The following is a 57,671-nucleotide window of genomic DNA, read 5'->3' as shown; positions in this document are numbered from 1 at the left end:
TTCCGACAGCCCCGCCACCGATTGTCCGGTGGCACCGCTGACCCCGGCGGCACTGTTGGCCAGTGGGGCTGCACACGAACGGGCCGAGTCGACGCCGACAACGATCAGCAGTAGTATGATCAGCGCGATCGGTAGCGAGATCGCTGTCGCGATCACGGTTTTCGAGGTTTCCATCACCTACTCGCTTCCCCTGCTGCAGGCAGGTTGTCGAAGCGGCGGTTGGTGTTGTGGATGTCGGCGGCACGCTCGGTGGGGGTGAACACCAGCCGGAACGGGATGCCGGGTTCGTTGGCTTCGCCGGTTTTTAGCAGGAAACAGCCTGTGCCGGGCGGGGTTTCGCGGCGTGAGGGGTCCAGGTCGTCATCTGAGGGTGGGCGCGGCGCCGCCCATGAGGTGACCAAACGCTTCTCGGTGTCGGTGATGCCGACCGCGTTGCGGATGCGGTTGATCTCCTCCGGCCCCACCGGTCCGATCAGTTTCGCGCGTGCTCGCTCGAAGAACCCGAGGGCTTTGGCTTGTACGCCAGCGGAGTCGAAGGCGGCGAGATCTTTGATGGTGTGGCTGCACATGATCAGCCCGGTCCCCAGCGCGCGATTCAGCCGGGTCAGGGCATCGACGCGGTCGACCATGAACTCCCCCACGCCGAGCACACGCCAGATCTCGTCCATGACGACTTCGAACGTTCGCGCCGGGGCGAGCCCGGCATCAGCGAGGGCGTGCGCGGCGGCGACCGCGCCGAAACCCTCGCTCCAGCAGACCATCAGCACCGCCGCCAGGAGCTTGGTGTCGCCTTCGGGGATGCGAGAGACATCCACACACACCGCGGGGCTGGCCAGATCCAGGCGGGTGGTGGTCGGCCCGTTGAAAATCGCACCGAAGGGCCCTTCGACCAGCGCGCGCAGGGACCGGCGCAAGGTTTTGGTGCTGGCACGGTAGGCAGGTTCGTCGTCTTCCTCGGCGAACTGGCGCAGTTGGTCGCCACCGCCGGCGATGACCTCGAGCAAGTTCGACAGCAGCGGCGGGTATTCGTAGCTGAAACCACCTGCGGGGCTGTAGAGTTCGCGCAGCCCGGCGGCGAGGAGGACTTCTTCGTAGTCGGCGACGCGGGATCCGCGTACGAGTTCGATGAGCCCGGCGACGATGTTGACCTGTCCGGCTTCCACTCGCGCGGTGACCTGGCGGCGCTGGTCGGGGTCGGTGAGTCGTGCGACCACACCACCAAGGGCGCCGACATCGAGCGGGTTGATGGTGCCGTGCCCATAGCCGACGTCGACGACCTGCCCGCCGAGTTCCACGACGAGGTCGCGGTAGTCGGGTTTGGTGTCACCCATGCACAGCACGGTTTCCCCGGCCGCGACCGCGCCGGTCACCATGCGCCGGATCAGGCTGGATTTGCCGAAGCCGTTGAGTGCCAGGACGAACGCGATCGGGGCGGTGATGAAGCCGCGCAGAAACCAGCTCATCGGGTCGAAATGCACGGGCGCGCCGGTGATGTAGTGCGCGCCGACCGGGGTGCCGACGGTGGGGGCGCTGGCACCGACGGTGAATGGCCACAGCCCACCCACTTGCACGGTCGTTGCACGCCATTCCGGCATGCCGGGCACTACCGCCGCGCGGCCACCGCCGAGCCCACGATAGCCGCGATCGGTCAGCGCCAGCAGCGATCGATCGAAGCCCTCGCGGCCGGTTCCCTCCCCGCGGCGGGCCGCAGTGGCCCGGCGATGATCATCGCTGGATATCGCCAGCCGTGCCCGCCAACCACGCAACCCAGGCTTGGCGGCAGACGTCTCGATCGCGGCGCGCGCCCGCGGTGTGAGCACCCGGACACCAGCGACGGTCTCGGTGCGCGCGGGCCGAGAAGACTTGGGGCTGAACCCGTTCAACTCGACACCCGCTTCGAGATAGAGGTGTGCTCGGGCAAGATCAACCCGATCCCGAGGCTGGCGGCGAATGCGGCGGCCTGGCTGCCGTAGCAGCGGCGGACCCCCAGCCGGGAGGCGGCGGCCATCGCTTTCACCGACGCCTCGATTCCGGGCAAGTCCCCGTCGAGGTGATCGGTGATCGTCACCAGCACCCCGAACCGGGTCAAACCGGCCCCACGCGCCTGCTCCTCCCGGGCGGCTTGGGTATTGCCGACCCGGATCCGCGCCGAGGCCGAGGCGATTCCGCGTTCGGTCTGCTCAGCCGCGACCGCGTCACGAAAATCCGAGTCCACCAACGTGGTTGCTTCAGCAGCCGAATGCAGCCGGTAGACGATCGCCACCCGTTTGCGGGGCACGTCCGCTCGTGGGCGCAGTAACTCCTCGAGCACGGTTTCCATGACCGCCCCGCGCGGGGCGGCGTCCATTTCCCAGGTAATCGAGCGGGCGCCGTCGTGCAGGTAATGATCCCAGCGGTCCCTGTGCGCCAGTGGGCCGACCGAATCCCAGGACTGCGTGCGGACGATCTCGGCGCCAGCGGCTTCGACATCGCGTTGGGAGGCGAGGTCGTAGCGGGTGCGAACCAGCCCGAGGACCTCCCACGCCTGCAGTGGTGTCGCCGGGAGTCCCGCACGAGCCAGCTGGAATAGGACTCCTTGCAGGCGTTGCCCGATCTCGCGGGCCTGCTCGGCCTCATCGCGGCGGATGCGGCCCTTGCCGATCGCGCGGTAGGTGATCGCGATGCGCGCCTCGATCCGCACCCCGACACCACCGATATCGGCGGCGGCTTCCCGCATCACCGCCTTCGCATACGCCGGAGCATCCGGTCGCACCAGGCGGGCGACCTCCCGGGCCTGCTTGAGGCGGGTCTCGACCACGTTGTCCAACACCGCGGTCACCGCGACGACTTCACCACCGCGACTCTGAGTCGCCAGGAACTGGCCGTAACCTTCGACCCAGGCGTCGATCTGAGTTTGGTCGACGAGCTCTTTACCGCGTGGGATCACCCGCAGCACCACCGTGTAATGGTCGCTGCGGCGGATGTGGAGCATGGCGAAGCGTTTCCCGCCCGCCGTCTCGTATTCCGACAGCCGCGAATCCGCCAGCAGTCCAGGCAGTTTCGCGATGCCCGGGATCTTGGAGAATCGTCCGGATTGGTAGACGTGCTCACCGCGGGCCGCGGCAGCGGCGAACTGGATACGCAGCAAGGCGATCTCCCAGCCGGTGCGGCCGTTACGAGTGATCGCCAGTGGGGTGAATACCAGTGCCGAGGCCGCGACCAAGCTCGCGGCCACCGACAGTGACCGGGTGATCATGAACCCCACCATCACGGCGATGATCAAGGCGAGACCGAGCATGGACACACCCCAGGTCAAGCCGAAGAACCCAGCAGAGCGAGGGCGTTCCCAGCGACCGTACATGCGTGTGGTCATCGCTGAACCTCCCCCGGCCCCAACGCATCCGGATCCAGACCGCCCTCCGCGGCGTCTCGTGTCTGAGTCTCGATAGCCGAAGCCCCCTGCTTCCCCAGTTGCACACCCGCCATGACCGCCGCGGCGACCCCGGCACCGGCTCCACCACCACCGGCCGCTTCCCCGCCGCTGCCTGCATCGGACCCGTTCGACGACTTCGCCGCTGCGTCTGCGGGAGGCGGTGCACCACCACCATTCGAACCCCCACCTGAACCGCTGTGGCTGACACCTGAACTGCCCGCCCCAGAGGGCGAGGCACCGTTGCCACCACTGCCATCAGGCAGTGGGCGACCCCCTCCACCACCACCACTTGGTCCAGGAGGGTCCCTGGGTGGTGGTGATCCGCCGCCCGGGTCGTTCTCGCCTTCGCTGACCTTGCGTCCTCGCGAGCGGTCTCCCAGCGATGCCATCGCTACACCGGCAGCACCGCCCGTCAACACGGCCGCCGCGCCGCCCCCACCTCCGAGAGTCGCCACCGCGGGTGCGACCAGCCGGATCAACGCGGGCAAAACGATCACTGTCATGACCAGCAAGATCAGACCTAGGAGCACCAGCTGTGGATCCTTCTGATCACGCCCGGCCACGGTAAACGCCATCGCATAGATCAAGGCCCCGACCGGTTTCCATAACACGAACGCCAGCGACCAACTCAGCAGACGCTTGTATGCCTGGGAACCTGGCCCTGTCCCAGAAGCAGCCGCCGCGATCGGGATCACGGCGACGACCAGGATCAGCAAGGCTTGCCGCAGCACCAGCATCACCAGCTGTATGAGCATGCTGATGATCCCGAGGAGGAACAGCACGAACAAAACACCAGTTCCCAATCCGGAGTTGTTCGTCCTGAGATCAAATTGGGTCAGCTCAGCGACGATGTTGTGGGCGTCGCCTCGGGATGAGTCGAAGATCACCCACTCGGCAAAGGCGTCACCGGCGCGGGTTCCGGCGGTGATGACCGCGGCGAAGGCCATTGAGGCGAACACTGCCCGGCCCAACATCAGCAGGCTTTCCTGTGCCTCCCCAGCGACCCCACCACGTTTGGCCAGTGCGAGCCGTGCCGCCGCGAACATGATTCCGCAGGTGAGCAGCAGCACCTGGAGGCCGCTGGTGTATTCCCGGATGCCCGACAGTGTCGGTCCGAGTCCTCCCTGGTTGTCGGTCAGTTGCGGTGAGGGCAGCGCTGTCCACCAGGTCATGACGAACCGCAGGATGTTGCTGAAGCTCTCCGCGAATTGCGCGACTATGTCGTCGAGGGCCGAGCCGGCCGCGTCGGAGGCGGCCTGTCCGAGCTGTTCGCATGCCTGTTGCGGCCCCAGTGGCATGTCGCAGACATCGGGGATGTGCAGCTGGGTTCGCCATGTCGTGATCGCGGTGACCGGAGTACCGGCGAGGACAATATCGGTCACGACAGGCCCTTCCAGGTTCCGAATCCGGTCAAAGATGAGACGGAAGTGCCTGGGCCCCAGAGTGTTTCGATGTTCTCTGGCACTCGCACGCGCCAGTCGCCGTCGATCCACACCATCGGCCAGGTCGAGATCGTGTAGCCGATGTCGTTGTGCGTGGCGAACTGCACCAGGGCGAGGTCGTCGCGGTAGCCGGGTTGGATCCGGACGCCGTCGGGAACCACGACGTAGCGGGCGGCGTCTAGGGTGCGTTCGCGGGAGCGGGCGAACCGGTCGAGTAGCGCTTGCCCTCCGCCGTAGTAGCGTTCGCGCACGACTCGCTGCCAGACTCGGTCGGGAGCGGCTAGCGCGCGGGCGAGCGCGTCGGCGGCAGCCAGTGCCGCGCCTTGTGGAGTGTGGGCGAATCCTGTTGCGATGCCGTCATGAATTCGGACCGGTCCGTCGCTGCCCGATGCCGGCAGTGCCGCCCCACCCCAGCCGCGCTGCCACTGCATCCGAGCGGGCGGGGTCCTCAGGTAGTCCGGGCTGGCGGGGTCGACGCGGGTGCTCGGATCTTGCGCAAGCGCGACACCGGATTCGTCGTTGGGCACCTCGAGGCGGTTGCCGAACAGGTCTGTCGTCGGCGGCCGGGGAATTGTGGTCGGCGGCAACTCGGGAAAGGTGCGCTCGGTCGGTGCGGGGGTATTGCCGGGGTCGGCGGGGAGGTCGCGAGAGCTGTTATTGGTGATGGTCAGTACGAACACCGCGATCACCACGGCGGTGATACCGGTGAGCAGGATGATCAGCAGGCGATGAGATCTCATGAGTTGGGCTCCTCAGCGCGGGGTGAACGCGACGATGTCGGCGGGGAGCACCGCAGCGGTGGTAACCGGTGGTGAAGTCGCGTCCTCGGGTAGGTGCAGCCGCCAGTCCCCGCCTTGCCACAAGACGTGGGCGTTGTTGCGGGTGATGGAGTTGTCGGGGTGGATGCTGTAGATGTCGACGGCGGCGTCAGCGAGGGTGTAGTGGGCGATCACGTAGCCCGCGACTTTCGGTGCGCCGCTAGCGATCGGTGCTGTGATCGAAACCTGGGCGCGGGCGGTGGCCCAGCTGTCGCGGCCCGGTCCCTCGGCGAGCATGCGCTGGCCGACCGCGGGCCATTGGCTGTCGGTGGCGATCGACATCCGCACCGTCGAGTGGATCGCCGCCAGCGCCGCACCTACCGGTGAGCGGTCGAATCCGCTGGCTACCGGTCCGTCGATGCGCTCGGGGCCTTGGTCAGCGACTGGTAGGTCCACGCCTTGGAAGCTCTGCCAGCGCAATCCGGTTGGCGCGGTGACGGTTACGGTGGTGCTCGGCTGTGCGGATCCGTTGGTGTCCTGGCCACTGCACGCGAGCAGGCCCGCTACAGCGAGCGTTCCGGTGAACACGAGCAGTGCCACGACGCCGATCCGGTGTGTGCGGAAGGGGTTCACGGGGTCGGTCTCCTTCGATCGGTCAGGTGGGCAGGACGGTGATGGCGAGAGAGCTGGCCGACCCGAGCAGAGCCGCGCCCAGCAGTGCGCCGAGGAGTCCTTCGACGCTTTCTTCGCGGTACATGCGGATCGCGAGCAGCCCACCGACCCACACCGCGCGGGCGATGCACAGCAGCAGCACGAACCACATCAGATAGCCCAGCAGTTGAGTCAGCGGCGAAAGCACCTGCGCAGGAAGAGGTTTGGCGATCACACCGCGCCGCCGTGCTGTTGTTGGGTGCGGTAGGCGACCTCGAGCGCGGCCAGGATCGGCTCGCAGGCTTTGGCCGGCTCGGCGTAGGGCAAGGAATGTCCGGCGTCGGGGACGCTGTCGTAGTCGCCCCAGATCCGTTCGGCCAGATGCTGGGATCTGCTTGGTACGACGACCAGGTCGAGCTGCCCGGTCAGTACCCAGGACGGGACAGCCCGCAAGACGCTGGCTGCCTCGTCGGTCAGCGCGGCGCCGCTGTAGACGGCGAGGTCGGCGAGCATCGCGTCGAGGTTCTCGAGGCGCGTCGCGCCACCGATGGCGTCGAACGGGCTGCGGTGCGGCGTACGGTAGCGAAGCGGTGGCTCGAACAGATAGGTGGTCAGTTCCTCGAGCAGGTGACGCGCTGCGCGTTGGGAGCGCCTTGTCTTGGCGTGGATGTCAGGGGTTGGGCACCAGGGGAATTCGGGGCAGCCGTTGAAAAACACGATGCCCGCCAAGGCGCGGGCACGGCGTGGGTACTGCGCGGCCCATGCCTGCACCAGCAGCGATGCCACCGAGTGCGCGACCAGCACGACCGCTCCGTGAGCGTGGGCGAGAACCGTGTCGAGGTCATCGACCAGCGTCGGCAATATGGTTCGGCCCCCAGGGTCTGGATGCTCGGAAGTGCCGTGTGCGCGCTGGTCGTAGACGATCTGGGCGATGACGCCCTCGAGTCGCTGATGCAAGCACTCGGTCAGCGGCGTCCAGTAGGTGGAGTCGGTGAGCATTGCGTGGACATAGACCACGCTCGCCGGAGGATGCGCCGGGCCCAGGCGTGCAGCCGAGAGCCGCAGCCCGTCGGGGGCCGCGATGGTGAACGGACTCGCGTCGCGATGATGGGCCGAGCGATGTTCGTGCGCGGCGTTCGCCGCAGACACGAATCGGGTGTCGGCTCTCCAGGCACCGGGTGTGGCTGGCGACGGTTGGGGATGAATCGGGAAGTGGCGCATGGGTTATGCGCCTCCGGTGACGACGGCGTTCATGATCGTTCCGGCGCTGGTGGCGATGATGCCGCCGACCAGAGCGCCGAGGATGATCTTGGGGGACTCGACCGCGCCGCCGTGGAATCGCTCCCATCCGAATTTCCCACCGGCGTAGATCAGCGACGCGATCCCGGCGAGCATGACGATCCAGGACAGATAGTTGACGAGGTTGATCAACTTGTCCGCGCCCGGCGGCGCTATAGGGGTCGGTTTGATCTCTTGGGCGAGCACGGTGATCGCCTCGCCGACCGCGTAGGCGGTGGTCATGGCGTTTTCTCCGAATCAGGTTGTGCAGCAATCGAACGAGTGGCTGCGAGATGGGTGATGATCTGGGTTCCGACGCGGTGCACGTCAGCGGGGACCGCATCGCGCAGCCCTGATCGGCGCGGTGACGGTGGGTCGAATGGCATATACTCGGCGAGTTCGGTCAGTTCACAGACGACAAGTTCGTCGTGCCAGCCGATCTCGTAGACGTGGCCAACCAGCTCGGTGACCACAGCGCGATACCGGCGCACAACAGCGGGTACCTTTCCCGGACGAGCCGCAGTGAGTACCAGCCCGATCACCTCCACCCCGTCGGGTGTCAGTCCGGCGTGCCATTCGCGGAGCCGTTCGGCGGCTGCGGCGAGTCCGGGCATACACAGCCGGGCAGCGATGATGACGTGTTGGGTGGTGCGCGGTGACGCGGGCCAGGCCAGACCGGTGTCGGCCGCCGGTGCCCACCACCGCGCCAGCGTCGAGGTCCCGGCACCACCATGTGCGCCGAGCACAACGAACAGCGGTGGATGCGCACCCGTGGTCGGCAGCGGTGCCTCCCGCACTGGAGCCAACTGTTCTGGCGTGGTGATGGTGCCCGGGTCGAGACGGCGTCTTGGGTCGCGGTGGTCTCGGTGTAAGTGCAGCGGTGCGGCCATCGCTCAGCCCCGCTTCTGAATGTTGGTGATAACGACGCCGTCTGGGGCAGAGCCGACGTTGATCAACTGCAGGTAGTCGATACGCTGCCCATCGGGGTGCCGCTCGACCAGATGTACTTCCGCAGTGCCCTCTGCGATCGGGGTGATCGCGACACAGTGGGTGGTGCCGATCGGGATCGAGGCGATGCCCGCTGCCAGCCCCTCCACGGTGAGACCAGCCTCGGGGGCGACCAGCCCCAAGGCGGTTTCGGCGCTGCGCTGTCGGTAGTAGGCGTGCTCGAAAGCCGCGATCACCCCTGGCAGGCTGTGGGTGTCCCCAGCGGTGTCGGTGACGGTCTGCCCCGACAGCCCGGTGCATGCGCCACCGGGTGGTGAGGTCGTTGTCGGAGGGCTCGCGGTCGACGTGGGGATCACCGCTGTCGTGTCCGGACGGTCAGCGATCGAGCTGATTCCCACAGCGATCAGCGCGGCGGCCACACCGAGTGCGCCGGTAAGCCCGATCCACACCCGCCGCGGTATGCCCGCGCGAGTTCTGCCGCTGGCGAGTTGTGGCGGGTGCTGGCTGATCCACTGCCATTCGGTGCCGCGCTCAGGTTTCGCGTCACCGGTGGCGGGGGAGACGGGTTGCAGGGCAACAGGTTCGGCGCGATGCAACCACCCCCCGCCATGATCGGTGTCGATATCGGTTCCGGTGTTGGGCATCTCGGTTCTCACCTCCTTGATGTGGTTGGCAGGCAGGGCGGGCCCTTCGGGCGGGCGGCCAGGGGAGAATCAGCCGACAAGGTGTGGGTACGTCAGGCGGATTCGGGCTCCGCCCGAAGGGGTCTAGGGGCCGGTGCTCGACGTCGGGCCCGCTGGTGTCACGGCACTGGTGCTGGGGGTGGGTGGTGCGCTCGTCGAGCGGGTTACAGATTGTGGTGGGGCTGAGGCGATCCCGGTGGCGGCGAGGTCACGAGCCAGGGCGGTGAACCAGTCGGCGGTGGCACGCAGCGCTGAGCGCCCGGACTGTGTGGCGGCCACGGTTTGGTAGGAGCCGTGGCGGCCGGTGGTGTCGCTGTACTGCGCGGAGCTGGCCAGGGTGTAGAGCTCGCTGTGGTCGGTGATGGTGCTGGTGATCGCGTCGAAGGCTTGATTGATCCAGCGACTAGCGGTCTGTGGCGGTATCAACTCCACGACCGCCGCGGCCAGCTTGGTGCCCAACGCAGCGATCGCCGCCCACGGATTGGACATACCGACAGTCGCCAGCTCGGCAACCGTCGCCGGTGTGAACACCTTCTGCGCCACCGACACGACAGCCCCGAGCCCGATCGTGCCGAGCTTCATCAGTGCCGAGAGGGCATCGGCAGGTGCTGGTGGTGTGGCGGTCGGACTGGACGCTTCGGCCAGGCGTTGGCCGAGAGATTTGCTGGGTTGATAGGACAACTGATCGAGGCTCGTGCCGCTGAGGTCCTCGTTGACCACATTCACCGCGGTGGTGTAGACCGTCGCCGACAACGCCTGCGCGACAGTGGAAATCGCGGCGATCGGGTCTCGCATATCCGACCGTGCGGCGATGTTGGCCACCGTGGTGACCAGCGGGCTCCCGGCCGGTGCGTCGCACGTTGCATCGCCTGCGACACACAGATCCGCGACTCGCCCGACCAACGTTCCATACCCGCTCGACCCCGCCGAAGGGGCGATCCCGATACCGGTCAGCGCTGGATTGCTCAGCGTGATCGAGGCGACCTTCTCCCCCGTCGTACCGGGCGCCGCGGTGGGTGTGCTCGCCTGGGGCAGGCCGGGCAATACCGAGCTATTGGCCGTGCGAGTCGGGTTGGCCAGCAACGCAATTCCAGCGACTCGGTCCGCAGCGACTTGGGCGTTGCCGGTTCCGACTCGTTGGGCGAAGGTCGAGACCGCGGCTGCGCCCTGGGCGTAGCCGGCTACGGCGATCTTGGTGTTGGGACACCGTGTGACGACCTCGGCGGCCATGTGCTCTAGGCGCTCCGCGGCGGCGGTGACTGCGGCGTCATACGGCAGGGCCTTCCCGTCGGCCGCTTGGCCGTAGGGGACGTAGGCACGCTGCACGAGATCGCCCGCGGCAGCGGCCAGCGGACCGAAGACCTGGCCCAACGCCCCGGAGTCGCTGACAATCCCGGCCTCCGGCGCTCCCTCCTCGCTGCCCTGCACCCCCAGCGCATACAGGCTGGGGCACTTCGCGCCGAGCGGGACACCGTCATCGGCGTGCACCGTGCTGACACCGGCCACCGACACGACGACCGACATCAGTACCGTCGCGGCGGCGCACCGCAAAGTCCGAGTCCTGATAGTGCAGGGATGCATGGGATTTCACCTCGATCTGTGCTCGTTGTGGGGCCTGCCCGCACCCCGGGCTAGGGGTTCGCAGGTGCGGGCAGGCGATTCAGGTGGTCTGCGGCCGCGGTGGTTCCGGGCGCCTGCTGCGCTCGGGTCGCCGGGCCAGGTAGTTGGCCAGCTGCGCGATGGCTTCGGGAGCGCCGTCGGTGGCGGTGCCGCTGTGGCTGTTCGGGTATTCCCGCCAGCTCAAATCGACTCCGAGAGAGCGGTATTCGGCGAACAGATTGCGTCCCATCGCTACCGGCACTACGGCGTCTTCGGTGCCGTGGTAGAGGTGCACGGGTACCTCCGGGGTCGCGTAGCCGCTGGCCTCATTCGCCAGCACGTACCGCCAGATCGGGTCGTTCCAGGGATCGGTGCGTTCGCACCAGTGCCCCAGCGGCCGGTTGCGATAGGTGACCAGCAGAGCCGCCGCGTCGAGTTCTCGAGCATGCTCGACAGCGCGGTGTCCCTCGTCGGTGAGTAGATGGTCTACCGGCAGATGGGCATACGCGCGCGCCAGCCCGATCAGCCCGGCCAACGCCAGCCCTGACCACGGCCCGCCATCGATCTCACTGATCAGCGCCCCGGGATCGGTCACGACAGCACCGGCAGCGACCCCACGCAGATCCAGGTCCGGCGCATACCGCGGATGCTGCTCGGCAGCCCAAATCGCGGCGCGCCCACCATCGGCGTATCCCCACACCACGCACGGCGCGCTCGCAGAGTCCAGGTCCGGCAGCGTGCCCACCGCGCGGGCGATGTCAAGCACGGCGTGTGCGGCAGCACGACCGGCTAGGAACATGTGCGGTCCCAACCCGGTGATGCCCAAGCACTGCCCGTCGGGCACCGCGACCGTCCAGCCGCGCTCGAGTGCGCTGTCTATGAACCCGGATTCCGGTTCGGTCCCCTCCCCCGCAAGCAGCTGCGACGGAGCACACCGCCCGCCGAGACCGTGGAATTCCGTGCAGTACACCAGGATCGGGCTGGGGTCGGCGGTGTCTGGTCGGTCCGGTGTGATCACTATCCCCGACGCCGGGATGGGGCCGTTGGACGCGGTGCGGGTGGCGTAGACGAGCTGCCACGCACGCTTCGCGCCGGGCAGCCCCGGGGTGGCTACGCTGCGGCACCGCTGGATCTCCCCCGGCTGGGGGGTGAAGTCGATTTCGGGGATGCTGTAGAAATCATCGATGGTGGTGGGGTCGGTCATTATCGGCTCCCGGCGATGTCGTGGGCGAGGGCGACCATCCAGGCGATACCCGAGTTGAGTTGGCCGTTGATGGCGTAGTTGTTGTGTCGGGCGACGGTGTCGGCGTAGCGAACCCAGATCGCAGGATTGAGTAGGTCGGCGTTGTCGGCGACGAGCCCACCCCACGCCGTGCCGAGTTGGTCGACGAGCTTGGGAACCAACCCGATCGGGTTCGCCGCGACGGTGGCGGTGATCTCGCTCCACCGCGCGCCCGCCGCGCCGATCTGCTCCGGGTTCGGGCCGGGTTCACGGGGATCGGCAGCCTCGATCAACCGGGCAGCCAAACCCAACTGCGGGGCATAGTCGACATCGCCCGCGCGGACCTGAAAGTCATTGAGCACCACAGTCGTCCAGGCATCACCGATTGCAGCGGTGAGCAAGGTATTCAGTGATCCGATGGCGGCAACAGGGTCACGCAGGTCGGCTTGGGCGGCGATCTCGGCACCCACGCGCAGCAGCGCCGCCCGATCCGGTGCCGAACAAGCCAGGTCACCGTCGGTGCAGATGTCGGCAACACGACCTGTCAGTGCGCCGTAGCTGGTCGCGCCGTCGGCGATGCCGCCGCCACCGGCGGGCGGGTTGGAGATCTGCACCGCCGACACCGCCGCGCCGCTGGTACCAGGCGCGGGGTCGGGTCCTGTCTGGCCCGGGCGGCCGGGGAAGATCGGCGCGTCCGGTGCGCGGTCGGGATGGGCATACAGTGCGATGCCAGCGATACGATCCGGCGCGACCGGCCCGACGCCCGCGCCGACATCCCGAGCAAACAACGACATCGCCTGCGCACCTTGGGAATAGCCGATCCCGGCGATCATCGTGCTGGGGCAGGTCTCGGCGATCTGGGAGGCAGCAGCGTCGAGCTGGGTACGGGCATCGGTCACCGACACCACATACGGGTCAGGCCCACCACCGGGGACCGCGCCACCGAACCCAGCGCCGTAGGGAATGTAGCTGCGCTGCACCAGACCGGGAGCGGCCGAAAGTACCGGCGCGATGAGCGCGCCAACGACTCCGGTGTCAGCGAGCAGGTCTGCGGTTGGCGAGGATTGCCCGGTGCCCTGGACGCCGAGCAAATACAGCGCGGGGCACCCGGATAGCGGCACGGCCTCAGCTGATCCGGGGGCAGTAGTGACCCCGGCCAAGCCCAGCATGGCAGCGGCGGCTACCGCCGCGGCAAGGACACATGCGCGGTTGTTCGCCTCTGCGGTCATGGTTGCCCGACTCCGACTCCAGCGCCGAACCCGGCACCAACCGTGCCCGCAGCGACCGCACCGACGACAGCGGCAGGGATACCGGCCGCGGCGGCACCCACGAACGCACCGGCCGCGGCGCCAAGCGCTGTTCCGGCCACGCCGGATGTCACCGTGCCGATGATCGGTACCGCCACAACGGTGCCGAGCGCGGCTCCGGCGATTCCGCCGATGCTGCCGCCGATCAGGCCACCGACCACTGCTCCAGCAGCAGCTACCGGCGCTCCCACGATCGCGGCGCCTGCGGCGCCACCGATTCCGGCACCAGCCAGGGTGGCGCCGCTGACACGGTCCGACCGTCCAGCTGGGATGCCGATCGAGTCCAACGCGGTCGCGACCTGAGCTTCGGCACCAGCGGCAGTGTCGTTGATGACATCCGCCCATTCCGCAGGCAGCCAGTCCGGGCGCGGGGTCTGCCACTGCCCGATACGAATCGTGTTCTCCGGCGGCTCAATCGGTGCTACTGGGGCTACGGGCGCGGGCAGATGCAATTCGTCGATCCGTATCGGCTCCACCGGCTCCTCCGGCGGTGGAGCTGGACGCGGGGTCGCCTCATTCCGGATCTCTGGCGGCTGCGAGTAGTACACCGGCGGCGCTGGCTGCGGCGGCGCTGGTTCAGGCTCCGGCGAAGGCGGCGGCAGGGTGGCTGTGCCGGGCTGCGCGGGGCTGGTGACACCGGGCTGGTCGGCGATTGCGACGAGACCCTCGACGGCACTGGCTGTCCCCGCACAGGTGGCCAGCACTATAGCCGCGGGTATCCCACCCGCGAGGATGACACGGCTGCCTCGGCCGATGCTGCTGCACAAATGATTTCGCCCTTGCACAGCACCTGCTTCAATTCGGTGATCAGGTATGCGGTGGCAGGGAATTCTGGTGGATTCGGGCATGCCAAATAACCCTTCGTCGTGAAGGCGGGGAATAGTGATTTACGACCCCGAATGCGCGGGGCGGATGCTGTTCGAGGTGCCTCCCAGCAGCGAATACTCTTCTGGGAGGCGGCTTCTCAACTCTTGCGTGTCAGATGAAGGGGGCGATGAGCGCCAGCGCCTGTGCTGCTACGGACAGGCCACTCGACAGTAGCGACAGAGCGTAATTCGCCCATCCGAGTATCACGTAGGGATCCATCTTTTTCCTTTCGAACGGCGTGGACTTGCATGTCCATCAAAAGCCTTGAAAGACAGAGAAATCCAGAGCTCGAACGCACCTAGATTGCGTTAACGCGCGCTGCGTAAAACTGCAAAGGGCTTCTAAGCGCAGCGTTTGCCAAAGGTTTTACGCAGCAAGCGTCAACACAAATTTCGAGACGGTTGGGGCGCCGAGTCCTCTAGCCTTCCTCCGTGACGTCATCTTCGTTGTGTGCCGAGCGAACCTCCTGGCGATGCGGCGCCTGCACACCGGCATGCACTGGCTGGCACTACGTGAGATTGAGCACATGTCGTCGCGCTACCCATGGCGAGCGAGACCGATGCGGTCGATGACTCGGAGTCTGAGTTCGAAAATGCTGTTCTGAAGGCCGCACCTGCGGACACCAGCGTCGTCGCCAGTAGCGACTCCAGCACGGCGACGGTGCCGACGTACCCGCCAGACCGAATTATGTTTCAGCACTGGCACTTTGGTGTACTTTTGGATGACTTCCATATGTCGCTAGGGGGCAACGGGGCCGCGTCTAGGTGGCTGGTTGGTCGGCAACATGGATCGGAGCAGTGTTATGCATGTCCATCATCTGGACGCTGGAGGTACCAGGCCTTTCGGTGGGCGGTTGATCGATGGTCGTCCGGGCGTTCTGCGGAGGGCCGTGGGGGCGTGCCACTGCCTGCTGATCGAGCATGCGACGGGATTGGCGTTGGTGGACACCGGCTACGGGGAGCAGGCCATGGTTCGACCTGATGTTTGGGTGGGCCAGAAGCTTGTCCGCCGGACCAACCCACTGCTCGACAACCCAATTGCCAAACAGGTAGAGGCACTGGGGTTCGCGCGCACCGATGTTCGCGACATCATCGTGACGCATTTGGACTTGGATCATGCGGGGGGTCTTGCGGACTTTCCGGCAGCGATCGTCCACGTCCACCAAGCCGAGCTCGATGCTGCGACAGGGAGCCGGCAGATGCGGTACCGGCCCATACAGTTCGAGCACGGACCCAAGTGGAACACCTACGCCGACTCCGACAGTAGCGACGAGAATTGGCTCGGATTCAGGGCGGTGCGCGAGTTGACAGGGCTGCCGCAAGGAATCCTGATGATCCCGTTGGCAGGACATACACGCGGGCATGTCGGGGTTGCGGTCGACACCGGAAAGGGGTGGTTTCTCCACGCTGGAGACGCCTACTCCTATCACGGCCAGATGGCGAACAATCCGTCCATGCCACTGGGGGCCCGCATATTTCAGTGGTCTGTTGACACTCAACGCCAGCAACGGGTCGACAATCAGAAGCGACTCCGGGAACTGGTACGCGATCATCGAGACGAGGTAACCGTCTTCTCGTCGCACTGCGCGTCCGAGTTCCAGCGATTGAGTACCGCAACCCGTTGATATAGCTGAAGGTACCGACGAAAGTTCACCGTTGCGCTCCCCATGCACGAGCAGCATCCTGCACTGCGCGCTAAGAAATTAACGATCCCTGGCCATTCCCCCAGACCCCGGTGCGCGGTTGCGGCAACTTGATCGGACCGCCGGTGCGGCGGCCAACACGAACACAAACCTCGGATGTTCGCTTCTCGCACAAGGACTGCTGGACATCTGCGCTACAGATAGCGCTACACCGCCATGGCTAGTGGACCGTCGACTGAGGTCAGGTGGTAGACCCACCACGGTCTAAATGGCAGCTCACTGGCATCGATAGACACCCACATCTGGTACTCCTCACCGGTATCGGCGTCCCTGATGACTGAGTACTCGAGAGACCGGGCCGGTGTCGCCAAGCTTTTCGGTAGTTCGGAATTCCAGAAGTCATCCCACTCCGGCACGTGGCGACAAGCATCGACGACGGCGTCGACTTCATGTTGTGGCACGATCCCCCGCGACATGAGCTTGAGTCCTTGTGTCATCAAGTGCGTCTCGAACCTCCAATTCACCAGCACCCGGCGAGCAATCGGCTCGTTCACCATCCACTCGATGATGTTGCGGCCCGGCGTCAATCCAGGAAATGCCTTGAGGTACTTACTATTTGCGGCCTTCACCCTGAACAGAGGCACCTCCTGAAGGCATGCCGGCCCCGGGTACGCCTCCAGAATCCGCAAATCCCGGGGCAGCAATGGGGCATCCACACCAAGGTGCGACGGTATGAGGTTGGTACGCGTGAGAGCCAGAATCGTTCGTCCCCACCAAACCGGTAGAGCCAAAGCTCCAACAATGGCTTCGAACGACTCGATGCTCAACGAACGCGTGCCGTTCTCGACCTTCTTGATCTGATCACCACTCAGGCCGACAAGACTGCCAAGGTCTTCGGGTCGATCCAGCCCGATCTCTATCCGGCGCGCTCTCAACCATTGCCCGACGGCCTTAGACATCTCTTCCAAAGTTCTTCTCCCCCTCGCGGATAGCCCCAGGACACGTTGTCCCCGTAGTGATCTTGACGGTCACCGCCCGGATGTCAAGACTCGGTCCATGGACCTCAAAACGAACCGCTCAGCCTACCTGAGTCCTCCCCACGACGGAAGGCAGCCGACAGACGAGGAGCTACCCCTGACTCGACACTCCCGTCACCACGGGCCCAACAAGCCCAGATACACACCGCAACAACATCTCCCGACCCTACCCACCACATTGCGCCTAATCCGAGATCACCTGCGACTATCCCGCGTCACCGCCCACGCACGACACGGGATCAGCCCCTCCTACCTCAGCCAAATCGAGCGTGGCGAACGCACCCCATCCATCGAGACACTCGAAATGATCATCGCCGGTTACAAATTCACACCGGTTCTGGCGCGTCACCTATGGGACCTACGGACTCCCGCACAGGATCTCCCGGCAGTGGAGAACCTTCGTCAGTGCGTCAGCGAGAATGTCGGACTCATGGCCTACCTCCATGACCTCGAAGTACGGGGAGTACTCGCGGCCTACGTGGATCCAATGTGGAATGTACTGGCCTGCAACGGATTATTCTGGTCACTCGCACCTGACCTCAATGAAACCAAGTGCATCCCGGCATGGCTGTTCAGCCCGATCGCCCGGACCGTCCTCCTCCAATGGCGTAGCGAGGCCGCCTACTCCGTCGCCACCATCAAAGGCGCTCTCGCACGGTACCGCGGCAGCGAACAAGCACATGCCCTCATACGACGGCTTCACTCCGACAAGGACTTTCAAGAATTGTGGTCCGGCACCATCGACGTCGCCTACGGCCGTGACACCAACCACCTCCTGCACGCGCGTAACCCCGCGACCGAGGAACTGGGCAGCTACCGCCTCTGCGTGGCGGACGTGACACAAAATCAGCACGTTCAGCTGATCACCGCGATCCGGACTCGCTACTCCGGCCCCAAGTTCTCCCAACCACACTGAAGGAGCCGGCGGCGAGCTCGCTGACCGGGCTCACCCGTCGACGGAACGTATTCAAGGGACTGTTGTGACGCTCCTGCGCGGGGCGGGAATCCTGCCTGCCTGCTGGGCCATCTCGGGAGAGGCTGTGCACGAAAGTTGACAGTCGAGACCATGGTCGGTCCCATGTGCTGCGTCCCGCGGGATCAGTCGTTGCGTTCCAGGCATCGTGGGTGTAGACCGGCATATCCGGAGTCCGGCAATTGCTGCAGGCCGGAGTCGACGACGTCGTCGGCACCCTCATGGACGAGAACATCAGGCCGCCGGCGCCGCCCACGGCCGGCGACTCGATGAAGCCGAACCGGCGACGACGGTCGGCGAACTCGGCAGGCAGCTGACCCGGCGCACCACACTCTACGACGTCCTCCTCGACCCACCCACGCTTTGCGGCCCACGCTGCTCGCCCGGCAACCGAGATGGCATTCGGCATGAAAACAGCAGGAAGACGGCCTCGTCGGCATCAGTCCCGGCGGCACCCCGGGCTCGGCTTCATCGGCATGGCTTTTCTCTGGACAGTCGTTCGCGTTTCGCCCGCTCCGAGGACGCGTACAGAGTGGCCGGATCACCCGGTCGGCGTGGAACGATCTCGCCGATCGTTCAAAGGGATGACCCAGTCCGACACCTTCAACCGTGTGCGGGTCGGCTCCGCTCGGCGACCCAGGCGGCGATCTGGGCGCGGGAGCTGAATCCGAGTTTGGTCAGGATGTGTTCGACGTGTCCCTCAGCGGTGCGCAGCGAGATGACCAGGCGGGTGGCGATGGCCCTGTTGGTCAGGCCGTCGGCGACGAGGTCGGCAACCTCCTGCTCCCGTCTGGTCAGCTTCGCCGGATCAGCAGCCGCGGCCCTTGGTTGCTCTCCTAGGGCGTAGTCGGTCGCGGCGTCGAGATCGAGTGCGGCGCCTTCGCGGTAGGCGGCCTCGAAGGATCGCTGGCTGAGCGTGCGACGGACGGCTCGCTCGCAGTCCTCATGGTGGACCGCCAGGCCCGCAAACAGTATGGAAGAGCCGCCAATCGCCTGAGATAGTGCCTGCGCGGCGCCCAGCAACACCGAGGCGCGTCGCGCGCTGCCCTCGGCGCCGACAACCCAAGCCAGACCTTCCAGGGCTATCGCGGCCATGAGCAGGTCTTTCTGTTGTCTGGCCAGCTGCAGCTCCTGCCGCAGCAGCTGCAGCGCACGGTCGCGATCACCCTGGCGCCACGCGGCAATCGCCGCCCCCCACAAGGCATATGACCGATGTGCGGATTCGCCGTGGGATTCGATGATCGCGAGGGCCTTCTCGAAGTACGAGAGAGCTGCTGCGCTGTCCTCCCGGAATGTGTGCACCCATCCGAGCCCGAGCAGGGCCCAGACCTGCCCGTAGACCTCACCTTGTGCAGTGAACGTCTCGAGGGCCGCCTCCGTGGGAGCGCGGGCGCGCGCAGAGTCAGCGATGCGGACCGCGTGCAGACCTTGGGTGAGGTTCACGAACGCGTGCACGATCGGATGCTCGGTCTGTTCGGCGAGCGCCTGCGCCTGCCTGAGCAGTGCGGATGCTGCGGGGAGATCGTCCTGGGATTCGGTCACCAGGCTGGCGCGCCACAGTGCCTTGGCGCGTGCGGGCGTGGCAGTGGCGGGTGCGCCGGCGAGGGCGCGGTCGAGCCAGTGCCGAGCCTCACTGAGCTGGCTTCGGGAGAACCAGAACAGTTGCAGGGCTGCCGCGAACGACAACGCGGCGTCGGATCCTGCTCGGGTGTCGGTCAGGCAGAAGTCCAATGCCTCGCGCAGGTTCGGTTGTTCGCGGTCGAGGCGGGCGATCCAGTCGAGTTGTCGAGGGCTGATCCAATCGGCCTCGGCGTCCTCGGCGAGCTGCCGATACCAGTCCAGGTGCCGGCGCCGCAATTCCAGGTATTCGCCGGCTTCGTCGAGTTTGTCGCGGCCGTAGTCACGGACCGTCTCGAGCAGCCGGAACCGCACCACCGACTCCGACTCCTCGCGATTCAAGATGGACTTTTCGACCAGGGCGGTGAGCACATCGAGCAGATCCTGTGCTCCGAGGTCGTCTCGACACACCTGTTCGGCGGCGTCGAGTTCGAAACTGCCGGCGAATACCGACAGCTGGGCCCACACCTGCTGTTCGGCCGGGGTGCACAGCGAGTGACTCCAGTCGATGCACCACTGCAGGGTCTGCTGGCGGCTCGGCGCGCTGCGGCTGCCGCGGGTGAGCAGCGCGTACCGGTCGGTGAGCCGTTGCAGGATCTGTTCGGGTGACAGTGCTGGCAGCCGGGCTGCCGCCAACTCGATGGCCAGCGGCAGCCCGTCGAGGTGGCGGCAGATCTCGGCTACCGCGGCGAGGTTGTCCTTGGTGAGCGCAAAGCCGGGCACCGCGGCGGCGGCTCGTTCGACGAACAGGCTGACCGCGTCGTAGCGGGGCGCACCCCGCAGCGACGGTTCCCGATCTGGATCGGGAACCGTCAGCGGCCGCACCCGCAGTACGGATTCCCCGCCGATGCCCAGCGGCTCGCGGCTGGTGGCGAGGATCCGCAGCCCCGGGCACGCCCGCAGCAGAGTCTCGGCAACCTTCGCTGCCGCATCCACGATTTGTTCGCAATTGTCGAGCACCAGCAGCAACTGCTTTGGCGCCAGATATTCGATCAGCACATCGAGCACCGACTGTCCCCGCGGACGCAACCCCACAGCGGCAGCGATCACCCCCGGCAGCAGGCCACCATCGTGCAGCTCGCTGAGCTCGACCAACCACACCCCGTCAGTGAAGTCGCGTCGCGCACCGGTCGCGACCCGCAACGCCAGCCGGGTCTTGCCCACCCCACCGATCCCGGTCAACGTCACCAGCCGCGAGCTCGCCAGCAGGCTCTTGGCCTCGGTCAATTCGGCGCGGCGGCCGACGAAGCTCGTCAGCTCCAGAGGAAGAGACGCCTGTGCGCTGACCCACGAACCAGACGGTGCGGGCCCCCGAACCGGCGAGCGGCCGGTGGCAAGTGGAATCAATGGAATCGGGGTTCTGTCTGGCTGCTCGGCACCCGTTGTGATCCGCACCGCCATCTCATCGACCGGCCACCCGCGCTCGACCTGCAGTTGCTGCAACTGCTCGCCGAAGGCCGCCGCGGCGGGCCGCTGCTCGGGAGCGCGGGCCATGGCATGTTCGATTGCGGTCGAGATCTCTTCGTCGATGCTGTGCTCGCGCAGATTCGGCGTCGGCTGCGTGGTGATCCGCAGAAACTGGGCCACCATCTGCTCCCCGCTGCGTCGCTCGAACGCCGCATGCCCGGTCAACGCGGCGAACAAGGTAGCGCCCAGACCATAGACATCGGCCGCCGCGGTCGGCTGTTCTCCCGCCAGCACCTCCGGTGCGGTGAACGCCGGCGAACCCGTTATCGTGCCCGTGGCGGTACGAAATCCGTCGGCGATACGCGCGATCCCGAAATCGGTCAGTGCCGGCTCACCGTAATCGGTGATCAGGATGTTGGCGGGCTTAACATCCCGATGCACGATGCCGAGCCGGTGCGCGGTCTCCAGCGCCCCGGCAACCTTCACCCCCACTTGCAACGACTCCTGCACCGACAGCGGACCGTAACGACGGATTCGGGCGTCGAGGGAATCCTGCGGATAGTAGGGCATCACCAGATAGGGCAGACCGGATGCGGTGGTGCCGACCTGCAGTACTGCCACGATGTTCGGGTGCCCGGTCAGCCGGCCCATCGCCCGCTGCTCCCGAACAAACCGCTCCCGGTTGCCCTCCGCGAGGTCGGCGGTCAGAATCTTGACCGCCACAGTCCGATCCAAGGCCGTCTGGGAGCACCGATACACCACGCCGAAGCCGCCGCGACCGATCTCCTCGGCGTCGGCGAATCCAGCTTCCGCCAGCTCCACCGGGACCGTGGAGATCACCTCGCGCTGAGTTTTGAACGAGTCGATTTCACCCATATACAGGTCCTGCTCGATGGTGTACCTCAGCATATAGCGCCAGACCAGTGCAGTGGCGTCGCCCTTGGCCCCCGTATCTGCAGCCAACTGAGGGTCTGTCCTGACCTGCAATATTTTGGGGCACGCGTGTCGGCAAGAGTGCTAGCTGGTGGGGTCGATTCCCGCGGTCGGGCGGGTGCTTGGCGGGTAGTGGCCGATGATCCCGCTGTTGGCTTTTCCGCAGGCGCCGTTGGCGAAGTTGATCCATGGTCCGGCACCGGCCGACCCGCTCGTTCGGGTGCCCGACCGCGATCTCGTCTATGTGGAATCCGTCGACGAGGCAGTCGCCGGAATCGACGACGGCGCAACGGTTCTCGTCCCCTGGACGATGGTCGACGCGGCGGCCGTGGCCATGACGGGGCCGAAATTCCGGGCGGTCTTGCGGTAGACCAGGTTGCCCAGGGTGTCGGCGCGATGGGCGCTGATCAGTGCGACATCACCCTTGATCGGGTATTCGAGAACGTATGTGCGCCCGTCGATTTCGCGGATCTCCTTGCCCTCGGCCAGCGGTGTGCCGACCCCGGTCGGGCAGAAGAACGCACCGATGCCCGCACCCGCCGGCGCGCATTCGCTCGGCGAGATTGCCCTGTGGGACGACCTCGAGTTCGACCTCGCCCGCGCGGTACAGCGTGTCGAAGACATACGAGTCGGTCTGTCGTGGGAAGGAGCAGATCACTTTCCGGACCCGACCGGCCTGCAACAGGGCGGCCAGCCCGACCTCACCGTTGCCCGCGTTGTTCGAGACGATGGTCAGATCCTTCGCGCCCTGGCGGATGAGCCCGTCGATGTTGATTGTTCAGCAGCAGACTCGGTGATCGCCGTGGGTGCAGTGTTGGTAGCAGCCGGCGTCGCATCCTTTCGTGTGCGGAACAGCGTCACCGGGGAGGCCATGCCCAGGGACTGATGTGGGCGTTGGGTGTTGTAGCTGTGCACCCATTCATCGAGGGCGGGCTGCGCGGCTTCGATTGTGGCAAATGGCCCCACTTCGTCGAGCAGTTCGCGTCGCAGCGTTCGGTGGAACCGCTCGATCTTGCCGGTGGTCGTCGGTGATCGCCGTTTCGTCAGGCGGGCGCTGATGCCGTGCTCGCGGCAGGTGCGCTCGAAGAGCACCTCGACGGGTAGCGGGCGGGTGAACCTGCCGGTGAACTGCTTGCCGCTGTCGGTGAGGACTTCGAAGGGAACGCCCCATCGCCCCATCGCGGCGACGAACGCTGCGCACACGGCCACACCGGAAGGCTTCTCGAGCACGGTGGCGACGACGATGAATCGTGAGTGGTCGTCGATCCCGGTCAAGATCTTGCATTCGCGACCTCCTACCAGAAAGATCCCTCCGACCAGGTCGAGCTGCCACAGGTGCATCGGAGCTTCGCGTTCCCACCGCTTGTAGATTCGTTTGTGTTGCTGTTCTTGAGGATTGATCAGTTCGTTCCTGGTAAGGGCTCGGTGGACAGGGCACGATTGCCGAGTTCCTGTCGCAGCTCGTGCGCGATGCGGCGTGCTCCCCACCGGCGGTGCTGTCGGCGCATCTCACAGACGGACGCTTCGATCACGGGGTGCGTGCGGCGCACAGCATGGTGGCAACGATCGCGACCGGGACAGCTACAGTTCCGCTAGGTGATTGCGCGTGAGGCTCACCGGTGATGGTGACCTCCGATGTCGGGACGCCTCCGGCAAGGGTGCGCGCTGCACTTCCATCGGTCCACCCGAGGCTGTCAACAGCACGCCAATTTTTCACGTGCTGCCGACATTGTTAACTTGAAGATTCTGGGATCGTATCCCCCGCAGGGTTCGACGGACCTGCGGAGTTGGCCACCGTGGCGGTGAGGTCAGGGGGTTTCCCGCGTCGTCGGTAGCGTCAAGTCGACCCTGCGGCGAGGACGTTCACCAACTCGTCCGCCCATTCGGCGTCGATCGCTGTGCGCCGGCAGCCCGGCGCCAGAAGACAGCCGCGGTGGCGGTATCCGGCATCGATCGAAGTTGTGCTTCCGCTATGCCGTCGCCTCGAGCCGAGGCGCCGCGTTGTCGTTACGGATGACAGGGAACAGGTTGGGTCAGGTCTTCATCCCTGCCGCGGCGGGAGTCATGTTGTCCAGCACAGGTATCGGGGCAGCGTTCGTCACGACGGGAGCTTTGTTGTCCGCCGCGGCAGCATCGACGTGGCGCGCTCATCCTGACACCGCCGCACCCAGAACCCGCATCGAGAAAGACTGGGCAAGTACAACTCAGCCGTTTCCAAGGTCGAAGTCGAGGCTTTCCACCAGCACTCCGAATGCACGGTCAGTCCGGCGCTGCAGCCTCTTCCCGGCCCAGTAGTCATAGTCGAATGGGACGTAGGTCGACGCGAGGCCCGCAACACCCTCCGCGATGTACCAGCCGACCTCCGCGATCAGCCATATGGTGTTGGATTTCGTCATCACGTAGCTACCTCAATTGTCGAATGAGTAATTCGGTGAGTTGGCGATGGGCCGGCGCGACCACGACGCCAGGAATGCAGGCTCGACGACAACGTCCATGTCAAAGGCTCTGATGATCTGAATGTCCTGCCGGCCCACCGTGCTCGAACTCAGTTGCGGCGCTGAGCTTTCCAGTCGTGTCGACGTGCCTCGCGGATCGCCGGCGCTTCTGGGCCCGGAACGACGGTGTTGCGGATCGTGCCGAGTGTCGCGACGGTCATCTCGACCACGTCGCCGGGCTGGAGTGGCTCCGGCGTGCGCGTACCGGAGCGACCCCACAACTCACCGAGACATCCGCCATTGCCGAGGGTTCCGGATCCGAGGACGTCTCCGGCCCTGACCCACGTCCCGCGTGACGCTTGGGCCAGAAGTTCGTCGAACGACCAGCTCATGTTGCGCAGGTTGTCCCGGCCGATGACTGTGCCGTTCACCGACACAGTCCCGTCGAGGTCCAAGAGGCCGTCGGCAGTCAGAAATGGATCGAGTTCATCGGCTGTGACGAGGAACGGGCCGAGCGTGGTAGCGAAATCCTTGCCCTTGGCCGGGCCGAGGCCGACCTTCATCTCCCCGGCTTGGAGGTCTCGAGCCGACCAGTCGTTGAAGATCGTGTAGCCGAAGATGTAGTCCCGAGCCTCTGCCGGTGTGACGGACGATGCGTCCCGCGACACGATGGCTGCGACCTCGAGTTCGTAGTCCATCACCTGGCATCCCGGTGGCACGGCTACGTCGTCATGGGCACCGATCATCGCGTAGGGATTACTGAAGTAGAAGACTGGTCTCTTGTACCACTCGGGCTCGACTTCGGCCGCAGCCGCCATCGATCGGCCGGCCCCAACGATGTGCTCTTCGAAGGCTGCGAAGTCGCGCACTGTGGGGGGCTCTATCGGCGGGAGCAGCCGCACCGCAGTGAGATCGACGGGACGTCTACCCAGTGCGGCGGCCCCCGCTTCGAAGGCGACCGGGAGTCCGGCGCGAACAAGCTCGAGGATCGTGGTCTGCCGGTCGAACGCGTGCAGGCCGTCGTCGCTGGCGACGCCGGTCGTGACCTGACCATCCTGAACCCACGTGGCGAAACGCATGGGTGAAGCTCCTATCGTGTTGGTACGCGGGCTCAGCCCGCCGGTCGAGTCACTTGATCGCGACGGGGTTGACCGGCGCACCGACGGCGCCCGTCACCGGAATGGGCGCGGCAGTCAAGAAGAAGTCGAAGATCCCGTCGGAGGCGCAGTCTGCGGCAAGCTTGTCGAGATCCCACATCTCCCCGATGAAAAGCCCCATGTGCGGGATCACGACCTGGTGCAGCGGTTGGAAGGCGTTCTCGAATTCGTTGGGGCGGACTTCGAAGCCCCACGTATCGGTGGCGATCGCGGCGACCTCCCGGTCGTGGAGCCAACCCGCGGTCGTGAAGGACAACCCGGGGGCGGCACCGCCGGCGTAGCTGCCCCATCCGTCGCGACGGACCCGGGACAGCTGCCCGGTGCGGACGAGCATGATGTCGCCACGCCCGACGACGGACGATTCCCCCTGCGCGGAGATGGTGTTCTCCAGGTCCTCGACGGTGATCGCGTAGCCGTCGGGCAGCTCCCCGTCTTCCCTGAGCGCGCGACCCACGTCGAGCAGCACGCCGCGCCCTGCGATGCGGTCGGCCACGGTCTCGATGCCCGTCAGAAGATCGCCCTCGCTGGTGACGACCTTGGACGCGGGACGTCCGTTGTAGGCGACACCGTGGTCGAAGATGTGGCCCAGCCCGTCCCACTGGGTGGAGGCTTGCAGCGGCATCACCACGTAGTCATCGGCACCGCCGAAGCCGTGCGGCATATCGGGTTCACCGAATTCAGCATCGAGGCCGCTGACCAGCATGGTGTGCACCGGGTTGTTGCGCTTTCGCCAGCCGTGCTGCGGGCCGTTTGCGTCGAAGCTCTGGGCGAGCGAGAAGGCAGCGCCCCGACGAATTCTGGAGGCACCCTCGACCCGCTTCGCGTCATCGAGGAAGTTCATGGTGCCCAGCACGTCGTCGTCGCCCCACCGTCCCCAGTTCGAGCAGCGCGATGCGGCTTCGGCGATAGCGTCCTCGGCGGCGGGACTGTAGAAGGGACTGTTCGTGTCGACGTTGCGAGTCTCGGCAACGGCGTTGGTGTCGGGCATGTGGGATCCTCACCAGATTGATGGGCGGACAATGCAATCGGCTGGCTTGGGTACTAACCAGTCGGTTGCGGGACCATGGCCGCGAAGGTGTCGGTGACCCAATCAGCGATGTAGGCGCCGACGTGGGGGAGGTGATCGATCCCGATGTGCTCGGCACCGCCCTCATGCCGGGTGAAGATGCGAAGGTCGCGAGAGGGTGCGTTCACCGCCTGCTCATAGGACCGGTGCGCGTACTCCAAGGGAATTTGCCGATCGTTCTCGCCGTGCACGATCAGGAACGGCACCGTGATCTTGTCGACGACGCCATCGAGGTGAATCGAGTCGGCGAACTCGATGAACTCGTCGAGATCGTCATAGCCCCAGACCCATTTGACATGGTCCCAGTAGTGCGGCACCGGGTGCTCGCCCTCGCGGTCGAGCCGACGCCGCTGCACGGCACCCCAGTTGTGGTTGGCTCCCCAGGCGACGCACAGGGCGAAGCGCTTCTCGAAGGCCGCGACCCGGGGCGAGTAATAGCCGCCCAACGACCAGCCCACGACCCCCATCCGGGCGGTATCGACATCATTTCTGGCCGTCAGCCAGTCGACGACCCAGCTGGCCCAGGTCTCGGACTCGCGGCGTGCGATCAGACCTTGTAGCCGAAGCGCCTCCCCGGAACCGGGTTGGTCGAGCATGAGACACGAAATACCCCGATCTGCCAACTCGGCCCAGAATCCCGAGCAGTACATGTGCTCCTTGGTCGAGTCCAGGCCGTTGATGAGCATGATGACCGGCGCCGGCCCCTCCGAGGTCGCCGGCGCCGCTGAGAAGTAGGCGGGCAGCGTCGTGTCCTCGAATGGGATGGCAACCCGGGTGATGCTGTGGTCTCGGAGATCGAATCCCTTCTGTGCCAGCTCGAGCACCCGGCGGTAGGTGGGCACGCGGTCGGGGTGACCCGCCGAGAGCATCCGCTCGGCGGTGCACAGATAGTTCGCGGCACGGGCGTACATCCCGCCGGCGGTCCGGTCGTGGCCCGCTTTCTCTTCGACCCGGGCCAGCTCGACCAGCGCATCCGTGAGATCGGTCCAGACACGCAGGAACTCGTCCGTGCCGGCATCACTACCGGCTTTCGCCGCTTCGAGCAACGGGCGGCAGGCGCGGTCGATCTCGTCGATCTGGCCGCCGGAGTTCAAAGCGCCCACCACGGACAGGTTCCAGACGTAGTTGCCCGGGAAGTATTCGAACATGAGTCTCTTTCTGTTGCTTGCAATCTCGGTGTGGTGGGTGGGGCGCTTAGGCGCCTGGCATCGTGGCCATCAGTTCGCCGGTGCTGATCAGTGCCCGGTTCAGAGCACCCGAATCCGCCAGTACCGTCTGCCCGGTCATGACCCTGTTGTGTCGTGACGCCAGGAATGCGTAGAGCGGGCCGTACTCCTCTGGAGAGGGCATGTGCTGAAGCGGAGCGAGCCACTCGAATTGCTGCCGGAAGGCGTCCGCCGGGATGTCGGATTGTAGGGAGTCCTGTAGACCGAGGGCGGCAGGGCCCCGCAATTGGCTGTTCGCGATGCCGCTCGGCGCGACCGCGTTGACGCGAACCCGGGGTGCGAATTCGAAGGACAGCTGATTGACCAGGGCGCGGATGGCCCCCTTGCTGGCGGTGTAGGCCACTCCTCCCCCGTCAGCGGCGAACGCCGCCTGCGAACAGGTCAGCACGACAGCACCCTCCTCGGCGTCGAGCAGGTCGAAAAAGATCCGTGCGGTAAGGGCGTAGCCCTTGACGTTGACGGCGAAGATTTCGTCCAGGAGGGTGTCGAGACGTTCCACCGGGATGTCGGCCAACCGCACGTTGCCGTCGTAGATGCCTTGGGCTCCCACGATGGCTGTCAGCCGGCCGAAGCGCCCGACGACCTCGTCGCGGCAACGCGTCAGGTCAGCAATGCTGCGGACGTCGCCGTGTACCACCAGTACGTCGTCGCCGAATTCGTCCTGGAGCTTCGAGACCTTTGATTCGTCGTACTCGAACAGTGCCAGCGTCGCGCCCTCGTCCCGAAAGTACCGGGCGATGCCGAGTCCCAGGCCGGAGCCGGAGCCGGTGATGAGAACGACGTGGTCATTGAGCAGTTGCATTTTTTGCAGTCCTTCACGGGATGTGGTTTGCGCTGGGGCTGCAGACACCCATCAACGGGCGGCTGAGCGTGCCAGATCGGGGTTTGACGCGTGCGCGAGATCGAGGGCGTCGTCCCAGGTGCCGCCCCTCGCGAGAAGCTTGCGATAGCCGCGCAGCGACCGTGACAGCCCGCTAGCGAAGACGGCGTGGAATTCACCGTCTCGGCCGAACAGGACCAGGAATTCATCAGTCATCAGCGATCCCTCCGCGACGAAGATCTCGTCACCGGGGGCCCGCCGCCCGTAGCTATGGAACCGGCGTCCGAACTGATCGCTCCAGAAGTAGGGCACGCCGCCGAAGGACTCTTCGGTGCCGCGGGCGATGTTGAGCCCGACGTGCCTGCCCTTCTCGACGGCGTGTGTCCAGTGCTCGATGCGCAACGGCTCGCGGAACATGGGGTGAGCGGAGCGGGCGACGTCACCGGCCGCCCACACTCCGGGCACGTTGGTTTGACCTGCCGCGTCGGTGAGGACGCCTCTGTCCAGCGCGACACCCGAGTCGAGAAGCCAATCCACTTCGGGGTCGACCCCGATGCCAACGACTACGTAGGGCGTCTGATGGGTCGAGCCGTCCACCAGATGAAGGGTGTAGGCGCCCAGTTCACCCGTCACGGACGTGACGGCGCTCGACATCTTCAATTGCACACCGTGCTTGGAGTGCAGGTCGGAGATCACCTGGCCGAGCTCGGGCCCGACGATGCCGTCCATGGGGCGCTCGGTGTCGTGCACAACCGTGATGGACACGCCGTGGGCACTGAGTCCAGCTGCGATCTCGAGCCCGATGAGCCCCGCGCCGACGACGGTCACGTCTCCGTGGCGGGCAGCGGCCCGTCGCAGGGCCCGGAGATCGTTCGGTGTGCGGAGCACCGGAAGCGCTTCACCTTCGACCGTCGTAAGCACTCGCGCGCGACCACCACACGCCAGAACCACGGCGTCCCATGGCAGCGTCTCACCGTAATTGGTGATCACGAACTTGCGATCGATGTCGAGACCGACTGCTTGGTGCCCAAGCAGAAGGGTGATCCGGTTCTGCCTGATTCGCTCTGCTGAGCGAATCTCGAGGAGCTCCGGCTCGCCCTGCCCGAGCAGTAGACCCTTCGATAGCGTCGGACGGTCGTAGGGATGGTGCAGCTCTGAGCCCAGGACCGTGATCGGACCTTCGAACCCGCCTTCACGCAGTCCGTCTGCGGCCGCCAAGCCTGCTGCTGACGCTCCGACCACGACGATGTTGTCGGTCTCCTTCAGTCCGGCCGTCACGTCGGACCGGAACCTTGGAAAATGGCTTGGGCCGGGCACGCCCGTACTGCTTCCTCGAGGTCTTCGACGTCATCGGGATCAACCTCGTGACGCAGCAGGACCGCCGACGGGGCGTCTGGCGGGATATCGAAGACATCGGGCAAAATGCTCGCGCAGATCCCGTAGGAACGACACCGGACGCTGTCCAAGCGGACGACAGTCTGGTCACTCATTTTGAAGCCATCCTTTGCTCACAGAAACAGTCCGAGGTTGGGAGTGGCGATCGAAACTTCGGTCAAGAGGATCTCCCGGCGCAGGAGTCGTGGCCCGTCAGCCGTAATACGGAGTTCGTCGTTGCGCCGGTAGGGGATGAGGTCGAAGTGCGGATCGATGCCCCGCTGTCGATACAGAAGCACGGCGCTCGAGACCGAAATGACGTCGTCTCGGTCGGTTGGTCGGGCCAAGACAGACCCGACCAGACGCATGGTGCGCGAGGGCGGAATTTCCGAGTAAGCCTGGGCAGTAGCCAGACGATCGATGCGTAGACGTACGTGAGCAAGGGTGTCGCGGACCCGAAACGCGGCGCGATTGACCTCGTCCGATCGCTGTTCGGTGGCCTGCCTGATCGGGATCACGTACAGCAGTTCGGGATCCAGGAGCTGGTACCAGTCTTCCTCGTGAGCTTCGTCCAACAACTTCGATTCGAGAGCCAAGAACTGAGTCGCAATGTTCTGCAGTTCGGGGTCCGCCAGGGGGCTTCGGTGGGCAGCTTGGGGCGCGTGCTCGGTGGTCTCGATAGCGGTCATCACGAGGAGCGCCCTTCGGTCGTCGTGGACGACGAGTCGCCACGCATGACGGCAAGCCAGTGCTTGTAGAAATTCAGTGGACCTAATTCCCCGAAGCCGGTGGGCCACTTGATGCCTGGACCGTGATAATCGGGGTCCGGCGTGAGGTCGACCGTGGTCCGACCGGCCTGCTCGAAGTTGAAACTCAAATTTTCGCGTTGCATCCACGCGCTCTTCGCCGCGCGGGCGGAACCCTCCCAGGCGACGGTGTCATCCGCTTCGAAGGTGCCGGCGGATCCGAAGAGCAATTGGCCTGTCACGTAGGAATCGAGCTTCTCCTCGTCACTCTGGCAATCCCAGACGAACTGCCAATTCCACAATTCCATCTTGCCCGGGGCGAGGGGCTGCCACACCCGGATAGAGGTGACGACCGACGGAGGGCCGCCGGGAACCGTAGGGGATACGACGCGGAGGTAACTGAGGTTCGGAAAGATGTTGCCGATCGTCGGCGGGTTGGTCTCGAGGACGTACCGCTGAGCGTCGTCGAGGACCGAGAGATCGAACTGAGCGACAGTTTCCGGTGGATAGCCCCACATGGGCATGCCGATTTGCGCCCACGGAAAACCGAGCGTCGCGTGGCCGCCGCCGAGATCGTACGAGTGCATCATCTCGGCGTTGGCGCTTGTACCCTGGATCATCCCCACCTCTTCGTTGCTGAAGTGCAAGGTGTCGACGTGGTAGGCATCACCGGAGAAGTTTTCGGCGCCGGCCTTCCAGTCCGCGTTGATCTGATACCGCTCGGGCGGGCCGGCCACCTTCATGCCGCCGGGTGCCAAGTTCACCAGGACGTCCAGCATCCAGCCTCCCCCGCCCAGGTACTCGTCCAGCGAGGGACCTTCTGCGGCCAGCGACGCGAAGACGAAGCCGGACCGGACGTCGACCCGTGGGGCCCTCTTCAAACCCCATTCCTTCGGGTCCAGCCGCGTTCCGTACGCCTCGCGCATGTGAGGCGTGCCGACGAGGTCGCCGTTGTTGGAGTAGGTCCAGCCGTGGTATGGGCACTTGAAGAAGCGCGAATTTCCGGAGTCGGTTTGGCACACCTGGGTGCCGCGGTGGCGGCAGTAGTTGGACAACACGTTGATGTCACCCTTGCCATCGCGCGTGACGATCACGGGATCGAGGCCTATGCGGCGCTGGACGAAGTCTCCAGCGTTGGGGATTTCGCTCTCGTGCGCGACAAAGACCCAGCAGGTGCCGAAGACTTGGTCCATTTCAGCGCGGAAGATCGCCTCGTTGTTCCAGATCTCGGCCGGTACCCGATTCTTCTCGAGCTCCGTCTCGACACGGTCGAGGATCGGCGTGACTTCCGACGCGAGGGTGGGTGTGATGACAGTCATGTAACTCCTTACAAGCACCGGGCGGACCGATATGACGCCAGTGATAGTTGGCCCATCGTATGACCGCGCTCACAGTGGTTGGCCCATCGTATGACCGCGCTCACAGTGTCGGAAGGCGTAACTTTCGATGCCCGACAATTGATGGCATCGATGGAAGACCACACTCGAGCCAGCGCCAAGAGAGGCTCGGATCCACGCGCGGTATCGATGTCGTCGATGGTCGAGCATTCACGAGAATTGTTTGTCGCGAATCGCAGGTCGTCTTAACGTGACGTTGGCGCAGCGGGTCTCCCGCATATCCGTGTTCGCGGGACGCCGAGACCCCGATGAGGTGGTTCCAATGAATCGATTCGAACGCATCAGTCATGCCGGTGGCAGACACGTTGCACGCTCGGCGCACCTCCAGGCGCGCACGCTCAACCTCAGGGCCTCCGCCTCATGACGCTATTACTCGACGACCAGGCCGTCCGAAATTCATTCGGCTGGGCACGGGCAATCGATGCACTCCGCGCTGCGTACGCCGGCGATGTTGCAGACTCCCGCTATCCGGAACGGTCGATGGCTCGCGGTGACGGCAGCTGGCTCCGGACTCTCACCGGGGTATCGGCCGACAACGGTCTCATGGGCGCCAAACTCATTGCGGCGTCCATGAAGACCCGTCAGGTGTCCTACCTGATCCCCTTGTTCGACGAGCACACCGCTGAGCTCGTGGCTCTGATAGACGGTCAGTCGATCACCGGATTCCGCACCGCCGCGACCTCGGCGGTCGCCGCTGACCTCCTGGCGAGCCCCGGCGAGCTCAACGTGGCCGTAATCGGCTCTGGCTTCGAGGCCAAGAAGCACCTCCGCGCCATAAAGGCAGCACGCGCCCTGTCCGCGGTCAGCGTCTGGAGCCCCCGTGCGGAGAGCCGGTCTCGGTTCGTCGCGGATCTGGATGATCTGGAACTGCCCCTGAGCGCTGCCCAAGATGCCGAGAGTGCAGTCGGCGCAGCCAACCTGGTGATCTGTGCGGCCCGTTCGCGCGACGAGTCACCCACCGTCCGTGGTGCGTGGCTCCGGCCCGGAACCACCGTTATATCCGTCGGATCGACCCTCCCCGAACAACACGAGGTCGACGTCGAGCTACTGGATCGCGCGGAGCTCATCGTCGCTGACATGGTCGATGAGGTTCTGCACGACACCGGGGATGCATTGGCAGCCAAAGCAGCCGGCGTCGATCTCGGGTCGAAGACCATCTCGCTGGCAGACCTCGTGGCGGGCCGGCATCCGGGCCGCACGAGTAGCGACCAAATCCTGGTGTACAAGTCGGTGGGCTCAGCCGTGCAGGACATCGCCGTCGCAGCCATGTGTCTGGCCGAGGCCCGGCGCCTTGGACTCGGAGTCCCGCTCCCCATCTCGATCCCCCCTGTCCAAAAATAGAGGCGCAGCTATGACTTCTCAGGTGACCGCACAGAGGTCCAGCCTCGGTCTCGCCGACCCATCGCTGTTCAGGTCGTCCTCCTACGTCGACGGGCAGTGGCTCACCCGCGACGGCGGCGAACGGCTCGTCGTGCACAATCCGTCCACCGGCGAACCGATCGCCGATCTGCCGTCGGCCGGCGCGGACGAGACCCAGCTCGCCGTCGAGGCTGCCCAGCGCGCGTTGCCCGCCTGGCGCGGACTCTCCGGCAAAGAGCGTTCAAAGGTCATGCGTCGATGGTTCGAACTGGTCCGGGACAACACCGAGGACCTGGCGCGGCTCATCGTTCTCGAAGAGGGCAAGCCCCTGGCCGAGGCCGTCGGCGAGATGAACTACGCGGCGTCCTTCATCGAGTGGTTCGGTGAGGAGGCCAAACGCGTGCGCGGCGATATCTTTCCCGCTCCCGAGTCGTCTCGACGAGTCGTGGTGCTCAGGGAGGCGATTGGCGTGTGCGCTGCCATCACACCGTGGAACTTCCCAGCCGCCATGATCACTCGCAAGGCTGCCCCCGGACTCGCCGCCGGGTGCACGATGGTGGTCAAGCCCGCCGAACAGACGCCACTGACAGCACTGGCCATGGCCGAACTCGCTGAACGAGCCGGCGTGCCGGCTGGAGTGCTCAGCATCGTGGTCGGCGATGCCCGCGAAATCGGTCCGGTGCTGACTGGCAACCCCATCGTCCGCAAGGTCAGTTTCACGGGGTCGACCGAGGTTGGTCGGCTCCTGCTCGCTCAATCGGCGGAAACCGTCAAGAAGACCTCGATGGAGCTCGGCGGCAATGCGCCGGTCCTCGTCTTCGACGACACCGATCTGGATGCGGCGGTCGCCGGCGTGATCGCCACCAAGTACCGCAATACGGGCCAGGCCTGCATCAGCGCCAACCGGGTCTATGTCCAGTCGGGTATCTACGAGCGTTTCGCCGCAGCGTTGACACGTAAGGTCGAGGGCCTCGTGGTCGGTGACGGATTCGACGCAGGTGTCCAGCAGGGTCCGCTCATCGACGTCGACGCGGTAACGAAGGTCGAGGAGCACGTGGCCGACGCGGCCAGCCTGGGTGCGCGCGTGCTCTGCGGCGGTCGGCGTCACGATCGCGGCGGCTTGTTCTTTGAACCGACCGTTCTGGCCGATGTCGACTCCACGATGCGCATCACACGCGAGGAGACATTCGGACCCGTGACCCCGCTCATCCGGTTCGAGCACGAATCCGATGCGATCCGCATGGCCAACGACACCGAGTTCGGGCTGGCCGCATACCTCTTCACCCGCGACGCTGAGCGTACGTGGCGGGTCAGCGCGGCTCTCGAGGCGGGAATGATCGGCATCAACACCGGCCTCATCTCCAACGAGATCGCGCCCTTCGGTGGCGTGAAGCAGTCGGGTCTGGGCCGAGAGGGATCGGTCTACGGAATCGACGAGTACATGGAAATGAAATACCTCGCATGGGAGGGCGCTGGAGCGTCGTAGAAATCGCTTCCTGAACAGAAACAACTTGGCCCTTGAACAACCCCCCGAGAGGAAACACCATGGCTGCTTACACCCGCACCGAGGCCCGCGAATGGGCCCGCGAGAAGCTCATCGGCGCCGTCAACTGCACCATCCCGTCGTTCACGAGCGACCTGAAATCCATCAACGAGGCAGGCATCCGCCACGACATCCGTCTCGCGAAGGAACACGGCTTCCTCGGGACGCTGGGCGTCTCCGAGGTCAACATCACCCTGCCGGAATACCTGGAATTCCTGCGCATCATCCGCGATGAGGCCGGCACGGACCTGGTCGTCGTGCACCACGGAAGCTGGAGCACTCTCGCCGACAACATCGAGGCCGTTCGGGGCGCCGAGGAGGCCGGCGCAGATATCGTGCTGCTGTCCTATCCGCCGAACTTCTACCCGGAGACTGAGCAGGAGATCTACGACTACACGAAGGCGGTGTGCGACGCCACCGATCTCGCCGTCATCCTCTTTCCGATGTACCTGTGGGGATTCAGCCCGCGAATCCACCCGTCGGACATCCCCAGCCGCCTCATCCGTCGCCTACTAGACGACTGCCCCAACATCGCCGTCATCAAAGCTGAAGGCGGGTTTCCCTACATCCAGGGAATCATCGAATGCCATCGTCTATTCGGCAACGAAGTCGTCATCTCCGTGCCCATCGAGGCCGATCTGATCCCACTTTCACAGATCATCCCCATCCAGCTCTCGGCAACCAGTGACCACGAGTACTACGGGCCCATCATTCCGCGGGTCATGAACCTGCTCGCCGACGGCAAGAACGATGATGCTGCCGAATTGTTTTGGCAGACGCATCCCGCGCGCAAGGCCAAGGCGGCCCTGGCGCCGTCGCTCAATGGTGGCGCGTTCATCAATCGCCAGGCGTGGAAGTTCCAGGGCTGGCTACAGGGATACAACGGTGGTCCGCTGCGTCAGCCCACCCAACGAATCCACGACGGTCAAATGCTCGCTCTCCGCAAGGGTCTCATCGACTCCGGCCTCGACCCGTCCATGGACCCGCTCCGCGAGTTTTTCGTCGGCCGCAACCCGGCCTGACGCGCGCAATCAGCGCTAAGGCGTAGCCACCAGTTTGGCTGCTTGCGTCCGCAGTCGGTCACGGAACCACGCCTGGGCAGGATCCCCATCGAGGCGGCGCAGCCAGATGAGCGTTTCGGTGATCGGTTCTAGCTGCATGGGTGGATCGATGAACTGCAGATTGGCGGCCTCGGCCATGCGTGTCGCGAGTGTCCGCGGGATCAGCGTCACCAATGTGGTGTCGCGCAACATGAAGGGGGCCACGGCGATGCTGGTACTGACCTCGACTCTGCGCGGTATGCCTAGGACATCGAGGTTCGTGTCCCCCAAAGAGGGCCGCCCGTCCTCGAAGGTTGCCGCAAGGTAGGGCATGGCGCTGAACTCCTCGACCGTCATCGCCGAACGGACCGCGCGGTTGGCGGCATCGGCAGCCAGCACGTAGCGATCGCGATAGAGCACCTCGCGACGGACGTCGTCTCTCCAGAGAGCGGGGAACGACGAGATGACCTCTCGAGGCAGCACGATCACGTCGACACGTCCGCGCAGCATCTCAGCGGGAATGTCAATCGAGACCGTTCGAATCTGCACACGGATGTTCGGGTACGTCGACGAGATCTCGACCAGCAGCGGGTGAAGAAGCGCGGCCGCCGCGAAATCACTGGCGACCACAGAAAACGCATGCTCATCGACCTTCGGGTCGAACGAGCCCAGGGAGGACAACGTCACCTGGAGTTCGGCCAACGTGCTGCTCACCGAGCTGGTCAGTGCGTTCGCGAGTGGAGTGGCGATCATCGTTCGGCCCTGCCGCACCAAAATTGGATCCTTGAAGAGCCTGCGCAGCCGCGCCAGGGTCGAGCTCATCGCAGATTGTCCGATCATCAGGCGCGCAGCCGCCCCGGTGACGCTCCGTTCGGACATCAACGCCTCGAACGCGACCAGCAAGTTGAGATCGACACGGCCCAGCTGTGCCAGAGAAGGGTGTGGCGAAGAGCCGGTTTCGGACACGATCGGCCTATTCACCGGGCGACGCCCGGCATCGGAGACCACGTTTTCCGGGAGGCGATATCAACGAGCCGTTCTCGGAGCCAGCGATGACTGGGGTCGTCGTCGTTCCGATCCGCCCACATCATGGCCTCGGTAATCGGCTCCAGCGGCATGGGCGGCGTGAGCAACTTCAACCGGGCCCCCTCGGCGACCGCCGACGCCAAACTGGCGGGAAGAACGGTGACGAGTGGTGTGTCGCGCAGCACGAACGGTGCAAGGCCGAAACCCGTAGTCACCTCCAGCCGCCGCGGAATGCCGAGTCGGTCCAGTTGCGTCTCGACGAGCGTGGGGGAATGTCCGTTGCTGCTTGCGAGATAGGGCAGCGACGAAAACTGTTCGAGCGTGATCTCGCGCGAGACCAGCGGGTTGGCCGCATCGACGGCGATGACGTAGGGGTCGCTGTACAGCGTCTGGTAACCGAAGGAATCGGTGATCGAGTCCGCGGCCAGCGGAACGATCGTCAGATCCACGGTGTCGGCTGTCATGTCGTGGAGGAAGGTCGCAGAAACCGGTTGGATGCGCAGCTCGACGTGCGGCGCTGCATTCCGTAGCTCGACCAGCAGGGGCTGGAGTACGGCCAGGGCAGCGTACTCACTCGCCATCACAGTGAAGCTGCGACGGTCCCGTTCAGGGTCGAAGACGGGCGGTTCGGTCAGAATCGAATTGAATCGACTCAGCGCCTCTCGCACCGGAACCACGAGAGCCTCCGCCAAAGGAGTCGGGAACATGGTCCGGCCCCGGCGCTCGAGCACCGGATCGTCGAGCAACGCCCGCAACCTCGACAACGTCGAACTCATCGCCGACTGTCCGACAGAAAGTCGGCGCGCAGCCGCCGTCACATTCTGCTCGGACATGAGCACATCGAACGCCACGAGGAGGTTCAGATCGACCTGCCGAAGATCCATGGGCTGATGGTAGGCCGTCGAATTGATCGGGTCGATAGCAAAGCATCGCCAAACATTGTTGGTGCCACGTGATCGACGCCACTACCGTTACTTCAACGGCGTCCGACCCGGGATGCAGTAAAGAGGTGAGGAGTTCACCGATGGCTTCCGGATTCAGTCCGATCACGCATTTGCGGCACGTCGGTCTTGCCGTGCCGAACTACGACCAGGCTGTGGAGTTCTACACGAAGGTGTGGGGTCTGCTGCCAATAGCCAACGATTCGGGGGTGACGTTCTTCGCGACGCCCGCTGATCCAGAGCACTACATCCTGCGCATACGAGAGGACCGACTGAAGCGTCTCGACCTCATTTCGTTTGGAGCACAGTCGATCGGTGAGGTCGACCTCCTGGCTGAGCGTCTGGGACGAGCAGGGGTGAAGATCAATCGCGACCCGGCCGTGATGACGACCCCCGGCGGTGGGTACGGCTTGCGGTTCTTCGACTTGGACGGTCGTCTCATCGAGGTGTCTGCAGACGTGGAGCAGCGCCCGTTCCGGTTGCTCGAGGAACGGGAGTCGATACCCCGGAAACTGAGCCACGTGGTGATCAATTCGACGGACGTCCAGAAGACCAAGGCGTTCTACGAAACGCATCTCGGATTCCGATTGTCGGACTGGTTGGGCGATCTGATGTGCTTCATGCGCAGCAGTTCGCAGCACCACATTCTGGCGATCTCACGGGCGCCGTCCACATCGTTGAACCACATCTCGTTCGAGATGCGAGGGCTCGACGAATACATGCGCGGCACGGGCCGGATGATCCGCAGTGGCTACCGGCCGCTGTGGGGCCCGGGTCGCCACGGCGCCGGCGACAATACATTCTCCTACTTCCTCGATCCGCTGGAAAATGTTATCGAGTACACGACCGAACTCGAAATCGTCGATGAAAACACTTGGGAGCCATCGGTATACGATCCGACCCGTTCGGAGACACAGGATCAGTGGGGCACCGGTGGAGCCATGACCGAGGTAATGCTCCCGGTCATGCTGAAACAGCGCGACGACGTCGGACTCTGGACCCCCTCACCGGTCTAGCGGGCGCGCATCATCGTGGTCCATCAACTCCACCCACAGCCTACGAAAGAGAACATTGTGTCTGATCTCGACGGGAAGGTCGCTGTCATCACCGGCGGTGCCAACGGCATCGGCCTGGCCTGCGCGCAGAAGCTGAGCGACGAGGGGGCGAAGATCGTGATCGCCGACATCGATCTCACGGCGGCCGAAAAGCGAGCCGAAGAACTCCCGACGGACTCACTCGGCGTCCAGCTCGACGTCCGAGACTCCGCCTCCGCCAACGAATTGGCCTCGACGGTGCTGCGCAAATACGGTCGGGTCGACGTCCTCGTGAACAACGCGGGAATGAACATCGGAGCCCGCAACACCGTTGACGTCACCGACGAGGAATACGACCTTCTCATGTCGATCAACGTGCGGGGCACCTTCACGACGACTCGGGCACTTCTGCCGGCTCTCATCGAGCAGCGCGGCGGCAGCATCGTCAACATGTCATCGATTTGCGGCCAACGAGGCGTCGCCCTGATTGCGGCCTACTGCGCATCGAAGTTCGCCATCGTCGGGATGACCAAAAGCTTCGCAGCCGAACTCGCCCAGTACGACATCACCGTCAACTCCGTACACCCCGGCATCGTGGCCACCGATCTGCACGACAAGGTGGTGAAAGAATTCAGTGGGCTCAATGGCCTCAGCTTCGAAGAAGGATGGGAAGGCTTCGCTTCGAGGATCCCGCTCGGCCGATTACAGACCACCGAGGACATCGGCGACATGGTGGCATTCCTTGCGTCCAGCAAAGCTCGGAACATCACCGGATCAGAGTTCAACGTCGACGGTGGCCTCCTGGTGTCCTGACCCAGGTTGGCGCTCGAAACCCATTATATGCACCTCAACGGCTGAGCAGGAGCCATGGACACATATCACGACACCGATGTCGTCATCGTCGGGGCCGGCCCCACCGGCCTGATGTTGGCAAACATTCTCGGGATGTACGGACAACGAGTCACTGTTCTGGAAGCGATGAGTTCGCTCATCGACTACCCGCGAGGCGTGGGACTGGACGACGAATCGTTCCGCACTATTCAGACCGTGGGCCTCGTAGACACCGTCCGCCCGCACACCAGCCCGCAGCACATCATGCGGCTGGTCAACGGCGCCGGAAAAGTCATGCTGGTCAACAACCCGCAAACCGAGGAGTTCGGCTGGGAGCGCAAGCACTCCTTCATCCAGCCCGAGGTGGACCGCGCGCTCTACGACGGCCTCGCGCGTTTCGATCACGTCCAGGTTCTATTCGACCACCGCGTCGAGTACGTCGAAGAAGACGCTGGCGGCGTCACTGCCCTCGCCCTCGCGACCTCGGCCGACGGACAGGTCACGCAGCACCGTGTCCGCGGCCGCTACCTCGTCGGCTGTGAGGGCGGGAAGTCGCCGACGCGCAAGCGGCTGGGAGTGACGTTCGAAGGAGAGTCGCCGTCGACGCGCTGGCTGGTCGTCGACGTGAACAACGACCCACTCGGCACGCCCAACGTCTTCCTCGGCGCCGATCCCCGGCGACCGTACGTCTCAATCGGGCTGCCGCACGCCGTTCGCCGCTGGGAATTCATGCTCCACGACGACGAAACCGAGGACCAGGTCACCGATCCGGCGTATGTCAACGAACTTCTCGCCGCACACGTCCCGAACCCGGCTGGGCTCGAATTCATTCGCCGACGCGTCTTCACCCACCACGGTCGCGTGGCCTCCAACTTCCGACGCGGCCGCCAACTCGTCGCGGGCGACGCCGCGCATCTGATGCCGGTGTGGATGGGGCAGGGTTGGAACTCGGGAATCCGCGACGCCACCAACCTCGGCTGGAAGCTCGCCACGGTTCTTTCGGGCCAGGCAGGCGACGATCTGCTCGACACCTACACCACCGAACGCAAGGATCACGCAAAGGCGATGGTGGACCTGTCCCTCACCTTCGGCAACGTCATCAGGATCACCAATCCTGTTGCTGCGCTTGCCCGTGACGCCACATCGTCGATCCTCAACAGATTTCCGCAGATCAAGAGCTACTTCGCGGAGATACGCTTCAAGCCCATGCCGCGCTATACCCAGGGTGTGCTCGCCGATCCCTCTGACTGCACGTCCGGTCGTGCAGGCGCCACCATCACCAGCCGGCTGATCCCGGTGCGGACCGCGAACACCACTGTCTCCCCTGTTGGAGTCCAGTTCCCGCAGCCGAGGGTGACCACGGGGGACGCGTCGGGCATTCTGTTGGACGACGCGATCGGGAACTGGTGGTCGGTGATCGTATGGGGAAACAGTCCCAAAGACGTTCTGCCGCTGGATGCTCTCCGGAAGCTCGACGCACTGGGGGCGCGACTGGTGGCAGTTGTGCCCGAGACTCAGCGCGAGTGGGCGCATCAGCACATGGATCCAGACGTACTGGTGTTGGGAGACCACAGCGGGCGGCTCAAGAAGTGGTTCGACGACCGACCTACGCCGTTGGTATTCCTACGTCCCGACCGTTTCGTGGCAGGCGCATGCCTGACCCAGAACGCACCGGCCACCCTCGACGCGATCCTGGCGTCGATGTCGTTCGTGAAGACGTCGCCCACAGAGTCTTCACAACATCGTCACCGCCGCAGTCTGATCACGGCCCACACCCACACCGAAGGAACACCATGACCGGCACCACCATCCCCGACTACACCACCGATCCGTTCTTCGGTCTACAGGACCGGTGGATCGAGACTGCACCAGGCGAGATCACGCACTACCACGAGCTCGGCGAAGGAACCCCCATCCTCTTCCTCCACGGATCTGGCACCGGGGTCACGGCCGCGGCGAACTGGTGGCTCAACCTGCCTGCCATCAGCGAGCACGGCCGTTGCATCGCAATAGATTCCATCGGATACGGTCAAAGCGTCGTCGCGGACGGTACCGAGTACGGCATCAAGGAATGGGTCCGGCACGCGGTCAGAGTCCTCGATGCCATCGGGATCGAGAAGACATGGATCGTCGGAAATTCGCTCGGCGGGTGGCTGGCCTTCCAGTTCGCGATCGACTTTCCGGAGCGTCTGCTGGGCATCGTATCGATGGGCACCGGTGGCGCGAAGTTGACGGGAGCTCTTGCCGGACACTCCAATCCGACGCTCACCGAAGAAGGAATTCGCAAGACACTCGAACTCTTCGTCGTCGACAAGTCGCTCGTCACCGATGAACTTGTCGCGCTGCGTTACCAGTCCGCACTCAACGACACCGCGTCCGACCGTTTGGCCGACGTCGTCGCGGCCCGTGACCGCGATCGACACGAACTGCCCCTCGACTTCGATGTGCTAGCCACGCTGGAGATTCCGGTGTTGCTGATCCACGGCGTGCAGGATGTCGTGATCCCGGTGTCGCGTACGTGGGAACTGCTCAATCTCGTTCCGCATGCCGACGCGCACATCTTCAGCCAGTGCGGCCACTGGTCGCAGGTCGAACGCGCGGAGGACTTCAACACAGTCATCACCCGATACCTGGCCTCGCACGGCGTCGGACACTGAGGAAACCGTCATGCCACACGCATTGCTCTGCATGTCGCACAGCCCGCTCCTGCATCACGTGGACCCACCGGAGGACGTCAAGGCCTCGGTTGACGCCGCATTCGAGCAAGCCCGCGCCTTTGTCCGCGACTTTGCCCCCGATCTTGTGGTCAACTTCGGGCCGGATCACTACAACGGATTCTTCTACGACCTGATGCCACCGTTCTGTGTCGGGTACAGGGCGCGCGGCACCGGCGACTACGACTCGTTCGCAGGCGAACTGAACGTCCCGACCGATGTCGCCGAAGCACTCGCCGAGCATGTCATCGACCGCGGGATCGACGTGGCGATCTCTCGGCAGATGGAGGTCGACCACGGTGCCGTTCAGCCGATGGAAATCATCTTCGGCGACGTAGCGCCCGTGCCGGTCGTCCCGATCTTCGTCAACTCGGTGGCACGGCCGTTCGTAAAGATGTCGCGTGTTCGTGCCTTCGGCCAGGCTGTGGGCGAGTACTTCGCGTCGTCGAACAGCCGGATCCTGTTCATCGGATCCGGCGGGTTGTCGCACGACCCTCCAATACCCCAAATCGCCACGGCCACCGAGGCACAGCGCAAGCTGCTCACCGACGGCCGAAACCCCACGCCCGAAGCCCGCGCCGCGCGTCAGACTCGCGTGATCGACACAGCTCGCGCGTTCGCCGCCGGTGACGCCGACATCATGGATCTCAATCCCGACTGGGATCGCGCGTTTCTCGACGTATGCCGCTCCGGTCGCGTCGAGAACTTCGACGGCTACAGCGCCGAGGAGATGGACGCAGTGGCCGGCCATTCAGCACACGAGGTGCGCAACTGGGTGTCCGCGTATTCGGCATTGGCCGCGTGTGGGGACTACCGGGTGACCTACGAGTTCTATCGGCCTATCAAGGAGTACATCGCGGGGTTCGGGATCACCACCGCCGTACTCGCCAACGAACCAATCTGACAACGTCAAGACTTTCAGCCTCATGACAAGATAGTGTGGCCGACGAGCAGTACGGCACAGCACGCAGCCACCACGGTCCAGTTCGCCGGGACCCGGGTGCTCATCTCCAGATCGTCAGCGATCTTCACTTGCACGCACTTGAGTGACATCAGCCATTATGGCAATCGCAAGTGCCCGGCGCTCAGCCCTTGTACGCGCTCAATTCGGCGGCAGCGTCCAACATGTCGGCGACTACCCGTCGGACCAGTTCTTCGGATGCGCTGATGAGTACGACGCAAGCTGCGGGCTCGTCGTCGGGTCGGGCCAGCGGAACGCCGAGTCCCCAGTATCCGGGCTCGACCTCGCCGTAGCCGATGACATAACCGTCGCTCCGCGCGGCGTCGTCGGAGAAGTACAACGCGTGCACATCGAATGGGAACGGTACCGAGGCGCTCCCCAATTCGCGGACACGGTCCATCAGTTCGAGCCGCCGCGTCATACCGATCTTGACCACATCCGGGCCGAATGCGCCGCGGTTGCTGATCACGTAAACATAGCCAGCGCGAATATTGGCACGCCGATAGTCGTTCTGTGCGATGGCCTGATCGAGTTCGCCCAACTTGTCTCGAATACGCTGAGCCTCTTCATCGGTGCGGCCGGCCAGGGAGTCGAGCACGTTCTGATAATGCGCTCGTTCCTTATCGAGCTTCTCCCTCTGCACGGCCAGTTCCTGCTCGACCTTGCGTTCCTCTCGGAGACGCTCGCGCTCCTCACGCTGAGCGAGTTTTTCTTCCTGCACCTTCATCATGTAGTCGGCTGTGAGCTCGAGTTCTGCGACCCGGAGCCTGTGATAGTCCTCGGCGACATGCATCTGCATCATGTCTCCGAGCTTGGCGATCGTGGCGGCAGCCTTGTCCAGACGGCTTACGGCCGTCGCAAGGTTTCCAGCCCGGATGGTACGAACACAGATGTCGGCCTCGGCGTTATAGGCGCGCAGCATGAGCTTCGACAGATCTGAAGTCATCTTGCGGCCTTTGGCGAGAGAATTGTTGAAGCTGAACATGTCCGACGCGACTACGGCCTCTCCCCCGACGACCGCCGCCTTGATCTCGTCACGAACCGCGGCCAACCGTTCACGGAATTGCTCCGCGTTCTCCAGGGGGTGCTGGTAGGTGTAGATGCCCACCTCCTGCAACACGATCCGGTCTTCGGTCTCCACCACGCCAGTCGTCACCGACCCCGAAGCCGTGGCCAGTGAGGCGCCCTGTCGCGCAGCGTGCAATAGTGCCTCGTCGCGTTCGTGCTCGACCACTCTGAGCCGATCCAGCAAATCGTTGAGCTCGCGCTCTTTGGCGACCAGGGTGGTTCGGAGAGCCCGAATAGTGTCGTCTGGGCCTGTCATCGTGTCCTGCACACTTGATTGCAGACAATTTGCTTCCGATAGGTACTCACCCGCGAACTCCCCGCGTGTTGCCCACCGGTACCAGGTCGTGGGGATTCTTCGAAATTGGATGGGCTCGTCGGTGCGGCTCGACCACCTACGGTGTTCATCGTGACTTGGTAGTGACACCGCTCTCAGGGGGTCGGAGTTCGTCGAGCAGCGCCAATCCCGCCTGCGCCCACGCGATCTCTCCCTCAGCTCGACGGAGCAGGCCCTCGTAGGCGAACACCTTGAACCGGACGATGGTCGCCGCGTCGGAGGCGGGCATCCTGTCAAGCCGCGGTTGCACAGGTGAGTCGATGCCGGTCTTGAGCGCTTCGATCAACCTCGACCAACGCTCCAACAGGGTCGTGTAGTGCGCGAGGTGTGAGGTCAATTGCGCACGCGCCGCATCCCGATCGGCCCACTCGAAGTAGGCGGCCTTCAGGTGATGCGCGTCACGAAATTCGCCGTAGGGTAGCGGGGCGTTCATCCACGCCCGGAACGACTCCGTCCCGGCCGGCGTGATCGAGTACAGCGTCTTGCGCCCCCGATCACGCCAGGGGATCTGCTCGCCGACGATGAGGCCCTCGGCTTCCATCTGGCGGAGCTCTGGGTAGATCTGAGAGCTACTCGCGTGCCAGACGAACTCGGTCGATCCGAGGTACTGCTTGTAGAGCTCGTAACCCGTCATCTCCCGGCCGGTGAAGAGCGCGAGCAGCGCGTATCGAAGACTCATGGTGAGGTGAGTGTATAGAGCCACCCCGCCGACGGGCGTGAGCGGGACTCAGAGATCGAGGACGAGTCGCGACCCCTGCGACCGGGAGACGCAGATCATCATGCAGTCGTTGGCTGCACGCTCGGGCGCGGAGAGCACGCTGTCACGGTGGTCGACGTCCCCGTCGATGACCGCTGTCTCGCATGCGCCACAGGTACCTTCTCCGCACGAGGACGCCGCGAAAACACCGGCTGCGTTCACGCGCTCGAGAACGGATTCGCCAGGCTCGATCGACAACATCAGACCCGAGCGCGCCAGCTCGACGTCAAAGGCGGTGTCGCCATCCGCGTCCACCTCGACGGGCGTGAATCTCTCCGAGTGGATTGTCGCTCCCGACCCTCCGCGTTCGCAGGCCGCATAGACCGCGTCGATGAGTGGCGGGGGTCCGCAGACGTAGACGCCCGCTCTCGCATCGATGCCGTCGAGGAGCTTCTCGAGCGGGAGCAAGCCGTGGGAGTCCTGCGGCCACAGGATCACTCGGTCGCCGAATCTGGCCAAAAGTTCCTGCGAATAGGCCATGCTCGAAGCGGACCGGCCCCCGTAGAGAAGCCGCCAGTTGAGCCCCAGGCGGTCGGCGTCGCGCAGCATCGGCACCATCGGCGTGATGCCGATCCCGCCTGCGATGAGGATGACGTCGGGTTCCGCATCGAACTCGAAGTGGTTACGCGGCTCGCTCGTCTCCAGTACGTGGCCGACCTGCAGCTGTTCGTGTACGTACGCCGATCCACCGCGACTCGCAGGTTCGCGGAGCACCGCGATCCGCCAATCTCGGGCGTCGGCCTCACCGGTTAGAGAGTACTGGCGGGTCATCCCGGGCGAGAGGTGGAGGTCGACGTGTGCACCGGGCGACCAGTGCGGGAGTTCGAGCCCGTTCTTCGCCGAGAGCGTGACCTCGCGGACGCCCGCCCCGACGTCTCGGATCGCGGAGACGATCACGGTGTGGCCGTTCACGACGTCACCCGCGGCCGGAAGGTGACGGGCACGACCTTCATCGACATGACGTCGCCGCGACCCGACCAACCGATGTCGCCACCGAGCGAGATGTCGACGTCGGCATCCAGGAGCGCATTGATCGCACTCGTGAGCTCCAGGCGTGCGAGCGGCGCGCCGAGGCACACGTGGGTGCCATGCCCGAACCCGAGGTGATCATTGCCGGTCCGGTCCAGGCGGACCTCCTCCGCGTGGTCGAAGTGTCGCTCGTCTCGGTTCGCCGAGGCGAATGCCATTCCGACCACATCGCCCTTCTTGATCTTCTGGCCGCGGAGCTCGACGTCCTTCGTGGCGTTGCGGGCGAAGATACTCACGGGCGAGGACAGCCGGATGATCTCCTCGATCGCGAGCGGGATACGCCTGCGATCCTCGCGGAGGAACTCGATTGTGTCGGGCCGTGAGGCAAAGAGCCAGAAAGCGTACGAGAGTGCCGAGGCGGTCGTCTCGTGACCCGCAACCAGTAAAAGCAGCACAAAGCCGAAGATCTCGTCGTCGGTGAGGCCACGGCCATCGGCGTCGGCGTCCATGAGCTGTGAGATGAGGTCGTCCGCCCGCTGCTCGCGCCGCCGAGCGATGAGGCCCGTGACGTAATCGCGGAATTCCGCGGATGCCCGCTGGGCCGCCTTCTCGTCGCGGACGTTGCCCTCGAAGGCGCGGTGAACTAGATCGACCCACAGCTCGTGGTCCTCCGGAGGCAGACCGACGAACGTTGCGAGCGTGGTTGCCGACATGTGCTCGGAGAACTCGGAGGGGATGTTGCCCTCTCCTCGCTCGAACATCGGAGCAAGCAGCTCTCGGGCGAGCTGCGCCAACTGCCCGGCGAACGAGTTCACTCGCCGAGGCGAGAACACCGGCCGAACGTACGAGCGGTATCGGGTGTGCTCCGGAGGGTCGGATTCGAGGGGCAGGTAGGGAAGCGTCCGCGAAACGCCTGTTGGAATGAGCAAGGTCCCGACGACGCTCGACGTGAACGTCTCCCAGTCCTTGATGATCGCGAGGATGTCGTCGTACTGCGTCACCAACCAGTACCCGTCGTACCGGTCGCTGTGTAGCACGGGACATTCGCTTCGGAGCGTTTCATAGGTCGCCCAGGGGTTCGCGATGAATGCTGGATCGTGATGGTCGAACTGGCCGTGCTCGTCCTCGCCGACCATGTGCTGCACGGGGCACCCGTTTGAAGAGTCGCTCATCCCAGGCTCCTTTCACCTCAACGGAACTGACAAGACCGACATATCTAAGGTCTTACATATGTCTCTTCAGACTAAGTGACTCGTGTCACGGTGTCCAACCCTTGGTCCCGGGCAGAGCCGGGCGCCCCCGTTTGCTGCCCCGATCGTCGCCTCAGGTACCGCCCGACCGATGTGACAGGCTGCGGCGGTCATCGACCAGTCCTCGGGCGAACGATGCCGAAGGCGGTCCGGCGCGCAGTCGGCGAGTTCGCCGCCACCATCGACGACGTGCGCCCGGCGGTCGGGCTGCGGAAGGAGTTCCTCGACGAGTCCGGGGTCGACCGCTATGCGCCGGCGGCGTCGGGCCACCCGTCCGGGTCGACGCTCATCTACTTCCCGGGCAGGGCGAGGAACATTTGCGCCTTTCGATTGCCGTATACGGGGAGGGCTTTGAGCCTCAACTGCCGGGATAACCACCGAGCTGGGAGTTGACGACGAGAGTGGTCGGACCGCTCCACGGTCCCTCCGGCGACGGAGCGGTGCGTAGGACGATTCGACCCTCGATGTCGTTGCCGTGCAGCATGACGTACTTGCCGAGGTGGGCGTTCCAGGCAACGGACAGTTCGCCGACCGGTTCACGCACGATCGGCGCAGCGGCATTGAGGTCCGGCGACTACCCGGATCCGGTGAAGTACTGTAGTGGCCTACGTCTTCGGGTTCACGACGGTTTCAGTTGTGGCGGTGGTGGTTTCGGTGGTGGTCATGATGGTGTCTCTTCCTGGCAGATTCATCGGGTGGAGACGCCGACCATTCGAGCTGTCCGGTGTTCTCGTGTGTGTCAGGGGTCGATCTCGGCCCCGGAACGCCGCGCTTCATGTGCCGCCCCCATCGAACCGTTCCGGATCGGGACGCGGCTAGTGGCATTCGCAACGGATTTAGCCGGTTTCCGCACCGTTCCTGCTCCCTACGTGGGTGGAGAACCGAGGGGCGTGCTGCTTCGTGAACCTGCAGTGCTGGTGCGCATATGGAATCGGGCGACACACTGGCGTGACCGTTACACCTGAACGACGATCTTCCCCCGGAGGTCGCAGTCGATCATGGACTGGAATCCGATCTTGATGTCCTTCAGAGCGATTCGTCGGTCGATGCGAGGGCGGGCGCCGGTGGATTCCATCATGCGCAGCATGGCGACCAGCTCGGATCGGGTGCTGCCTGTGGAGCCGAGGATGCGCTGCTGGAGGTAGAAGATTCGTCCCAGGTCTGCGGGCGGGTTCATTCCTGAGGTTGCTCCCGCGATGACGATGGTGCCTTCCGGCTCCCGGACATGTAATCGATCACGAAACACGTCCAGACCGAAGTCATCGGGGGCTCCGCGAGACGGATGTTGGAGACGATGCGCTCTGCACGGCGTGCGTGCCGCACCGTGGAACGCCTAACAGTTGGCCACTGTTATGACGTTCATACTTGTTTCGCTGGACTCCCACCCGATCAAAGACGATGGAGCTTTCTGCCATGACCACCTTCAAGAACATCACTGTGTTGGGGACGGGGGTCCTTGGATCTCAGATCGCCTACCAGGCGGCATTTCACGGCTTCACTGTGACGGCGTGGGACATCGACGATGCCGCCCTCGAGAAGGCGCAGGAGCGGTTCGCTCAGCTGGCCGACGTCTACGCCGCGAACGTGGAGCTGCCGAGCCCGGATGCACCTCAGGCCGCACTTGGCCGGATCCGCGTCACAAGCCGATGTCGCCGATGCGGTGAAGGACGCCGACCTCGTCATCGAGGCCGTGTCCGAGAACCTCGTGCTCAAGCGCGACCTCTGGGCGAAGGTCGGCGCAGCGGCGCCGGAGAAGACGATCTTCACGACCAACACCTCGAGCCTGCTGCCCAGCTTGATGGCGGACGCGACCGGGCGGCCCGACCGCTTCCTCGCGCTGCACTACGCAAACCCCGTCTACCTGCGCAACCTCGCCGAGGTCATGAGCACTGATCAGACCGATCCGAACGCCTACCAGCAGGTCGTCACCTTTGCGGAGGAGAACGGCTTGGAGCCGATCCCGGTGAAGAAGGAACAGCCGGTTACGTCGCAAACACGCTTCTCTTCGCCACGCTGGGCGCAGCGGTCGCGCTGTACACCAACGGGGTCGCAGACATACAGACGATCGACAAGGCGGCCCGAATTTCGGGCCCAACGCCTCTCGGCCCCTTCCAGATCTTCGACCTGGTCGGCATGAACACCGTCTACGGCGTCTACTCGAACGGCACCGAGACCGACAAGCGATTCGCGGAACTCGTCAAGACCGAGTACCTCGACAAGGGCAAGCTCGGCGCGGCCACTGGAGAAGGCTTCTACAAATACAACTAAACGGTCAGCGGAACGACCGCTTCCCGATCACCGTAATGATTCAGAGAGGAATCCCATGTACGAAGAAGTAACTTTCGCGCTCCCGGACGTGGAGCTGCGCGGCCGGCTTTATCGTCCGGAAGGTGACGGGCCGCACCCGGTCGTCATCTTTCACTCGGGTGTTGGCAGCGTCGCGGAGGGAAACTACCCTTACGCTGACCTGTTTACGGAACGCGGACTCGCTGTCGTCTTCTACGATCACCGCGGACTCGGGTACAGCGGGGGGACCCTGCGTCAGGAACTCGACCCGGTCCAGAACGCGCGTGACCTCCGCGACGTGATCACGCTGCTCTCTGAGCGCGACGACATCGACGAGCAACAGATCTCGCTCTCGGGGTTCAGCCTCGGCGGCACGATCAGCCTGATTGCTGCCGGATTCGACCATCGCGTTGCGAGCGTGGCCTCGGCCGTTGGCCCGGTCAGTAGCGCGGCTGCGTTCGGTCTCTTCCCGCCGGAGGCATTGCCGGCAGTTCAAGCCGCTGTCGACGAATCCCGGCGTGAGCAGTTGCACGGCGGCCAGGGCACGATCCTCCAGACCGCCGGTGTGCCTGTGCCGGACGGACCGCAGGTCGCATTCGCCGATCCTCTGGGTTGGGAATTCACTCAGCAGTTCCTGCACCTCCCGAGCTTCCGCAACGAAATCACCACGACATCGCTCGGCCGCCTGTGGGAGATGGAGCTGATGCCGCTCGCGCCCCGGCTCACTGCCAGGCTCCTGATGATCGTCGGGACCGAGGACACCCTCTCCCGCACCGAGGACATCCGCGAGTTCTTCGAGCAGGTGCAGACCGAGAAGCTCTTCGAGGAGTACCCCGGATCCCACTACGAGATCCTCCTCGGGGAGGGCTACCGGAAGCTCATCGCGCGAACCGCGGATTTCATCGCCGAGAACGCGGCCGACTCAGCGTCCCGCTAGCTCCACACCGCGCTTCCGGAGGGCGGAGCGCCAGCTACCGTCGGCAAGGTCTCGGAATGGATCTTCCATCACGCCCTGCTAGGCACCTCATCTGAGCGTAAACGGATGCGGGATTGCCGGTCTGTGTTGTTGGCACAGACCGGCAAGCTCGCACAACAATTCTCGTGCGACTCCGTGTGAAACTCTCCAATCAAGCGCGAGCGACGACGACTCCACGCTGACTCTGCGCGGATTTGTGATGGCCTTGATGTTCAGGGCTATCGGGCTCGTGGAGACGGCCGCAAATCCTTCGACCCGGTACGCATCGGGAAGAACGACCTGACGGTCACCGACATTCACGAGAGTTCGCGGTTTGAAACCCAACAGGTGGTCTTCGGCTCACGCTTAGTGGTGACCGGCGCTTGGTGCATGTGCCGCACCGTGGAACGCGGAGCGATTCGCTCCCTCGCAAGCATGAATACTTGTCTCACTGATTCACCCCCGATCAAAGACGATGGAGCTTTCTGACATGACCACTTTCAAGAACGTCACCGTGCTGGGAACGGGGGTCCTCGGCTCGCAGATTGCGTACCAGTCGGCCTTTCGCGGGTTCCAGGTCACCGTGTGGGACATCGACGATGCCGCCCTCGAAGGGGCGAAGGAGCGGTTTGCTCAGCTGGCGGCCGTGTACACCGCCGAGGTGGAACTCCCCAGCCCGGACGCTCCCCAGGCCGCGATCGGTCGGATCCGTGGGACGACCGATTTCGCTGATGCCGTCAAGGACGCCGATCTGGTCATCGAGGCCGTACCGGAGGTCTTGGACCTGAAGCTCGACGTGTGGGCGAAGGTCGGCGCGGCCGCGCCGGCGAAGACGATCTTCACTACCAACACGTCGAGCCTGCTGCCCAGTCTGCTGGCGCTGGCCACCGGCCGCCCCGACCGGTTCCTGGCACTTCACTATGCCAACGGGATCTGGCAGCGCAACATCGCCGAGGTCATGGGCACCGAGCAGACCGACCCGGACGTGTATGAGCAGGTCGTCACTTTCGCCGAAGAGCAGGGCATGGTCCCAATCCGCGTCAAGAAGGAACAACCCGGATATGTGGTCAACACGATCCTGTGGGCGACCATGCGTGCAGCCATCGAGCTCTACCTCAATGATGTTGCCGACTTCCAAACGATCGACGAGTCGTTCCGCGTTTCCATGGTCACCCCCCTCGGGCCGTTCCAGATCCTGGACATGGTGGGCATGAACACCGTCTACAACGGCTACGTGACAGGCACTGAGCTCGAGCAGCGATTCGCGAAGATCGTCAAGGCCGAGTTCATCGACAAGGGCAAGCTCGGCCGGAGCACCGGCGAAGGCTTCTACAAGTACACCAACTAGTCCCATGACGCTGGCGAGAACCTCGTGCGTCGCCTGGCGGCCGAGGTCCGGTGACGCCTCAGGCACGGCGTTTGACCGCGCCCAATTCCGGACCGATGACGTTCACTGAATCCCCCCGGCATGTCGGGAGACTTTGATGTTCCCCGGGTTTTTCGGAGTCGGTTTGGTTGACTTCTTGGTCACGACACCGTCGAAGGAGACTCGTTCGTGCCAAGGCGCTATCCCGAAGAGTTCCGCCGCAAGGTCCTGGATCTGGTCGCTGCCGGTCGCCCGGTCGCGCAGGTCGCCGCCGATCTGGGCGTCAGTGACCAGACGATCTACGTCTGGCGCAAGCAGGAACTGATCGACACAGGCCAGCTACCCGGCGCAAGTCGCGCCGAGCAGACCGAACTGTCGGCGGCCAAACATCGGATCCGGGAACTAGAACAGGAGGTGGCGATCCTGAAACGGGCTCGTGAACTGCTGAAAGAGCAGGGAGGTGACCCAAAAGGCGATACGCGGCCATAGCCACCATGGCGTCCGAGGGCTTGCCGGTGCAGGCCGCGTGCCGGCTCCTCGACGTCGCTGAATCGGGCTACTACCACTGGCGGTCACGACCGCCGTCCCAGCGTTCGATCCGGCATGTGTGGCTACTGGATCAGATCCGTGCCGTGCACACCGCTTCCCGGGGCACCTATGGTGCCCATCGTGTCCATGCCGAACTCACCCTCGGCCTCGGAATCAGCGTGGGCCACGGCCAGATCGAGCTCCTGATGGCCCGCGCTGGGATCAAGGGACTGCCCGGCAACCGCCGACCCAAACCGAAGCATCAAACCCCGACAGCAGGAGATCTGGTCAACCGGTCGTTCACGCGATCGCAGCCAAATCAGTTGTGGGTCACCGACCTTACCGAGCATCACACACGGGAAGGCAAGGTGTACTGCGCGGTCGTGCTCGACACGTTTTCACGCCGCGTCGTCGGCTGGTCGATCGACTCGACCCAGACCGCCGCGCTGGTGACCAACGCGCTGGGCATGGCCATCGCCAACCGCTCACCGCAGGCCGGAACGATCATTCATTCCGACCACGGAGTGCAATTCACCTCCTGGGCCTTCACCGACCGGGCCCGCAAGTCCGGGCTGGTGCCCTCGATGGGCTCGATCGGCGACTGCCCCTTATCCGGCTAATATCCACCGATTCCTCTGGTCAAGGGGGCTGCGGGTGCGTCCGGCGATTCGTGTGACCGCGTGTCGGCTGACCCGGAGTAGACCTGTCGGGCATGAGCACGGACAACCGTGATCGGCTGCGCCTGGAACACGACGCCGGCCGGTGGTATCTGGACGGCCCGGGTGCCGACGGGCTGGGGCTGGTCGACGAGTATCTGGGTTATCTGGCTGATCGCAACTATTCACCGAAAACGGTGCGGGCCTATGGGTTCGACCTGGTGATGTTCGGGCGGTGGCTACTCGGTGAGGGCCTCGGGGTCGACGATGTGACCACGCCGGTGCTGCTGCGGTTTTTGGCTGCGTGCCGGGCGGCGCGATTGCCGGGACGGCCGGGCCCGAATGTGGTGAACATGGCGGGCCGGCGGCTGGATGGGTATACGGCTGCGACGGTGAACCGGCGGCTGGTGGCCGTGTCGGGGTTGTTCGCGTTCCGCGCGATGCGCGACCCGTCGCTGGTGAGTCCGGTGCCGAAAGGCCGTGACGCGCAACGGTTCGTGCCCGGTGAGAAGACCGGATTGCTGGCGCACCTGGTGCGCAAACCACGCCCGAGGTCGGCGCTGCGGCTGCGGGAACCGCGCAGGCTGCCGCGACCGTTGGCGATGTCGGAGGCGGCCCGGTTGCTGGCGAGCCTGCGGACCTGGCGCGATCGCGCGATCGCCGGGCTGATGCTCTAGTGCGGGTTGCGGTCGTGTGAGGTGCTGGCCTTGGACGTCGCCGATGTCGATATCGGACGCGGTTGGATCCGGGTCTGGGGCAAGGGCGTCAAGGAACGCGCCGTCCCGCTCGACGCGGATCTGGCCCGCGTGATCCAGGGCTATCTGCTCATCGAGCGACCCGAATCAGGTTCGGCGCGTTTGTTTCTCGTCGCGAAGGGCCCGAACCGCGGGCAACCGCTCACCGCGGCCGGGCTGCGGACGATCTTCCGCTATCACCGCCAACTGTCCGGCGTCGCGGCCGGGCATCCGCACGCGTTGCGGCATTCGTTCGGCACCGCGCTGGCCGAGGCCGGAGTCGATTTGTCGGTGATGCAGGCGTTGCTCGGGCACACCCATGTCGACACCACCGCCCGCTACATCCATCTGGCCCCGAAACGGGTGAAGGAGGAATTCGATGCCGCTCGCGCACGTATTCGCCGCCAGGTCTGACGCCGACGACATCTACCACGCCTACCTGGCCGAGCTGGCGCGCACCGGCCGCGGCAGCGCGCCCTACTACAGTTCGGCCCGCACATTCCTGCAGCGCTGGCCCGATCCGCAAGCCTGGGCTGATGAGCCGCTCGGGCTGCGGTGCTCGGCGAACTCCTCAACGCGGCCATTCATCACGTTCGGAGATGCTGCACGACTGGTTGCGGCCCGGCTACGACTACCTGCTCGAACGCAAGATCTCCAGCCTCTGGCGCGAGATCGACGCCTCCCCGATCGGACCCGACCTGACCAAATTCCTCACCACCGCACGAGGACTCGGATTCAGCTATCGGGTCCGGACCGCGACCGGGTCGCAGGCGCCGGCGCGGCTGCTGATCCAGACCGGCCGTCGCCTGCACCAGCTCACCGTCGCCGATCTCGACGAGTTCGCCGACGCCTGCCTCGACCGTCAGCACCGCACCGGCAAAGGCTGGCACCACTACAAGGCCGCGCTCGCCAACACGCACCTGGTGCTGTTCCATCTCGGCATCCTGCCCGAACCACCCCGCCGCGGCGGCCCCTGGGACTTCGCGGTCCGCCTCGACGGCGTCACCCCGGCGATCGCCGAGGCGATGATCGACTACCTCAACGCTAAACGCGGCACCTGCACCCGCCACACCGTCTCCAGCATGGCCACCCGGCTGACCGGGTTCGGCCGGTTCCGCACCGATCTCGACCCCACCCTGGCCCGACTGTCGCAGTTGGACCGCCGCCGCCATATCGAACCCTGGCTGGCCAGCCTGGTCGACGCGGTCAACAGCAAGACCGGTGAACCGATCGGCGTCGCCGACCACGCGCGACGCGTCGTCGCGGTCAACACCTTCCTCACCGAGATCACCGAATGGGGATGGAACGACGCACCGAAACGAAAACTGTTGTTCCGCAACGACGTTCCCCGCCTGCCGAAGCCACTGCCGCGCTACATCCCGGTCGACGCCGACCGGCGCCTCACCGACGCACTGCGCGCCAGCGACCATGAACTCGCCGCCTCCGCGTTGCTGCTCGCACGCGCATGCGGCCTGCGGATCGGGGAATTGCTCGACCTCGAAATCGACTGCCTCCACGAGATTCTCGGCGAAGGAGCCTGGCTGAAAGTCCCGCTCGGCAAACTCGACACCGAACGCATGGTCCCCCTCGACGACGAAACCGTCGAACTGATCGACCGGATCATCGAAATCCGCAGTCCCGGACGACCGTTACCGCACCCACGCACCGGGAAACCGGCCCAGTTCCTGTTCACCCACCACGGCGGCCGGCTCGCCCAGCAAGGCCTCCGCCTCGAGCTCGACCGCGCCGCGACGGCTGCCGGGATCGGGCACGTCACCCCACACCAACTACGCCACACCTACGCCACCGCCCTGGTCAACGCCGGAGTCTCATTGCAGTCGCTGATGGCGCTGCTAGGACACGTATCCGCGCAGATGAGCCTGCGTTACGGAAAACTGTTCGACGCGACCGTCCGCACCGAATACGAACGGGCCCTCACCCTCGCCAAGGACCACCTCGCCGCGCTGCCGACCACACCCGCCGGCACCAAAGCGCTGCCGCTGGCCGACATCACCGGCGGCGCGGACTGGACCGACACCCCAGCCCTGAAATCCCGTCTCGCAGGGGGCTTTTGCCTGCGCGCACCCGCCCAGGGCGCCTGCCCCTACGCCAACATCTGCGAACACTGCCCGAACTTCCGCACCGACCTCACCTACCTGCCCATCCTCGCCGCCCAACGCGCCGACGCCCAAAAACTCGCCGACGACGCCCAACGCCGCGGCTGGATCACCGAAGCCGACCGCCACCACAAACTCATCGCCCGACTCGACAACGCCATCGCAGACATCCAGAAATCAGCCGGATAACACCAGAACCCCCACACCACAGAGCAAGATCAGCCCAGATTAGCCGGATAATGCTACGACAACGCAGTCATCGAATCCTTTTGGGGCAGAATGCAAACCGAGCTACTGAACCGGCAACGATGGAGAACCAGAATCGAGCTGGCCAACGCGATCTTCGAATACCTGGAGATCTTCCACAACCGTCGGCGCCGTCACTCGGCCCTGGGCATGCGGTCCCCGATCGAGTACGAGATGATGCAATCGTCCATCCAACCCGTGGCCTGAAGTCCAGCATTCCGACTCCACGAAACCGGGGGAACATCACGGGGACGAACACATGGGTTCTCAACACGCCGGCCGGCGAGATTGTGATCGATCTGGGTCCGTCGCTCTCCGTGCACCGCCGTGCTTTGCAGGAGCTGACCAGACCGGTCGCCGTGATAGTCACGCACGCACACTGCGATCACGTAGGAGCATTCGACGGGCTTCCTCCCGGGCTACCCGTCTATGCTGCGGACGACAGGCTGGCCCGTGGATCGGAGCCGCTCCACACCGACCGCCTGCTTCGAATAGCCGGACTCGCGGTGAGGGCCATTCCCACGCCAGGACTCACGGCCGATTCTGCTCTCCTCGGCGGCGTGACCCCTGCTCGGCACCGGACCCCGGTTGCCGCCGTGGCAGCTTCCCTCACTGAGGACGAGCGCCTCGTTGGGGTCGGACGAGAGCGCCGCTTGGACCCGCGCTTTCACCGCAGCACGCCTTTCCCCGAGGTCGTCGAGACGTACGCGGCCACGGGCAAGTTCACAAAGGCCGCCAAAGCCCTCTGGGATTCACCCTCAGAGGCTCGTCAGGCCGTCATCAGCCACGCGGTGTCGAGCCTCGCGGGCCGCTTCGGGCAGGCCGGCCAAATCGGTTATACCGCGGCGAAGTGGGCTGTCCGAGTGGCCGGCCCCCGATGATGCGACCATCCGGTCTTTGAGTCCGGGGTCGATCGGTTTCAGTTGATCTCGCAGACCACGGGGTGATGGGTGTGGCTG

General features: G+C 64.8%; 52 protein-coding genes and 7 pseudogenes (1 of these 59 running past the window's edge). 23 read left to right on the top strand and 36 right to left on the bottom strand.

Annotated elements, in window-relative coordinates; translation table 11 throughout:
* From ACIBI6_RS39865 to ACIBI6_RS39795, 15 genes are all read right to left on the bottom strand, one after another.
* Positions 1–174, bottom strand: the 5' end (the start) of a protein-coding gene (locus ACIBI6_RS39865; RefSeq protein ID WP_396960303.1) for a C40 family peptidase. Its footprint begins 963 nt before the window's first position; 174 of the gene's 1,137 nt are visible here — the first part of the coding sequence; its start codon is at positions 172–174; the stop codon falls past the left edge of the window.
* Positions 174–1,883, bottom strand: a complete 1,710-nt coding sequence (locus tag ACIBI6_RS39860) for a hypothetical protein (RefSeq protein WP_396960301.1) — start codon at positions 1,881–1,883, stop codon at positions 174–176. The genes ACIBI6_RS39865 and ACIBI6_RS39860 overlap by 1 nt, the downstream gene beginning before the upstream one ends.
* Positions 1,880–3,352 carry an SCO6880 family protein gene (locus ACIBI6_RS39855; RefSeq protein WP_396960299.1) on the bottom strand — a complete coding sequence of 491 codons (1,473 nt, stop codon included), beginning with the start codon at positions 3,350–3,352 and terminating at the stop codon, positions 1,880–1,882. The genes ACIBI6_RS39860 and ACIBI6_RS39855 overlap by 4 nt, the downstream gene beginning before the upstream one ends.
* A complete protein-coding gene (locus ACIBI6_RS39850) occupies positions 3,349–4,794 on the bottom strand; it encodes a hypothetical protein (RefSeq protein ID WP_396960297.1) in 1,446 nt (481 codons plus the stop codon). The genes ACIBI6_RS39855 and ACIBI6_RS39850 overlap by 4 nt, the downstream gene beginning before the upstream one ends.
* Positions 4,791–5,594 carry a hypothetical protein gene (locus ACIBI6_RS39845; RefSeq protein WP_396960295.1) on the bottom strand — a complete coding sequence of 268 codons (804 nt, stop codon included), beginning with the start codon at positions 5,592–5,594 and terminating at the stop codon, positions 4,791–4,793. The genes ACIBI6_RS39850 and ACIBI6_RS39845 overlap by 4 nt, the downstream gene beginning before the upstream one ends.
* Before the next feature lie 12 nt (positions 5,595–5,606).
* Entirely contained in the window at positions 5,607–6,245 is a 639-nt protein-coding gene (locus ACIBI6_RS39840) for a hypothetical protein (protein ID WP_396960293.1), read from the bottom strand.
* A gap of 22 nt (positions 6,246–6,267) precedes the next feature.
* Positions 6,268–6,498: a hypothetical protein gene (locus ACIBI6_RS39835; RefSeq protein WP_396960291.1), complete on the bottom strand. Its 231-nt coding sequence runs from the start codon at positions 6,496–6,498 to the stop codon at positions 6,268–6,270.
* Positions 6,495–7,412, bottom strand: a complete 918-nt coding sequence (locus ACIBI6_RS39830) for an alpha/beta fold hydrolase (RefSeq protein ID WP_396960289.1) — start codon at positions 7,410–7,412, stop codon at positions 6,495–6,497. The genes ACIBI6_RS39835 and ACIBI6_RS39830 overlap by 4 nt, the downstream gene beginning before the upstream one ends.
* A gap of 75 nt (positions 7,413–7,487) precedes the next feature.
* Positions 7,488–7,784 carry a hypothetical protein gene (locus ACIBI6_RS39825; protein WP_327100330.1) on the bottom strand — a complete coding sequence of 99 codons (297 nt, stop codon included), beginning with the start codon at positions 7,782–7,784 and terminating at the stop codon, positions 7,488–7,490.
* The gene (locus tag ACIBI6_RS39820; RefSeq protein WP_396960286.1) at positions 7,781–8,338 is read right to left on the bottom strand and encodes a hypothetical protein; all 558 of its coding nucleotides are present in this window, start codon (positions 8,336–8,338) and stop codon (positions 7,781–7,783) included. The genes ACIBI6_RS39825 and ACIBI6_RS39820 overlap by 4 nt, the downstream gene beginning before the upstream one ends.
* 96 nt (positions 8,339–8,434) lie before the next feature.
* On the bottom strand, positions 8,435–9,133 hold the full coding sequence (locus ACIBI6_RS39815) for a hypothetical protein (protein ID WP_396960284.1): 699 nt from the start codon (positions 9,131–9,133) through the stop codon (positions 8,435–8,437).
* Positions 9,134–9,256: 123 nt separating this feature from the next.
* Entirely contained in the window at positions 9,257–10,753 is a 1,497-nt protein-coding gene (locus tag ACIBI6_RS39810) for a cutinase family protein (protein ID WP_396960282.1), read from the bottom strand.
* Between the two features lie 79 nt (positions 10,754–10,832).
* Positions 10,833–11,975 carry a lipase family protein gene (locus ACIBI6_RS39805; RefSeq protein ID WP_396960280.1) on the bottom strand — a complete coding sequence of 381 codons (1,143 nt, stop codon included), beginning with the start codon at positions 11,973–11,975 and terminating at the stop codon, positions 10,833–10,835.
* Positions 11,975–13,222, bottom strand: coding sequence for a cutinase family protein (locus tag ACIBI6_RS39800; RefSeq protein ID WP_396960278.1), 1,248 nt, complete (start codon positions 13,220–13,222; stop codon positions 11,975–11,977). The genes ACIBI6_RS39805 and ACIBI6_RS39800 overlap by 1 nt, the downstream gene beginning before the upstream one ends.
* Complete coding sequence (locus ACIBI6_RS39795) at positions 13,219–13,776, bottom strand: hypothetical protein (protein WP_396960276.1); 558 nt, start codon at positions 13,774–13,776, stop codon at positions 13,219–13,221. Before ACIBI6_RS39795 ends, ACIBI6_RS39800 begins: the two co-directional genes overlap by 4 nt.
* A 1,244-nt stretch (positions 13,777–15,020) precedes the next feature.
* Between ACIBI6_RS39795 and ACIBI6_RS39790 the strand changes: the two genes are divergently transcribed.
* Positions 15,021–15,791, top strand: a complete 771-nt coding sequence (locus ACIBI6_RS39790; protein ID WP_327100337.1) for an MBL fold metallo-hydrolase — start codon at positions 15,021–15,023, stop codon at positions 15,789–15,791.
* Positions 15,792–16,015: 224 nt separating this feature from the next.
* Here the strand turns inward: ACIBI6_RS39790 and ACIBI6_RS39785 are convergent, their stop codons facing one another.
* Complete coding sequence (locus tag ACIBI6_RS39785) at positions 16,016–16,777, bottom strand: helix-turn-helix domain-containing protein (protein ID WP_396960273.1); 762 nt, start codon at positions 16,775–16,777, stop codon at positions 16,016–16,018.
* 88 nt (positions 16,778–16,865) lie between these two features.
* Here ACIBI6_RS39785 and ACIBI6_RS39780 point away from each other — a divergent pair.
* Both ACIBI6_RS39780 and ACIBI6_RS39775 read left to right on the top strand, forming a co-directional pair.
* Positions 16,866–17,186: pseudogene (locus ACIBI6_RS39780) on the top strand (helix-turn-helix domain-containing protein); the annotation flags it as partial.
* 90 nt (positions 17,187–17,276) lie between these two features.
* Positions 17,277–17,762 (top strand): hypothetical protein, encoded by a 486-nt coding sequence (locus ACIBI6_RS39775; protein ID WP_396960338.1) that lies wholly within the window; start codon positions 17,277–17,279, stop codon positions 17,760–17,762.
* Between the two features lie 660 nt (positions 17,763–18,422).
* Here ACIBI6_RS39775 and ACIBI6_RS39770 read toward each other — a convergent pair.
* The 12 genes and pseudogenes from ACIBI6_RS39770 to ACIBI6_RS39715 all read right to left on the bottom strand — a co-directional run bounded on the left by ACIBI6_RS39770 (position 18,423) and on the right by ACIBI6_RS39715 (position 31,919).
* The gene (locus ACIBI6_RS39770; RefSeq protein WP_327101704.1) at positions 18,423–21,719 is read right to left on the bottom strand and encodes a protein kinase; all 3,297 of its coding nucleotides are present in this window, start codon (positions 21,717–21,719) and stop codon (positions 18,423–18,425) included.
* A 297-nt stretch (positions 21,720–22,016) separates the two neighbouring features.
* Positions 22,017–22,545, bottom strand: a pseudogene (locus ACIBI6_RS39765) (3-oxoacid CoA-transferase subunit A); the annotation flags it as partial.
* 77 nt (positions 22,546–22,622) lie between these two features.
* Positions 22,623–23,311 (bottom strand): annotated as a pseudogene (locus tag ACIBI6_RS39760) (integrase core domain-containing protein); the annotation flags it as partial.
* A gap of 669 nt (positions 23,312–23,980) precedes the next feature.
* Entirely contained in the window at positions 23,981–24,172 is a 192-nt protein-coding gene (locus ACIBI6_RS39755; RefSeq protein WP_327100340.1) for a hypothetical protein, read from the bottom strand.
* A gap of 149 nt (positions 24,173–24,321) precedes the next feature.
* The gene (locus ACIBI6_RS39750; protein WP_396960271.1) at positions 24,322–25,290 is read right to left on the bottom strand and encodes a fumarylacetoacetate hydrolase family protein; all 969 of its coding nucleotides are present in this window, start codon (positions 25,288–25,290) and stop codon (positions 24,322–24,324) included.
* A gap of 49 nt (positions 25,291–25,339) precedes the next feature.
* Positions 25,340–26,356, bottom strand: coding sequence for a cyclase family protein (locus tag ACIBI6_RS39745; protein ID WP_327100342.1), 1,017 nt, complete (start codon positions 26,354–26,356; stop codon positions 25,340–25,342).
* Positions 26,357–26,409: 53 nt separating this feature from the next.
* Complete coding sequence (locus tag ACIBI6_RS39740) at positions 26,410–27,582, bottom strand: alpha/beta hydrolase family protein (protein WP_396960268.1); 1,173 nt, start codon at positions 27,580–27,582, stop codon at positions 26,410–26,412.
* Between the two features lie 46 nt (positions 27,583–27,628).
* A complete protein-coding gene (locus ACIBI6_RS39735) occupies positions 27,629–28,462 on the bottom strand; it encodes an SDR family oxidoreductase (protein WP_396960266.1) in 834 nt (277 codons plus the stop codon).
* A gap of 51 nt (positions 28,463–28,513) precedes the next feature.
* Positions 28,514–29,758 carry an NAD(P)/FAD-dependent oxidoreductase gene (locus tag ACIBI6_RS39730; RefSeq protein WP_396960264.1) on the bottom strand — a complete coding sequence of 415 codons (1,245 nt, stop codon included), beginning with the start codon at positions 29,756–29,758 and terminating at the stop codon, positions 28,514–28,516.
* Positions 29,755–29,970, bottom strand: coding sequence for a ferredoxin (locus tag ACIBI6_RS39725; protein WP_329407963.1), 216 nt, complete (start codon positions 29,968–29,970; stop codon positions 29,755–29,757). Before ACIBI6_RS39725 ends, ACIBI6_RS39730 begins: the two co-directional genes overlap by 4 nt.
* An 18-nt stretch (positions 29,971–29,988) precedes the next feature.
* Entirely contained in the window at positions 29,989–30,543 is a 555-nt protein-coding gene (locus ACIBI6_RS39720) for an aromatic-ring-hydroxylating dioxygenase subunit beta (protein WP_329407961.1), read from the bottom strand.
* Positions 30,543–31,919: a Rieske 2Fe-2S domain-containing protein gene (locus ACIBI6_RS39715; protein ID WP_396960261.1), complete on the bottom strand. Its 1,377-nt coding sequence runs from the start codon at positions 31,917–31,919 to the stop codon at positions 30,543–30,545. Before ACIBI6_RS39715 ends, ACIBI6_RS39720 begins: the two co-directional genes overlap by 1 nt.
* Before the next feature lie 558 nt (positions 31,920–32,477).
* Between ACIBI6_RS39715 and ACIBI6_RS39710 the strand changes: the two genes are divergently transcribed.
* The 3 genes from ACIBI6_RS39710 to ACIBI6_RS39700 are packed head-to-tail and all read left to right on the top strand — an operon-like array spanning position 32,478 to position 35,921.
* Positions 32,478–33,338 carry an ornithine cyclodeaminase family protein gene (locus ACIBI6_RS39710; RefSeq protein WP_396960259.1) on the top strand — a complete coding sequence of 287 codons (861 nt, stop codon included), beginning with the start codon at positions 32,478–32,480 and terminating at the stop codon, positions 33,336–33,338.
* 10 nt (positions 33,339–33,348) lie between these two features.
* On the top strand, positions 33,349–34,842 hold the full coding sequence (locus ACIBI6_RS39705) for an NAD-dependent succinate-semialdehyde dehydrogenase (RefSeq protein WP_396960257.1): 1,494 nt from the start codon (positions 33,349–33,351) through the stop codon (positions 34,840–34,842).
* Between the two features lie 59 nt (positions 34,843–34,901).
* Positions 34,902–35,921, top strand: coding sequence for a dihydrodipicolinate synthase family protein (locus ACIBI6_RS39700; protein WP_396960255.1), 1,020 nt, complete (start codon positions 34,902–34,904; stop codon positions 35,919–35,921).
* Positions 35,922–35,936: 15 nt separating this feature from the next.
* Here ACIBI6_RS39700 and ACIBI6_RS39695 read toward each other — a convergent pair whose 3' ends face one another.
* Together ACIBI6_RS39695 and ACIBI6_RS39690 are read right to left on the bottom strand one after the other, a co-directional pair.
* Positions 35,937–36,905 carry a LysR family transcriptional regulator gene (locus ACIBI6_RS39695; protein WP_396960253.1) on the bottom strand — a complete coding sequence of 323 codons (969 nt, stop codon included), beginning with the start codon at positions 36,903–36,905 and terminating at the stop codon, positions 35,937–35,939.
* A gap of 11 nt (positions 36,906–36,916) precedes the next feature.
* Positions 36,917–37,849 (bottom strand): LysR family transcriptional regulator, encoded by a 933-nt coding sequence (locus ACIBI6_RS39690; RefSeq protein ID WP_396960251.1) that lies wholly within the window; start codon positions 37,847–37,849, stop codon positions 36,917–36,919.
* Positions 37,850–37,989: 140 nt separating this feature from the next.
* Between ACIBI6_RS39690 and ACIBI6_RS39685 the strand changes: the two genes are divergently transcribed.
* The 5 genes from ACIBI6_RS39685 to ACIBI6_RS39665 are packed head-to-tail and all read left to right on the top strand — an operon-like array spanning position 37,990 to position 43,389.
* On the top strand, positions 37,990–38,922 hold the full coding sequence (locus tag ACIBI6_RS39685; protein WP_327100354.1) for a VOC family protein: 933 nt from the start codon (positions 37,990–37,992) through the stop codon (positions 38,920–38,922).
* Between the two features lie 57 nt (positions 38,923–38,979).
* Complete coding sequence (locus ACIBI6_RS39680; RefSeq protein WP_329407950.1) at positions 38,980–39,753, top strand: SDR family oxidoreductase; 774 nt, start codon at positions 38,980–38,982, stop codon at positions 39,751–39,753.
* Between the two features lie 54 nt (positions 39,754–39,807).
* A complete protein-coding gene (locus tag ACIBI6_RS39675) occupies positions 39,808–41,568 on the top strand; it encodes a bifunctional 3-(3-hydroxy-phenyl)propionate/3-hydroxycinnamic acid hydroxylase (protein ID WP_396960248.1) in 1,761 nt (586 codons plus the stop codon).
* Positions 41,565–42,428, top strand: a complete 864-nt coding sequence (locus ACIBI6_RS39670) for an alpha/beta fold hydrolase (RefSeq protein ID WP_327100357.1) — start codon at positions 41,565–41,567, stop codon at positions 42,426–42,428. Before ACIBI6_RS39675 ends, ACIBI6_RS39670 begins: the two co-directional genes overlap by 4 nt.
* Before the next feature lie 10 nt (positions 42,429–42,438).
* Positions 42,439–43,389 (top strand): 3-carboxyethylcatechol 2,3-dioxygenase, encoded by a 951-nt coding sequence (locus ACIBI6_RS39665; RefSeq protein ID WP_396960245.1) that lies wholly within the window; start codon positions 42,439–42,441, stop codon positions 43,387–43,389.
* A gap of 181 nt (positions 43,390–43,570) precedes the next feature.
* On the opposite strand, the gene ACIBI6_RS39660 is transcribed toward ACIBI6_RS39665, so the two are convergent.
* From ACIBI6_RS39660 to ACIBI6_RS39635, 6 genes and pseudogenes are all read right to left on the bottom strand, one after another.
* Positions 43,571–44,770, bottom strand: a complete 1,200-nt coding sequence (locus tag ACIBI6_RS39660) for a DUF4041 domain-containing protein (protein ID WP_396960243.1) — start codon at positions 44,768–44,770, stop codon at positions 43,571–43,573.
* A gap of 145 nt (positions 44,771–44,915) precedes the next feature.
* On the bottom strand, positions 44,916–45,527 hold the full coding sequence (locus ACIBI6_RS39655; protein WP_396960241.1) for a PadR family transcriptional regulator: 612 nt from the start codon (positions 45,525–45,527) through the stop codon (positions 44,916–44,918).
* Between the two features lie 48 nt (positions 45,528–45,575).
* The gene (locus tag ACIBI6_RS39650; RefSeq protein ID WP_329407940.1) at positions 45,576–46,517 is read right to left on the bottom strand and encodes a PDR/VanB family oxidoreductase; all 942 of its coding nucleotides are present in this window, start codon (positions 46,515–46,517) and stop codon (positions 45,576–45,578) included.
* Positions 46,514–47,746 (bottom strand): cytochrome P450, encoded by a 1,233-nt coding sequence (locus ACIBI6_RS39645; RefSeq protein WP_396960239.1) that lies wholly within the window; start codon positions 47,744–47,746, stop codon positions 46,514–46,516. The genes ACIBI6_RS39650 and ACIBI6_RS39645 overlap by 4 nt, the downstream gene beginning before the upstream one ends.
* Positions 47,747–48,182: 436 nt before the next feature.
* Positions 48,183–48,377 (bottom strand): annotated as a pseudogene (locus ACIBI6_RS39640) (DUF4185 domain-containing protein); the annotation flags it as partial.
* 402 nt (positions 48,378–48,779) lie between these two features.
* Positions 48,780–49,040, bottom strand: a pseudogene (locus ACIBI6_RS39635) (Zn-dependent oxidoreductase); the annotation flags it as partial.
* Between the two features lie 182 nt (positions 49,041–49,222).
* Between ACIBI6_RS39635 and ACIBI6_RS39630 the strand changes: the two are divergent.
* From ACIBI6_RS39630 to ACIBI6_RS39575, 12 genes and pseudogenes are all read left to right on the top strand, one after another.
* Positions 49,223–49,414 (top strand): annotated as a pseudogene (locus ACIBI6_RS39630) (3-hydroxyacyl-CoA dehydrogenase NAD-binding domain-containing protein); the annotation flags it as partial.
* Positions 49,415–49,445: 31 nt separating this feature from the next.
* Entirely contained in the window at positions 49,446–49,961 is a 516-nt protein-coding gene (locus ACIBI6_RS39625) for a 3-hydroxyacyl-CoA dehydrogenase NAD-binding domain-containing protein (RefSeq protein WP_396960335.1), read from the top strand.
* Positions 49,856–50,092, top strand: a complete 237-nt coding sequence (locus tag ACIBI6_RS39620; protein ID WP_396960333.1) for a 3-hydroxyacyl-CoA dehydrogenase family protein — start codon at positions 49,856–49,858, stop codon at positions 50,090–50,092. The genes ACIBI6_RS39625 and ACIBI6_RS39620 overlap by 106 nt, the downstream gene beginning before the upstream one ends.
* 55 nt (positions 50,093–50,147) lie before the next feature.
* Positions 50,148–51,047, top strand: a complete 900-nt coding sequence (locus ACIBI6_RS39615; RefSeq protein WP_396960237.1) for an alpha/beta hydrolase — start codon at positions 50,148–50,150, stop codon at positions 51,045–51,047.
* A gap of 508 nt (positions 51,048–51,555) precedes the next feature.
* Entirely contained in the window at positions 51,556–52,413 is an 858-nt protein-coding gene (locus tag ACIBI6_RS39610) for a 3-hydroxyacyl-CoA dehydrogenase (protein WP_396960235.1), read from the top strand.
* Between the two features lie 207 nt (positions 52,414–52,620).
* Positions 52,621–52,920 (top strand): transposase, encoded by a 300-nt coding sequence (locus ACIBI6_RS39605; protein WP_396960233.1) that lies wholly within the window; start codon positions 52,621–52,623, stop codon positions 52,918–52,920.
* A 5-nt stretch (positions 52,921–52,925) separates the two neighbouring features.
* Positions 52,926–53,579: an IS3 family transposase gene (locus ACIBI6_RS39600; protein ID WP_396960231.1), complete on the top strand. Its 654-nt coding sequence runs from the start codon at positions 52,926–52,928 to the stop codon at positions 53,577–53,579.
* A gap of 92 nt (positions 53,580–53,671) precedes the next feature.
* Complete coding sequence (locus ACIBI6_RS39595) at positions 53,672–54,292, top strand: site-specific integrase (RefSeq protein WP_396960229.1); 621 nt, start codon at positions 53,672–53,674, stop codon at positions 54,290–54,292.
* A 6-nt stretch (positions 54,293–54,298) separates the two neighbouring features.
* Positions 54,299–54,763, top strand: coding sequence for a tyrosine-type recombinase/integrase (locus ACIBI6_RS39590; RefSeq protein WP_396960227.1), 465 nt, complete (start codon positions 54,299–54,301; stop codon positions 54,761–54,763).
* Positions 54,764–54,948: 185 nt separating this feature from the next.
* Positions 54,949–56,655, top strand: a complete 1,707-nt coding sequence (locus ACIBI6_RS39585; RefSeq protein ID WP_396960225.1) for a tyrosine-type recombinase/integrase — start codon at positions 54,949–54,951, stop codon at positions 56,653–56,655.
* A 57-nt stretch (positions 56,656–56,712) separates the two neighbouring features.
* Positions 56,713–56,919 (top strand): annotated as a pseudogene (locus ACIBI6_RS39580) (IS3 family transposase); the annotation flags it as partial.
* Positions 56,895–57,593, top strand: a complete 699-nt coding sequence (locus ACIBI6_RS39575) for an MBL fold metallo-hydrolase (RefSeq protein ID WP_396960331.1) — start codon at positions 56,895–56,897, stop codon at positions 57,591–57,593. The pseudogene ACIBI6_RS39580 and the gene ACIBI6_RS39575, both read left to right, overlap by 25 nt.
* Positions 57,594–57,671: the final 78 nt, after the last annotated feature.

It is taken from the genome of Nocardia sp. NPDC050412, from assembly GCF_044458825.1.
GTDB lineage: Bacteria > Actinomycetota > Actinomycetes > Mycobacteriales > Mycobacteriaceae > Nocardia.
The sequence above is the reverse complement of the archived record's forward strand: the minus strand, read 5'-3'. Positions and strand labels throughout refer to the sequence as shown.

Bases quoted from the DNA above. Each gene is read 5' to 3' on its own strand.
- ACIBI6_RS39855 (WP_396960299.1), bottom strand. From the start codon at position 3,352: ATGACCACACGCATGTACGGTCGCTGGGAACGCCCTCGCTCTGCTGGG.
- ACIBI6_RS39845 (WP_396960295.1), bottom strand. From the start codon at position 5,594: ATGAGATCTCATCGCCTGCTGATCATCCTGCTCACCGGTATCACCGCC.
- ACIBI6_RS39825 (WP_327100330.1), bottom strand. From the start codon at position 7,784: ATGACCACCGCCTACGCGGTCGGCGAGGCGATCACCGTGCTCGCCCAA.
- ACIBI6_RS39815 (WP_396960284.1), bottom strand. From the start codon at position 9,133: ATGCCCAACACCGGAACCGATATCGACACCGATCATGGCGGGGGGTGG.
- ACIBI6_RS39810 (WP_396960282.1), bottom strand. From the start codon at position 10,753: ATGCATCCCTGCACTATCAGGACTCGGACTTTGCGGTGCGCCGCCGCG.
- ACIBI6_RS39805 (WP_396960280.1), bottom strand. From the start codon at position 11,975: ATGACCGACCCCACCACCATCGATGATTTCTACAGCATCCCCGAAATC.
- ACIBI6_RS39800 (WP_396960278.1), bottom strand. From the start codon at position 13,222: ATGACCGCAGAGGCGAACAACCGCGCATGTGTCCTTGCCGCGGCGGTA.
- ACIBI6_RS39775 (WP_396960338.1), top strand. From the start codon at position 17,277: ATGGCCTACCTCCATGACCTCGAAGTACGGGGAGTACTCGCGGCCTAC.
- ACIBI6_RS39770 (WP_327101704.1), bottom strand. From the start codon at position 21,719: ATGGGTGAAATCGACTCGTTCAAAACTCAGCGCGAGGTGATCTCCACG.
- ACIBI6_RS39755 (WP_327100340.1), bottom strand. From the start codon at position 24,172: ATGACGAAATCCAACACCATATGGCTGATCGCGGAGGTCGGCTGGTAC.
- ACIBI6_RS39750 (WP_396960271.1), bottom strand. From the start codon at position 25,290: ATGCGTTTCGCCACGTGGGTTCAGGATGGTCAGGTCACGACCGGCGTC.
- ACIBI6_RS39745 (WP_327100342.1), bottom strand. From the start codon at position 26,356: ATGCCCGACACCAACGCCGTTGCCGAGACTCGCAACGTCGACACGAAC.
- ACIBI6_RS39740 (WP_396960268.1), bottom strand. From the start codon at position 27,582: ATGTTCGAATACTTCCCGGGCAACTACGTCTGGAACCTGTCCGTGGTG.
- ACIBI6_RS39735 (WP_396960266.1), bottom strand. From the start codon at position 28,462: ATGCAACTGCTCAATGACCACGTCGTTCTCATCACCGGCTCCGGCTCC.
- ACIBI6_RS39725 (WP_329407963.1), bottom strand. From the start codon at position 29,970: ATGAGTGACCAGACTGTCGTCCGCTTGGACAGCGTCCGGTGTCGTTCC.
- ACIBI6_RS39720 (WP_329407961.1), bottom strand. From the start codon at position 30,543: ATGACCGCTATCGAGACCACCGAGCACGCGCCCCAAGCTGCCCACCGA.
- ACIBI6_RS39715 (WP_396960261.1), bottom strand. From the start codon at position 31,919: ATGACTGTCATCACACCCACCCTCGCGTCGGAAGTCACGCCGATCCTC.
- ACIBI6_RS39710 (WP_396960259.1), top strand. From the start codon at position 32,478: ATGGCTCGCGGTGACGGCAGCTGGCTCCGGACTCTCACCGGGGTATCG.
- ACIBI6_RS39705 (WP_396960257.1), top strand. From the start codon at position 33,349: ATGACTTCTCAGGTGACCGCACAGAGGTCCAGCCTCGGTCTCGCCGAC.
- ACIBI6_RS39700 (WP_396960255.1), top strand. From the start codon at position 34,902: ATGGCTGCTTACACCCGCACCGAGGCCCGCGAATGGGCCCGCGAGAAG.
- ACIBI6_RS39690 (WP_396960251.1), bottom strand. From the start codon at position 37,849: ATGGATCTTCGGCAGGTCGATCTGAACCTCCTCGTGGCGTTCGATGTG.
- ACIBI6_RS39685 (WP_327100354.1), top strand. From the start codon at position 37,990: ATGGCTTCCGGATTCAGTCCGATCACGCATTTGCGGCACGTCGGTCTT.
- ACIBI6_RS39675 (WP_396960248.1), top strand. From the start codon at position 39,808: ATGGACACATATCACGACACCGATGTCGTCATCGTCGGGGCCGGCCCC.
- ACIBI6_RS39670 (WP_327100357.1), top strand. From the start codon at position 41,565: ATGACCGGCACCACCATCCCCGACTACACCACCGATCCGTTCTTCGGT.
- ACIBI6_RS39665 (WP_396960245.1), top strand. From the start codon at position 42,439: ATGCCACACGCATTGCTCTGCATGTCGCACAGCCCGCTCCTGCATCAC.
- ACIBI6_RS39660 (WP_396960243.1), bottom strand. From the start codon at position 44,770: ATGACAGGCCCAGACGACACTATTCGGGCTCTCCGAACCACCCTGGTC.
- ACIBI6_RS39655 (WP_396960241.1), bottom strand. From the start codon at position 45,527: ATGAGTCTTCGATACGCGCTGCTCGCGCTCTTCACCGGCCGGGAGATG.
- ACIBI6_RS39645 (WP_396960239.1), bottom strand. From the start codon at position 47,746: ATGAGCGACTCTTCAAACGGGTGCCCCGTGCAGCACATGGTCGGCGAG.
- ACIBI6_RS39615 (WP_396960237.1), top strand. From the start codon at position 50,148: ATGTACGAAGAAGTAACTTTCGCGCTCCCGGACGTGGAGCTGCGCGGC.
- ACIBI6_RS39610 (WP_396960235.1), top strand. From the start codon at position 51,556: ATGACCACTTTCAAGAACGTCACCGTGCTGGGAACGGGGGTCCTCGGC.
- ACIBI6_RS39600 (WP_396960231.1), top strand. From the start codon at position 52,926: ATGGCGTCCGAGGGCTTGCCGGTGCAGGCCGCGTGCCGGCTCCTCGAC.
- ACIBI6_RS39595 (WP_396960229.1), top strand. From the start codon at position 53,672: ATGAGCACGGACAACCGTGATCGGCTGCGCCTGGAACACGACGCCGGC.
- ACIBI6_RS39585 (WP_396960225.1), top strand. From the start codon at position 54,949: ATGCTGCACGACTGGTTGCGGCCCGGCTACGACTACCTGCTCGAACGC.